56 protein-coding genes, 1 pseudogene and 1 riboswitch (2 of these 58 running past the window's edge) are annotated in these 57671 nt (G+C 40.6%); of the genes and pseudogenes, 50 read left to right on the top strand and 7 right to left on the bottom strand.

The window, feature by feature from the left end; genetic code table 11:
* The 4 genes from I872_RS03735 to I872_RS03750 form a co-directional block, all read left to right on the top strand.
* Positions 1–39, top strand: partial view of a Pr6Pr family membrane protein gene (locus I872_RS03735; protein WP_015604816.1) — the final stretch only. 591 nt of this gene lie to the left of the window's left edge; the window shows 39 of its 630 coding nt (coding positions 592–630); the start codon falls outside the window, past its left edge; the stop codon is at positions 37–39.
* A gap of 435 nt (positions 40–474) precedes the next feature.
* The gene (pyrR, locus tag I872_RS03740; RefSeq protein ID WP_015604817.1) at positions 475–1002 is read left to right on the top strand and encodes a bifunctional pyr operon transcriptional regulator/uracil phosphoribosyltransferase PyrR; all 528 of its coding nucleotides are present in this window, start codon (positions 475–477) and stop codon (positions 1000–1002) included.
* The gene (locus I872_RS03745; protein WP_015604818.1) at positions 999–2279 is read left to right on the top strand and encodes a uracil-xanthine permease family protein; all 1281 of its coding nucleotides are present in this window, start codon (positions 999–1001) and stop codon (positions 2277–2279) included. Before pyrR ends, I872_RS03745 begins: the two co-directional genes overlap by 4 nt.
* A gap of 56 nt (positions 2280–2335) precedes the next feature.
* Entirely contained in the window at positions 2336–3253 is a 918-nt protein-coding gene (locus I872_RS03750) for an aspartate carbamoyltransferase catalytic subunit (RefSeq protein WP_015604819.1), read from the top strand.
* Between the two features lie 145 nt (positions 3254–3398).
* On the opposite strand, the gene I872_RS03755 is transcribed toward I872_RS03750, so the two are convergent.
* Positions 3399–3965 (bottom strand): LytS/YhcK type 5TM receptor domain-containing protein, encoded by a 567-nt coding sequence (locus tag I872_RS03755; RefSeq protein WP_015604820.1) that lies wholly within the window; start codon positions 3963–3965, stop codon positions 3399–3401.
* Positions 3966–3969: 4 nt separating this feature from the next.
* Positions 3970–4947 carry a nucleoside hydrolase gene (locus I872_RS03760; RefSeq protein ID WP_015604821.1) on the bottom strand — a complete coding sequence of 326 codons (978 nt, stop codon included), beginning with the start codon at positions 4945–4947 and terminating at the stop codon, positions 3970–3972.
* Positions 4948–5068: 121 nt separating this feature from the next.
* Positions 5069–5113: riboswitch (PreQ1 riboswitch) on the bottom strand.
* A 133-nt stretch (positions 5114–5246) separates the two neighbouring features.
* On the opposite strand from I872_RS03760, the gene I872_RS03765 reads away from it, so the two are divergent.
* The 4 genes from I872_RS03765 to whiA all read left to right on the top strand — a co-directional run bounded on the left by I872_RS03765 (position 5247) and on the right by whiA (position 8468).
* Positions 5247–5627 carry a RidA family protein gene (locus I872_RS03765; RefSeq protein WP_015604822.1) on the top strand — a complete coding sequence of 127 codons (381 nt, stop codon included), beginning with the start codon at positions 5247–5249 and terminating at the stop codon, positions 5625–5627.
* A gap of 68 nt (positions 5628–5695) precedes the next feature.
* Positions 5696–6586, top strand: a complete 891-nt coding sequence (gene rapZ, locus I872_RS03770) for an RNase adapter RapZ (protein WP_015604823.1) — start codon at positions 5696–5698, stop codon at positions 6584–6586.
* The gene (locus I872_RS03775; protein ID WP_015604824.1) at positions 6583–7560 is read left to right on the top strand and encodes a YvcK family protein; all 978 of its coding nucleotides are present in this window, start codon (positions 6583–6585) and stop codon (positions 7558–7560) included. The genes rapZ and I872_RS03775 overlap by 4 nt, the downstream gene beginning before the upstream one ends.
* Positions 7557–8468 (top strand): DNA-binding protein WhiA, encoded by a 912-nt coding sequence (gene whiA / locus I872_RS03780; RefSeq protein ID WP_015604825.1) that lies wholly within the window; start codon positions 7557–7559, stop codon positions 8466–8468. Before I872_RS03775 ends, whiA begins: the two co-directional genes overlap by 4 nt.
* A gap of 32 nt (positions 8469–8500) precedes the next feature.
* On the opposite strand, the gene I872_RS03785 is transcribed toward whiA, so the two are convergent.
* Together I872_RS03785 and I872_RS03790 are read right to left on the bottom strand one after the other, a co-directional pair.
* Positions 8501–9469, bottom strand: a complete 969-nt coding sequence (locus I872_RS03785; protein ID WP_015604826.1) for an NAD(P)/FAD-dependent oxidoreductase — start codon at positions 9467–9469, stop codon at positions 8501–8503.
* A gap of 109 nt (positions 9470–9578) precedes the next feature.
* Positions 9579–10895: an FAD-containing oxidoreductase gene (locus I872_RS03790; protein WP_015604827.1), complete on the bottom strand. Its 1317-nt coding sequence runs from the start codon at positions 10893–10895 to the stop codon at positions 9579–9581.
* A gap of 192 nt (positions 10896–11087) precedes the next feature.
* On the opposite strand from I872_RS03790, the gene I872_RS03795 reads away from it, so the two are divergent.
* The 39 genes and pseudogenes from I872_RS03795 to rpsU all read left to right on the top strand — a co-directional run bounded on the left by I872_RS03795 (position 11088) and on the right by rpsU (position 51969).
* On the top strand, positions 11088–11444 hold the full coding sequence (locus I872_RS03795) for a DUF1304 domain-containing protein (protein WP_015604828.1): 357 nt from the start codon (positions 11088–11090) through the stop codon (positions 11442–11444).
* 112 nt (positions 11445–11556) lie between these two features.
* Positions 11557–11934, top strand: coding sequence for a BlaI/MecI/CopY family transcriptional regulator (locus tag I872_RS03800; protein WP_015604829.1), 378 nt, complete (start codon positions 11557–11559; stop codon positions 11932–11934).
* Between the two features lie 149 nt (positions 11935–12083).
* The gene (locus I872_RS12205; protein ID WP_231913995.1) at positions 12084–12704 is read left to right on the top strand and encodes a hypothetical protein; all 621 of its coding nucleotides are present in this window, start codon (positions 12084–12086) and stop codon (positions 12702–12704) included.
* A 180-nt stretch (positions 12705–12884) separates the two neighbouring features.
* Positions 12885–13457: pseudogene (locus I872_RS03815) on the top strand (class I SAM-dependent methyltransferase).
* A gap of 13 nt (positions 13458–13470) precedes the next feature.
* Positions 13471–14094 carry a Type 1 glutamine amidotransferase-like domain-containing protein gene (locus tag I872_RS03820; RefSeq protein ID WP_015604832.1) on the top strand — a complete coding sequence of 208 codons (624 nt, stop codon included), beginning with the start codon at positions 13471–13473 and terminating at the stop codon, positions 14092–14094.
* 173 nt (positions 14095–14267) lie between these two features.
* Positions 14268–14636: a hypothetical protein gene (locus tag I872_RS03825; protein ID WP_015604833.1), complete on the top strand. Its 369-nt coding sequence runs from the start codon at positions 14268–14270 to the stop codon at positions 14634–14636.
* 13 nt (positions 14637–14649) lie between these two features.
* Entirely contained in the window at positions 14650–14946 is a 297-nt protein-coding gene (locus I872_RS03830; RefSeq protein WP_015604834.1) for a hypothetical protein, read from the top strand.
* 17 nt (positions 14947–14963) lie between these two features.
* Complete coding sequence (locus I872_RS03835) at positions 14964–15347, top strand: hypothetical protein (protein ID WP_015604835.1); 384 nt, start codon at positions 14964–14966, stop codon at positions 15345–15347.
* A gap of 35 nt (positions 15348–15382) precedes the next feature.
* A complete protein-coding gene (locus I872_RS11590; RefSeq protein ID WP_041826790.1) occupies positions 15383–15574 on the top strand; it encodes a hypothetical protein in 192 nt (63 codons plus the stop codon).
* Entirely contained in the window at positions 15574–16698 is a 1125-nt protein-coding gene (locus tag I872_RS03845) for a replication initiator protein A (protein ID WP_015604836.1), read from the top strand. Before I872_RS11590 ends, I872_RS03845 begins: the two co-directional genes overlap by 1 nt.
* A gap of 471 nt (positions 16699–17169) precedes the next feature.
* The gene (locus I872_RS03850) at positions 17170–17487 is read left to right on the top strand and encodes a hypothetical protein (RefSeq protein ID WP_015604837.1); all 318 of its coding nucleotides are present in this window, start codon (positions 17170–17172) and stop codon (positions 17485–17487) included.
* A gap of 253 nt (positions 17488–17740) precedes the next feature.
* Positions 17741–20347 carry an SEC10/PgrA surface exclusion domain-containing protein gene (locus tag I872_RS03855; RefSeq protein WP_015604838.1) on the top strand — a complete coding sequence of 869 codons (2607 nt, stop codon included), beginning with the start codon at positions 17741–17743 and terminating at the stop codon, positions 20345–20347.
* Between the two features lie 144 nt (positions 20348–20491).
* A complete protein-coding gene (locus I872_RS03860; RefSeq protein WP_015604839.1) occupies positions 20492–21067 on the top strand; it encodes a hypothetical protein in 576 nt (191 codons plus the stop codon).
* A 40-nt stretch (positions 21068–21107) separates the two neighbouring features.
* On the top strand, positions 21108–22340 hold the full coding sequence (locus I872_RS03865; RefSeq protein WP_167320507.1) for a MucBP domain-containing protein: 1233 nt from the start codon (positions 21108–21110) through the stop codon (positions 22338–22340).
* Between the two features lie 13 nt (positions 22341–22353).
* Positions 22354–26037, top strand: a complete 3684-nt coding sequence (locus tag I872_RS03870; protein ID WP_015604841.1) for an SspB-related isopeptide-forming adhesin — start codon at positions 22354–22356, stop codon at positions 26035–26037.
* 70 nt (positions 26038–26107) lie between these two features.
* A complete protein-coding gene (locus tag I872_RS03875) occupies positions 26108–26521 on the top strand; it encodes a hypothetical protein (RefSeq protein WP_015604842.1) in 414 nt (137 codons plus the stop codon).
* A 329-nt stretch (positions 26522–26850) separates the two neighbouring features.
* On the top strand, positions 26851–27600 hold the full coding sequence (locus I872_RS03880) for a hypothetical protein (RefSeq protein WP_015604843.1): 750 nt from the start codon (positions 26851–26853) through the stop codon (positions 27598–27600).
* A 50-nt stretch (positions 27601–27650) separates the two neighbouring features.
* A complete protein-coding gene (locus I872_RS03885; RefSeq protein WP_015604844.1) occupies positions 27651–28025 on the top strand; it encodes a hypothetical protein in 375 nt (124 codons plus the stop codon).
* Positions 27967–30330: a VirB4-like conjugal transfer ATPase, CD1110 family gene (locus I872_RS03890; RefSeq protein ID WP_015604845.1), complete on the top strand. Its 2364-nt coding sequence runs from the start codon at positions 27967–27969 to the stop codon at positions 30328–30330. The genes I872_RS03885 and I872_RS03890 overlap by 59 nt, the downstream gene beginning before the upstream one ends.
* A gap of 10 nt (positions 30331–30340) precedes the next feature.
* Positions 30341–33064 (top strand): phage tail tip lysozyme, encoded by a 2724-nt coding sequence (locus I872_RS03895; protein ID WP_015604846.1) that lies wholly within the window; start codon positions 30341–30343, stop codon positions 33062–33064.
* A 12-nt stretch (positions 33065–33076) separates the two neighbouring features.
* Positions 33077–33730, top strand: a complete 654-nt coding sequence (locus tag I872_RS03900) for a hypothetical protein (RefSeq protein WP_015604847.1) — start codon at positions 33077–33079, stop codon at positions 33728–33730.
* A gap of 10 nt (positions 33731–33740) precedes the next feature.
* Positions 33741–33980 (top strand): hypothetical protein, encoded by a 240-nt coding sequence (locus tag I872_RS03905; protein WP_015604848.1) that lies wholly within the window; start codon positions 33741–33743, stop codon positions 33978–33980.
* Positions 33973–34845: a hypothetical protein gene (locus I872_RS03910; protein ID WP_015604849.1), complete on the top strand. Its 873-nt coding sequence runs from the start codon at positions 33973–33975 to the stop codon at positions 34843–34845. Before I872_RS03905 ends, I872_RS03910 begins: the two co-directional genes overlap by 8 nt.
* A 1-nt stretch (position 34846) precedes the next feature.
* A complete protein-coding gene (locus I872_RS03915; protein WP_015604850.1) occupies positions 34847–35395 on the top strand; it encodes a DUF3801 domain-containing protein in 549 nt (182 codons plus the stop codon).
* The gene (locus I872_RS03920) at positions 35392–37227 is read left to right on the top strand and encodes a VirD4-like conjugal transfer protein, CD1115 family (RefSeq protein WP_015604851.1); all 1836 of its coding nucleotides are present in this window, start codon (positions 35392–35394) and stop codon (positions 37225–37227) included. Before I872_RS03915 ends, I872_RS03920 begins: the two co-directional genes overlap by 4 nt.
* A 17-nt stretch (positions 37228–37244) precedes the next feature.
* The gene (locus I872_RS03925) at positions 37245–37490 is read left to right on the top strand and encodes a hypothetical protein (RefSeq protein WP_015604852.1); all 246 of its coding nucleotides are present in this window, start codon (positions 37245–37247) and stop codon (positions 37488–37490) included.
* A gap of 65 nt (positions 37491–37555) precedes the next feature.
* Positions 37556–38641: a hypothetical protein gene (locus I872_RS03930; RefSeq protein ID WP_015604853.1), complete on the top strand. Its 1086-nt coding sequence runs from the start codon at positions 37556–37558 to the stop codon at positions 38639–38641.
* A 57-nt stretch (positions 38642–38698) separates the two neighbouring features.
* Positions 38699–38926 carry a hypothetical protein gene (locus tag I872_RS03935; protein WP_015604854.1) on the top strand — a complete coding sequence of 76 codons (228 nt, stop codon included), beginning with the start codon at positions 38699–38701 and terminating at the stop codon, positions 38924–38926.
* The gene (locus I872_RS03940) at positions 38923–40278 is read left to right on the top strand and encodes a hypothetical protein (RefSeq protein WP_015604855.1); all 1356 of its coding nucleotides are present in this window, start codon (positions 38923–38925) and stop codon (positions 40276–40278) included. The genes I872_RS03935 and I872_RS03940 overlap by 4 nt, the downstream gene beginning before the upstream one ends.
* A gap of 12 nt (positions 40279–40290) precedes the next feature.
* Positions 40291–44601 (top strand): PBECR4 domain-containing protein, encoded by a 4311-nt coding sequence (locus I872_RS12210; RefSeq protein WP_015604856.1) that lies wholly within the window; start codon positions 40291–40293, stop codon positions 44599–44601.
* 48 nt (positions 44602–44649) lie between these two features.
* Complete coding sequence (locus I872_RS03950; protein WP_015604857.1) at positions 44650–44955, top strand: hypothetical protein; 306 nt, start codon at positions 44650–44652, stop codon at positions 44953–44955.
* Between the two features lie 222 nt (positions 44956–45177).
* Positions 45178–45546 (top strand): plasmid mobilization protein, encoded by a 369-nt coding sequence (locus tag I872_RS03955; RefSeq protein WP_015604858.1) that lies wholly within the window; start codon positions 45178–45180, stop codon positions 45544–45546.
* Entirely contained in the window at positions 45537–47213 is a 1677-nt protein-coding gene (locus I872_RS03960) for a helical hairpin domain-containing protein (protein ID WP_015604859.1), read from the top strand. The genes I872_RS03955 and I872_RS03960 overlap by 10 nt, the downstream gene beginning before the upstream one ends.
* Before the next feature lie 84 nt (positions 47214–47297).
* On the top strand, positions 47298–47867 hold the full coding sequence (locus I872_RS03965) for a hypothetical protein (protein ID WP_015604860.1): 570 nt from the start codon (positions 47298–47300) through the stop codon (positions 47865–47867).
* Positions 47864–48670, top strand: coding sequence for a ParA family protein (locus I872_RS03970; RefSeq protein WP_015604861.1), 807 nt, complete (start codon positions 47864–47866; stop codon positions 48668–48670). Before I872_RS03965 ends, I872_RS03970 begins: the two co-directional genes overlap by 4 nt.
* Positions 48671–48722: 52 nt before the next feature.
* A complete protein-coding gene (locus tag I872_RS03975) occupies positions 48723–48950 on the top strand; it encodes a hypothetical protein (RefSeq protein WP_015604862.1) in 228 nt (75 codons plus the stop codon).
* Between the two features lie 62 nt (positions 48951–49012).
* Positions 49013–49870 (top strand): Fic family protein, encoded by an 858-nt coding sequence (locus tag I872_RS03980; protein ID WP_015604863.1) that lies wholly within the window; start codon positions 49013–49015, stop codon positions 49868–49870.
* A 222-nt stretch (positions 49871–50092) separates the two neighbouring features.
* Positions 50093–51448 (top strand): ISLre2 family transposase, encoded by a 1356-nt coding sequence (locus I872_RS03985; protein WP_015604864.1) that lies wholly within the window; start codon positions 50093–50095, stop codon positions 51446–51448.
* Between the two features lie 344 nt (positions 51449–51792).
* Complete coding sequence (gene rpsU / locus I872_RS03990) at positions 51793–51969, top strand: 30S ribosomal protein S21 (protein WP_000048054.1); 177 nt, start codon at positions 51793–51795, stop codon at positions 51967–51969.
* A gap of 250 nt (positions 51970–52219) precedes the next feature.
* On the opposite strand, the gene mscL is transcribed toward rpsU, so the two are convergent.
* Positions 52220–52606, bottom strand: coding sequence for a large conductance mechanosensitive channel protein MscL (gene mscL / locus I872_RS03995; RefSeq protein WP_015604866.1), 387 nt, complete (start codon positions 52604–52606; stop codon positions 52220–52222).
* A gap of 134 nt (positions 52607–52740) precedes the next feature.
* Between mscL and dnaG the strand changes: the two genes are divergently transcribed.
* The 3 genes from dnaG to I872_RS04010 all read left to right on the top strand — a co-directional run bounded on the left by dnaG (position 52741) and on the right by I872_RS04010 (position 56126).
* A complete protein-coding gene (dnaG, locus tag I872_RS04000) occupies positions 52741–54546 on the top strand; it encodes a DNA primase (RefSeq protein ID WP_041826791.1) in 1806 nt (601 codons plus the stop codon).
* A 2-nt stretch (positions 54547–54548) separates the two neighbouring features.
* The gene (rpoD, locus tag I872_RS04005; RefSeq protein ID WP_002895944.1) at positions 54549–55661 is read left to right on the top strand and encodes an RNA polymerase sigma factor RpoD; all 1113 of its coding nucleotides are present in this window, start codon (positions 54549–54551) and stop codon (positions 55659–55661) included.
* 126 nt (positions 55662–55787) lie between these two features.
* Positions 55788–56126 (top strand): metal-sulfur cluster assembly factor, encoded by a 339-nt coding sequence (locus tag I872_RS04010; RefSeq protein WP_015604868.1) that lies wholly within the window; start codon positions 55788–55790, stop codon positions 56124–56126.
* A gap of 223 nt (positions 56127–56349) precedes the next feature.
* Here I872_RS04010 and birA read toward each other — a convergent pair whose 3' ends face one another.
* Together birA and I872_RS04020 are read right to left on the bottom strand one after the other, a co-directional pair.
* Positions 56350–57285, bottom strand: coding sequence for a bifunctional biotin--[acetyl-CoA-carboxylase] ligase/biotin operon repressor BirA (gene birA, locus I872_RS04015; RefSeq protein WP_015604869.1), 936 nt, complete (start codon positions 57283–57285; stop codon positions 56350–56352).
* A gap of 14 nt (positions 57286–57299) precedes the next feature.
* A protein-coding gene (locus tag I872_RS04020) for a LacI family DNA-binding transcriptional regulator (RefSeq protein WP_015604870.1) crosses the window boundary here: on the bottom strand, positions 57300–57671 show its 3' portion. The gene runs 630 nt beyond the window's last position; 372 of the gene's 1002 nt are visible here — the last part of the coding sequence; its start codon lies beyond the right edge, outside the window; the stop codon is at positions 57300–57302.

Genomic DNA, 57671 nt, shown 5'->3' on the forward strand with positions numbered 1-57671 from the left:
ATCAAATCTATCTTATTTTCAAAGAAGCAGAAAGCTTAGATAGTTATATAGAAGATGAGAGTGGAACAAAAGTCCTAGCATATCAATTGTCTTTGGATCGTCGAGCAAAACGCAGTGGTTGAGTGGGCTCTACTACGCTGATTTCATCAGCTTTTACAGCCCTACTCAACTGTGCGGAGGTGGGACGACGAAATCGAATTCTAACGAATTACCGATTTCTGTCCCACTCTCATTTTGTTGAAAAAAGATGACGCTTTATCATGAAAAAAGTTTATTTTTTTCTTGAAATGGAATTAAAATTGTGGTATAGTTATAAACAATTAAATAGTCCTTTAATTCTATCCAGAGAGATAGGCAAGGAGCAAAGTAAAAATGATAGGTAGAGTGTGACAAGTGCGTCTTGTTTCAACCTGTCTCTATTTTCTGAGGTCTCCTTGTAAAAGGAGGCTTTTTTAATGTTTTTAGGAGGTTTAGATGAAGACAAAGGAAGTTGTCGATGATATCACCATGAATCGTGCCATCACGCGGATCACCTATGAAATCATCGAGCGCAACAAGGATTTAAGCCAAATCGTTTTGGCAGGCATTAAGACCAGAGGGGTTTTCATTGCCAAGCGGATTCAGCAAAGACTGGCTCAGCTAGAGAAAATTGAGATTCCAGTTTGTGAAGTGGATACAAAGCCCTTCCGAGACGACATCAAGGTCAAGGAAGACACGACAGTGATTCCAGTTGAGATTACTGACCGCGAAGTGATTCTTGTCGACGATGTACTCTATACAGGCCGAACCATCCGTGCAGCCATTGATAATCTGGTCAGTCATGGGCGGCCGTCACGTGTCAGCCTCGCTGTTCTAGTGGACCGTGGGCACCGTGAGCTGCCGATTCGAGCAGACTATGTTGGCAAAAATATTCCAACGAGCCGCCGAGAAGAGATTATTGTTGAAATGACTGAAAAAGATGGTCAGGACCGAGTTCTGATCGTAGAGGAGGAGACAAGATGAGTCAAGAAGTTAAATACGATGTCCATGATATGCCAAAACCTGGTTTACTCTTAGGACTTTCATTCCAGCATTTATTCGCCATGTTTGGTGCAACGGTGTTGGTTCCGATTCTGGTGGGAATTGACCCAGCGGTAGCCCTGTTTTCAAGTGGTTTAGGAACGCTGGCCCACTTAACAGTGACCAAGTACAAAATCCCCGCTTATATGGGTTCCAGCTTTGCTTATATCGCTGCCATGCAAATCCTAATGAAAACAGATGGGATTGCTGCGGTTGCGCAAGGTGCTATCACGGGTGGTCTAGTCTACTTTATCGTGGCCCTCATTGTGAAATTCGCAGGTAACGCCTGGATTGATAAGATTTTGCCACCGGTAGTAGTAGGGCCTATCATCATGGTGATTGGTCTGAGTCTAGCGGGTACAGCCGTTGGCGATGTGATGTATAAGACTGTTGGAGACCAGAAGGTTTACGATATCACCTACTTTGCTATCGGGATGGTAACCCTCCTCTGTGTCATTCTATTTAACATCTACGGTAAGAAAATCGTTGGTATTATTCCGGTACTGCTGGGCTTGATTGTTGGCTATATCTTCGCTCTGATCGTCGGAGCAGTGACAGGTCAGGAGATTATCTCTTTTGCTAACGTGACAAAAGCTTCTTGGTTCCATGTTCCGCCGATGAATCTTCCGTTTATAGATTATGATTTTAAATTGTATCCAAGTGCAATCCTAACAATGGCACCGATTGCCTTTGTAACGATGACAGAGCACTTTGGGCATGTAATGGTACTGAACAGCTTAACAGGCAAAGATTTCTTTAAAGAGCCTGGTTTGGATAAGACTTTAGCTGGAGATGGTCTGGCACAGGTTATCGCGGGTATCTTTGGTGCTCCGCCAGTGACTAGCTACGGTGAAAATATCGGGGTGATGGCGCTCAATAAAATCTACAGTGTTTATGTAATTGCTGGTGCTGCTGTATTGGCGATTATCATGAGTTTTGTCGGAAAAGTGTCTGCCCTGCTCCAATCGATTCCAAGTCCAGTTTTGGGAGGCATTTCCATCGCCCTCTTCGGAGTAATTGCTTCCAGCGGTTTGAAAATTCTGATTGAAGCGCAAACCAATTTTGACAACAAAAAGAACCTGCTGATTGCCAGTGTCATTCTGGTATCTGGTATCGGTGGTCTGACCCTGCAACTATCAGGTTTGCAAATTTCAGGGGTTGCTCTATCAACTGTTCTGGGAATTGCTCTCTACCTCATCCTGCCAGAACCTAAAAATTAGGCTGACGAGATTGCTACATTTGTCCAAAGTTTTTAATATAAAAGGAGTATAACATCATGTCATCAAATCAAATCGCACTTAAAAATCTTGTATCTATGGAACACCTTACGAACGAAGAAGTAATGGCTTTGATCAAGCGTGGAATTGAATTTAAAAACGGCGCAAAGGTCCAGTATGATGAGCAGCATATCATTTCGAATCTTTTCTTTGAACCTTCGACTCGGACTCACAAGGCTTTTGAAGTAGCTGAATTAAAACTTGGGTGTGACCTGCTTGACTTTGATGTCAAGACAAGCTCAGTCAATAAGGGAGAAACCTTGTATGACACGATTTTGACTATGTCAGCTCTCGGTGTTGATGTCTGTGTTATCCGTCACCCCGAGGTGGACTACTATAAAGAATTGGTCGAGAGCCCAACGATTACAACTTCCATCGTAAATGGTGGTGATGGTTCTGGTCAGCACCCAAGCCAAAGTTTACTTGACTTGATGACAATTTACCAAGAATTCGGTCATTTCGATGGTTTGAAAGTAGCTATCGCTGGTGACCTTGATCACTCACGTGTAGCCAAGTCTAATATGCAAATCTTGAAACGTCTTGGCGCTGAGCTCTTCTTTGCTGGTCCAGATGAGTGGAGAAGTGCGGAATTTGCTGATTATGGTAAGTTCGTAACCATTGATGAAGTGATTGACCAAGTGGACGTGATGATGTTCCTTCGTGTGCAGCATGAGCGCCATGACTACAACTCTATTTTCTCTAAGGAAAATTATCATAAACTTCATGGGTTGACGCAAGAGCGCTATGATCGTATGAAGGATACCGCTATCCTGATGCACCCAGCGCCTGTCAATCGCGATGTAGAAATTGCGGACCATTTGGTTGAAGCTCCAAAATCTCGGATTGTAGAACAAATGACAAATGGCGTCTTTGTCAGAATGGCTATCATTGAGGCTGTTCTCAAAGGACGAAATTAATCTCAAATGTAGCTTGGGAGTAGGATTGGACTCTAGAAGGGTCTGCCTATTCCTTTTTTAAACTTAATCTTAAAGACTTATAAAAAACAAATGTTAAAATCAAAAGAACTACTCGAAATTATATTTTCTGAGTAGTTCTTTTGATTTATGCATTGCTGGATTTTGCAAAGATTCTTGGGATGACTTTTTTGAGTTGTGGGATGAAGACGAGACTGACCCCAATAACGATGAGTCGGTCTGCATAGTCGGTTAGAGCTTGGACGATGATGGTGCTGGTGACCAAATCTAAGCCTAAACCGTGTAAACCCTGAACGATAATACTAGAGCCGCTTGGGGTAATTCCTTTGAAGACAATGACGGTAATCAGAGAGGCCAAAGCAGTAGCTGGCAGGGAAACTAGAAATGTTTTCCAGAGAAGATTTAGTCTTGGTTTTGAATCAGAAGTGAAAAAGACTGAGACGAGCAGAGCCAAAAGAATGGCTACTGGAGAGAAATAAATAGCAGAAATGTCTGTTGTAAAAGCGCTAATAAGAGCACTGGCAACCGCAGTTCCTACTCCGAAAATAGGTCCTAAAACAAGGCTGGCTAATATCGTTCCAAACGTATCCAAATAAACAGGAAGTTTTAGAAAAAGTGCGATGTTGGCACCAACATAGTTTAGAGCGATGCAGATAGCTGTAAATGTAATGGTAAATGGTGATGTTTTTTTCATAATCTTATCCTAAATTTAAAGTTTCTATATCTTGGCAGATGATTTCCTTTGAAATGTTGAGTATCACGGAGAGAAAATCCTGAAAGAAGAGGTGGGTGTTTACTTGGGTCAGTACCTTGGCATTGACTTCCTTACCATAAAAATTATAGGCATCAACTAGCGTTTGTCCCACGGCAATGCCTTCCGTTGCGAGGTCTACGAAGGAGTCAAAGCCTTGACAAAGGTCTTCATGCAGGAAATGGGCAACAGCCAACGGATCGTTGATGACACAGCCGATGATATGCTCATACTCCCAATGAAAATCCCAGTAAAAACGAGTGATTTTTCCGACAAAGTCAGCGACTTCAGGATTGATAAAACGCATATATTCCAATAGATTAGGCGTCAAGACAATCTTTCGAGTGACATCTAGACCGACCATTTCAATCTTTTTTTCAAGTTTTTCGTAGGTTTCTTGGGCTGCATGTGGATCGCACCAGTAGTTGTACTCCGCTACGGGTGAGCAGTTGCCATGCGATTTGTAGCTGCCTCCCATGCTGACAAATCGGTCTAGATGTTGCCCAAGGTTAGGATTTTTCCTAAGAGCCAAGGCAATATTGGTCAAAGGTCCTAGTGCGATGATAGAAGTATTCTTATTGGTTTGGAAGTAGTCTGCCAGAAAGTCATAAGCAGCTTGTGGCTGGGCTTGGGTGGAACTGCTTCTTGTTATCCCGCTTTCCCCCAATCCATCCATGCCGTGGGTGTCCTGAGCAGAGACGAAGTCACGAACCAATGGCTTGTCGGCTCCTACATAAACTGGAATATCTAGCCGATTCAGCCTTTCTAGGATTTTAAAGGCATTTTCAAGACCAAGTTCCACTGGGACATTTCCAGCAACTATGGTCAAAGCCATGACCTCTAAGTCAGGGTGTTGCAGGGCATAGAGCAGGGCTAGGCTGTCGTCTATGCCAGGATCGCAGTCAATAATAACTTTTCTTTTCATAGGTCCTCCTTTTGAGAAATAAAATAAGGCTGAAACCTCCGTCTCAACCTCTCAGTTAGTTCTGCCAAAGCGGCAGGACACCAGAAAAAACTATGCGCAATTACATTACTTTAGAATATAAGGGTACTTAGTTTTTTATACTGGGAAGTTTGCGAACCAGTCCAAAACAAGTGTTTTGAATTATGCATTTACTATCATAATGAAAAATCGCCTAAAAGTCAATGGGAAGGGGGACAAGAATAGTCAGTCTTTTGACTTTATGATATAATAAGTAAGATAAAAGAAATGAGGAGAATACAATGGCAAAAATAGTACAAACAGATAAAGCACCAGCAGCAATCGGACCATACGTCCAAGGAAAAATCGTTGGCAACCTTTTATTTGCAAGTGGTCAGATTCCTTTGTCACCAGAGACAGGAGAAATTGTAGGTGCAACGATTGAAGAGCAGACTCAGCAGGTTTTGAAAAATGTAGGAGCCATTTTAGAAGCAGCTGGAACAGATTTTGACCATGTGGTCAAGGCAACCTGCTTCCTAAGTGATATCAATGATTTTGTTCCATTTAATGAAGTCTACAAAACAGCCTTTAAGAGCGAGTTTCCAGCTCGTTCGGCAGTAGAAGTGGCTCGCTTACCTCGTGATGTTAAAATCGAAATTGAAGTCATTGCCGAGATTGTGTAATAAATGCTTGGGGCTGGGAAGTTTCCCATCCCTTTTTAGAAATAAAATGTTAGACGAAGGGAGAAAGAATGGCTGAACACAAGATTCAATTAGTGATTGTGACAGGAATGAGCGGTGCTGGAAAGACAGTTGCTATCCAGTCTTTTGAGGATTTGGGCTATTTTACCATTGATAATATGCCACCGACTCTAGTACCAAAGTTTTTGCAGCTGGTCGAAGGAACCACTGACAATGACAAACTGGCTCTGGTTGTTGATATGCGGAGTCGTTCCTTCTTTTTGGAGATTCAGGATATTCTGGATGAGCTGGAAAGAAGTACGGAAATTGATTTTAAAATTCTATTTTTGGATGCGGCTGATAAGGAATTGGTGGCTCGCTATAAAGAAACCCGACGAAGTCATCCCTTGGCAGCTGACGGGCGGATTTTAGATGGAATAAAGCTGGAGCGTGAACTCTTGGCGCCTCTGAAGAACCTCAGTCAAAATGTCGTTGATACAACGGATTTGACGCCACGGGAGCTTAGAAAAACGATTTCTGAACAGTTTTCCAATCAAGATGAAATGCACAGTTTCCGCATTGAGGTTATGAGTTTTGGTTTCAAATACGGCTTGCCTCTGGATGCAGACTTGGTCTTTGATGTGCGTTTCCTGCCAAATCCCTACTATAAACCTGAGCTGCGTAATCAAACAGGATTGGACAAGGATGTCTTTGACTATGTCATGAACCATGCGGAGTCTGAAGAATTTTACCAGCATTTACTGGGTCTGATTGAGCCGATTTTGCCGGGCTATCAAAAGGAAGGCAAGTCCGTACTGACCATCGCGGTCGGCTGCACGGGCGGACAGCACCGTAGCGTAGCCTTTGCGCAACGTTTGGCGGATGATTTAGCAAAAAACTGGCCAGTCAATGCCAGCCATCGCGACAAAAATCGTCGGAAGGAAACGGTGAACCGCTCATGAGAAAACCAAGAATCACAGTCATTGGTGGCGGCACAGGAATCTCAGTTATCTTGGACAGTCTGCGGAAAAAAGAAGTGGAAATCACAGCCATTGTCACAGTAGCAGATGACGGCGGCAGTTCTGGAGAGCTGCGGAAAAATATCCAACAGCTGACTCCTCCGGGTGATTTGCGAAATGTTTTAGTAGCCATGTCTGACATGCCAAAGTTTTATGAGAAGGTCTTCCAGTATCGCTTTGCCGAAGGAGACGGTGTTTTGGCAGGTCATCCTCTGGGGAACCTGATTATTGCAGGCATTTCCGAAATGCAGGGCTCTACCTATAACGCCATGCAGCTTCTGACCAAGTTTTTCCATACAACAGGTAAAATCTACCCCTCAAGCGACACTCCGCTGACTTTGCATGCTGTGTTTACAGATGGAACGGAAGTTGTCGGTGAGAGCAATCTAGCTAGTAAGGCTGGTATGATTGAGCGGGTCTATGTGACCAATACCTATGATGATGAAAAGCCTGTTGCCAGTAGAAAGGTGGTCCAGAGTATTTTGGATAGCGACATGGTGGTACTGGGGCCGGGTTCCCTTTTCACCTCCATCTTGCCAAATCTCGTGATTGAGGAAATTGGTCAAGCCCTCTTAGAGACCAAGGCAGAAGTGGCCTATGTCTGCAACATTATGACTCAACGCGGCGAAACCGAGCACTTTTCAGACAGCGACCATGTTCAAGTCTTGCATCGTCATCTGGGCAAAAAGTTCATTGATACTGTCTTGGTCAATATAGAACCGGTCCCGCGCGAGTATATGAATAGCAATAAATTTGATGAATATTTAGTTCAGGTTGATCATAATTTTCGAGGGCTGCAGGAGCAAGTTCCACGAGTCATTTCCTCGAATTTTCTTCGTTTGGAAAATGGCGGAGCTTTCCATGACGGAGAGTTGCTTGTTGACGAATTGATGCAGATTATACAGGTGCGCAAATGAGTTTTACAGTGAAGGTAAAAGAAGAGCTTTTAAGCTTATCTGTAAAAGACAAAAACGAGTTGGCTGCCATCATCAAGATGGCTGGTAGCTTGGGAATTTCTTCGTCTGGCCTTACCTTATCCATTTCAACAGAAAATGCTAAGATTGCCCGCCATCTCTATGAGCTGTTGTTGGAGCTTTATCAGGTCAAGTCAGAAATTCGCCACCATCAGAAGACCAATCTGCGCAAGAATCGCGTTTATACAGTATTTCTGGATCAGAAAGTTGAAGAAATCCTTTCTGATCTGCACTTGGCTGACTCCTTTTTTGGTATCGAGGCAGGGATTGACAAGGCTATTCTGTCAGATGACGAAGCCAGTCGCTCCTATCTGAGGGGAGCCTTTCTTGCTAGTGGTAGTATGCGGGAGCCAGACTCGGGCAAGTACCAGCTGGAAATACTGTCCGTTTATCTGGATCATGCTGAGGACTTGGCTGCCTTGATGCGGCGTTTTCTGCTGGATGCCAAGACCATTGAGCGCAAGAAGGGGGCTGTTACTTATCTGCAGAGAGCTGAGGACATCATGGATTTTCTCATTGTCATCGGTGCTATGGAAGCCATGGCTGAGTTTGAATCTCTTAAGCTCATGCGGGAAGCGCGCAATGACCTCAATCGCGCCAATAATGCGGAGACAGCGAACATCGCTCGCACGGTCACAGCCAGTATGAAAACCATCAACAATATTGCCAAAATCAGCGATAATATCGGCATTGAGAGTTTACCTGTAGACCTGCAGGAGGTTGCTCAACTTCGTATCCAGCATCCGGACTATTCGATCCAGCAGCTAGCTGATAGTCTGAGCCGGCCTCTAACTAAGAGCGGTGTCAATCATCGCTTGAGAAAGATCAATAAAATCGCAGATGAATTATAAAAGCTGCTGAGCTTAAGCTCGGCAGCTGTTTTTTATAGGCTTGTAGAATGTTTGGGTTGGACTTTTTGATCAGGATAAATATGGTTAATGGCATTGTTGACAGCAGTAGGTGCCTCACCGTGCCCAGTCGCAATTAGGTCAATTTTCCCCTCGTAGCTACAGCAGTCTCCGGCTGCATAGATACCTGGTACGGAAGTTTCCTGCTTGCTGTTGACCAAAATCTTGTGACGGTTGAGCTCCAAGCCCCAATCTTTGAGATTGCCGACAGAAGATTTAAAACCGTAGTTAACAAAGAGATGATCCAGAGGCAGAAGCTGGCTTTCTTCTCCTTTGACTTTAATGATTTCCAAGTGGGTTATCTTGCCGTTTTCGCCGACCAAGCGACTAGGAACAAACGGTGTCTTAATTTCAACGCTAGAAGCCTTGAGTTCTTCCACACTATGCTCTAAAGCCCGAAAGTTGTCCCGACGATGAACCAGACTGGTTTCTGCAATCTTTTCAAAAGCTAGCGCCCAGTCAACAGCCGAGTCGCCGCCACCCAGAACAACAACCTTTTTGCCAGCGTACTGGCTGATGTTTGAAACGTGATAGTGGAGGTTGCTGTAGGCTTCAGCATCGTCTAGCTCCAAGGCCCTCGGTTTGAAGGCGCCGCCTCCCATGGCGATAATAATGGTTTTGGTCTGATGCTGGGCTTTAGAAGTCGTAATGGTGAAGCCATCATCAGATTTGACGATATCCAGCACTGTTTCATTGAGGCAAATCTCAGTCTGGAAAGTTTCCAGCTGCTCAATCAGACGCTGAGTCAATTCTTCGCCAGTCAAATTAGTAAAGCCCGGCACATCCAGAATCTTCTTCTCTGGGTAGAGAATGGCCGGCTGACCGCCCAGCTGAGGCAGAGAATCAATGATTTTCACCTTGGCTTGGCGCAAATGAGCGTAAAAAGCTGCGAATAGGCCAACTGGACCGCCGCCGACAATCGTAATATCATACAGTTCAGACATAATTTCCCTCAATCTTTTAAAATAAACTAGGATTATTGTATCACAAAAATAGGTTGAAATGTAATTAAATTTTTGTAGGTATTGTAAAAGCCCCATCAGGGGCTTAACATTAGATAGCAAATAAATCATTGAGGTTTTCAGCCAGCGTTGGGTGGGTGAAGATTTGCTTGCTCAAGTAGGTATAAGGAATCTTATTATCCATGGCTACAGTCAGGATATTGATAATTTCCTGAGCCCCTGCTGAGAAGATTGTTGCCCCAACAATTTCCTTGGTCTCTGTGTTGACAACGGCCTTGAAGGCACCGCGTAAGTCAGCATTGACATGTCCGCGAGGCATTGCTGCGACTGGAATCTCCTTAACTGCAATCGGCAGTCCTTGCTCTTTGGCTTCCTTTTCGGTCAATCCGATTTGAGCCAAAGGCGGTGTGATGAACATGCTGGTAGGGACGTTTTTACGGTCTTCCAGTGTGTAGCTTCCGTCACCAGCCAGATAGCTATAAAGGATACGGAAGTCATCCAGTGAGATATAAGTGAACTGCAGACCGCCATTGACATCACCCGCTGCAAAAACTCCAGGTACAGATGTTTCCAAGTGTTTATTGACCTTAATAGCGCCGCGCTCTGTCAGCTCGATATCTGTATTTTCCAACTGCAGTGGCTCAACATTCGGCTTACGGCCAGTAGCATAGAGCAGGGCATCAAAGCGGAATTCTCCATCCTCTGTCACAACCACAACTTCATCACCATCATTTTTAATCTGCTTGGTTTGTACATTTTGCAGGAGCTGGATTCCGTCTTCTTCCATGTATTGCTTAGCTAGAGCAGCGATAGAAGGCTCTACTCGAGGGAGAAAGAGCGGAGCAGCATCTAGCACAGTCACCTGACTGCCCAATTTGTTGTAGAGTCCAGCGAATTCTAGGCCGATGTTACCACCACCCAGGACTCCCAAGCGTTTAGGAAGTTCTTTCAGATTTTGGATGCCAGTTGAGTCATAGACGTGCTCGGTTTCAGTCAGTCCTGGAATTGGTAGGACGTTGGAAACAGCACCAGTATTGATGACAATAGTCTCAGCAGTCAGTTCCTCTTTTTCATCGCCAGCTGTGATTTCGATGACCTTATTTGAAAGGAAATGAGCTTCTGCATCAATGATGTCGACGCCAGCGCCACTGATTGCTGCGTAGTTCTTCCCGTTGAGACGGCTGGTTACAGCGTTCTTTTCAGCCATGACTTGGTCGAAAGCCAGGCCTTTTTCAGCTGCGACAAGCAGGGTCTTGGTTGGGATACAGGCGATATTGATACAGGTTCCCCCATACATAGCCTTGCTTCGCTCAATCAAAGCAACTTTTTTTCCTTGGGACGCCATTTTGGCTGCCAATGTTTTACCGGCCTTACCAAAGCCGATGACAATTAAATCATAGGTTAACATAATTTACCTCCATTTTTCAAAAAGATTGTATCATATCTAGTCGGAAAATGCTGAATTTTGCTACGCCTATTTTAAAAATGCAGTTTAGAGCATTTTAATACACTTTGTCCATTTTATTGGAACCAAATTTTAGCGCTTTTTCTTGCTCTATGTTATACTTGATCCGTCATAGATTTCTATAAGGAGAAGGAAATGTCTATTTTTACACTGATTTTGGCAAGTTTGGTTGCCTTGGAATTTTTCTATATTATGTACTTAGAGACCATCGCAACGACTTCAGCTACGACAGCACGGGTCTTTGGTATGTCTCAAGAGGAGTTGGAGCAAAAGTCGGTCAATACCCTTTTCAAAAACCAAGGAGTTTATAATGGTCTGCTGGGGATTTTGGTTTTAATTGCGACCTTTGTGCAGCCTAATCCAGTTTGGCTGGGAATTTTTATGGTTTATATCATCTTGGTAGCGGCTTACGGTGCAGTTACCAGTGACCCAAAAATCCTGTTCAAGCAGGGTGGTTTGGCAATGTTGACTCTGCTGAGTTTATTTTTCTAAAAAGGAGCGGGAAATAGCGATTTCCAGCTCTTTTTTTACATAATGATTGACTTTTTTATTAGACATATGTAGAATAAAATTAGAAGAAGACTTTAGAAAGTATGGAAATATAATGAATCATTCAATTAAACGTTTACCAGATGGTGAATTTGCCATCTTAAAGATTATTTGGCATTTGCCAAGTCCAACGACTTCTGCTCAAATTATGGAAAAGCTGGGTGAAGATAACCATTGGAAGCCTCAGACCTTGTTGACAGTCTTAGCTCGCTTGACGGAAAAGGGTTTCTTAGAAAGTGTTCGAAAGGGGCGTGAAAGGCAGTACACGGCCTTAATTTCAGAAGATGAGTACCTAGAGGTAGAAACGTCAGACTTTTTGAAGCGCTATAGCGGACATTCCATGGGTGGCTTTGTCAAGACTCTCTTTTCGTCCAATTCTTTTTCAGAAAATGAGCTGGATGAGCTACGCAATTTACTGAATCAGAAAGAGTAAGATGAGGTAGCAGCCATGAAACAGTTCCTTTTGTCTTTCCTCTTAACCAGTCTATCAACGTCGATCTTGGTTCTGCTGCTGAGCCTGCTTTTGTAGCTCTTAAGACCAAAATTTCAGTCAAGGTCAAGTATTTTATCTGGTTTTTAATCTTGCTGAGTTTTCTGTTCCCATTCCGTCCCCAGTTCGGTTCTGGCTTTATTCGTCTGAGTACTGGCGGAACTGTTCAGACAGCCGTTAGAGCTAGCCAGACAGGAGGAGGGCAAGTTGCCTCTCAAGTGACCGAAAAAGCGAGCCAGGCTAATCTCTGGGAGTCTTTTCTAGGTCTGCCTTGGTTTGAAATATTCTTTGTTATCTGGCTGCTTGGTTGTGCATTTAACCTAGGTAAGTATGCCTATTCTTATATCCGTTTCAAAAGGATGTTGCAACGTTGGGGGACAGAGGTTGCGGACGAAGAAACTTTATTCCAGTTGCATTTGATCAAAGAAAAGATGGGATTTAGTTCGGTTAGTCAAACCAGACGTTATGTCCAAATTCAGTTTCCAGCTGAATTATACTATGAAGTCCTTTTTGAAGCAATCTTTGAAACAGCCTGCAAAAGCTTTGAGTTGACCTCTGTCCAGTCAGTTGACAATAAGTTTATCAAGTTGGACTACGTGGTTGATTTGAAACCAGATGTAAGCGACCAGCGCCTCATCCAACGCTTCTTACGCTATGAGAAGATTAAGAATATTTCCTTCTCGAAAGAAGCCAAAAAACGAAAGACCTTGTAAGGTAGAAAACAGTCGTTTTGAATAACTTGCATCCCAAAAGTTATCTTTTGGGATGCAAGTGTTTTGTTGATTGATTTAGCTGTAATCTCTCTAAAAATGGTATAATGTAGCTATCCAGAAGTGGAGGATTGAAGAGTGCTTCATATAATAATTATCATTTCTATCATACTTTTATTACTCATGTTTCATTCTTTGATTCAGCAATCAAAGAACCCTTCAGGTTTTCTAGGAAAATGAATGATGAAATTGTGGAATCGAGCCTATATCCCCATGTTTGTATGGGCAATTCGTCATCTGGATAGGACATTTTACCCTGTAATCTTAGATGTAGGAGTTGAAAATGGTCGTTCAACCATTCTACTGAAAGAAACCTTTCCGCGAAGTACTGTAACTGGAATCGATATTTCAGATACTGCAATAGCTCAAGCCAAACAGATAGGAATGGTCAATCTAAATTTTGAACGAAGAGACGTTAGAGAGACAGGCTTTTCTGATGAAAGTTTTGATTTGATTACAGCTTTTCAAACACATTTTTATTGGCAAGACCTAGATGCTTCTTTTATAGAGCTTCGAAGGATACTCAAATCAGACGGGATGCTCTTACTAGCTTGTGAATATAACAAGCTATCTTATTTTTTACCGAAATTTCAAAGAGAAGAAGTATTTAAACGATTCTTGTTATCAATAGGTTTTGAGCTCGTAACAAGTCAAAGAAGGGGATCGTGGATCCTTTATAAAATTGTTAAAAACTAATGGAGGTACAATCATGAAACAATTATTTTTATGTTCATATTTTGCTGGTGTCAAGGATCTTTTTAGTGATTATGCAAAGGAAAAGAATTTAGAAAAAAAGGTTTTATTTATTCCTACCGCTGGGAACAAAGAGGACTATACTGCCTATATCGATGAGGCTCAGCAAGCATTCAGAGATTTAGGCTTTGAGATAGAGATTCTGGATATTGCTTCTTGTGATCGAGAAATCGCGCAGGCAAAGATTTTCCAAAGTAAGATTCTTTATGTCTCAGGCGGAAATACATTTTATTTATTGCAAGAATTAAATAAAAAGCAACTCCTACCTCTTATCAAAGAACAAATACGAGATGGGTTGGTTTATGTGGGAGAATCAGCAGGGGCTATTATTACAGCCAAGGATATTGACTACAATAAACTCATGGACGACAAGACGGTAGCGACAGAGTTATTTGATACAGCAGGATTGGGTGAAGTAAATTTTTATATCCTTCCACATTATGGTGAGGAGCCTTTTACTGATAGTAGTCAGAAGACCTTTGAAATGTATAAAAATCAGTTCAGTTTAATGCTAATAAACAATTCCCAAGCCGTAATTGTAAATGGTGAAGAAAGAGAAGTCGTTTCTGAACAGACTTAAAATAAATTTCTTTTTGCTATTATGATGTTCATTCTAATAATTTGTTGCTTTTAAAAAAGAAAGTGAAGATAATATAAGTTTATGGCAGGTAAGTGTCTAGAGTTTTGAGGTAGATAAAAAATAAAAAGTTGTTGAGTAGTCAACAGCTTTTTTTGTGTTTTTGGGAGGTATATGTGTCAGATAATATTGAAATTATTATGAATATTGATACGTTAGAAATTTTTGATGTTATAGATCTTGATAAGAGCGAAGATATAGTAGATTTTATTCCTGAAGAAAATTCTGATGTGAACGTATCTCAATATGATTACCTTGATAGAGTTTGGCTTGGAAATGGCTATTATTATAAACCTTCTAGTGTTATCTGGGAGATTACGAAAGATGATGTCATTCATCAACTAAAGCCTAGAAATAAACATGGCACTTATCCGTACTCCAGAACAGCAAGAGATAGGACTTGGGGTCAATCTAGTCAATTGACTCAGGATGAAGCCTTGTGGTTGACTCTAGAGTTTAATCCAGAATTGATGGAATATGTCTGAAAGGAAATAAGGAATGTTTGGCAAGAAAGTATTGGTGGCATGCTATATTTATAGCTTTGATTATTCAAAAGAATCACTAGAACTTAATGAATTGATGTTTAGGAGTGTCCCAGTAAAAAAACGCTGGGGAAAGTATTTTTTACTTAGTCTTGGTGATCGTGAAGATTTCGGTTTATCTGTATCAAAAAATGATTTTGAAAAAGTCTTGAATAAAGGTTGTTATTATATCGTATTTTTTGAAAATCATTCTAGACAAAACCCATTTAAAGCTTGGAGATTATTCAATAAATACTTACAGAATGAGGAATAGAGGGGTTAATTAAGCAAATGAATATATCAGAGTATTTTTTAAAAAACACCAATTCATATGAATTAGTAAAAACTAAATCATATGAATTGACGGCCATTATTTTCGGCAGTCCCTCAACACCTTTCAAGACGGAATTTGGGACATCAATGTTTGATGATTATTTTAAAAATGGACAGCAGTTCTATAAAAACATCTTATACTACTGTGCCTGTGAAACCCTCAGAAATAATCGGAAATTACAAGAATTAACAAAAAAAGATACTCTTATCAATGAAAAAGATGGTGAGTTATGGATGGCTATACCAAAAGAAGTTACAGATACGATTATTGAATTCTATGATTATCTGATTTCTAATGACGAAAGACTAAAAAATGATCGTCTAAGTTGTAAAACTAGATAAAGGACTGTCAACTGTTCAAAAAGAAAGGATTACTTATGAAACATCACCAAACAAAGGTCTCAAGGTTGACTAGAGACGTAATGATTTTAGATTTGATGAATACAATGGGATGGACTAGAAGCCGTGCTATTGCAGCTATTGCAGCTATTGAAGAGTTAGAGCAAACTCATCTTGTTTATTTTCCTGAAGCTGGTGGCTTGAGGTTACAAGTTGTAGGAGGATACTAATGGCAGATATCACGATTGATCAACTAGCTACTTTAACTTTTTATCAAATTCCAGAAATCTTTTTCACTCGTATTCAACACAATGAGAACGGCTATGTCAAATTGACTAGTTCCTACACGAGTCTTTCATCTGATGCCAAGTTAGCTTATGGGGCTCTCTATAATCGTTGTAAATTAAGTATCAGTTCATTCCAGAAGGGGAATAGAGATTACGTTGATGAAAACGGAGCGGTCTTTCTAATTTTTACAGTTTCTGACTTGATGTTACTACTTGATAAGGGAAAGATGAAGGTTACTAAGATCAAGAAAGAACTGCAAGAACATGGTCTCTTACGGGAAGTTAGGCAGGGACTCAATAAACCAAATAGACTTTATCTTCAGCTAGTAGATGCTAATTTAGAAATAGTGGAGCACTATTCAGCTGATGGTGAGTTACTGAAGAGGGTTAATGCTTTTGGTAAAGTTCTCTATGAAAAAGTACCCCAAAGCATTGGTAATAGCGAAAGTATCAAAAATGGACGTCCGCAAAATGGACTTCAAAACGTCCACGAAGCGGACGGAATAAATACAGAGAGGAGTCAGACAGAGTCCTCATACGATACTAATCGATACGAGGGCGAGTCATCTTTATCTGGTTTATCAATTTCTGAAGCATTTAAAATGGGGCAACATGGTTTTCTTTCTCCTAAACTAGTTCAGAAACTCAGTTTATTTGGAAAAGATGCAAAAATTCTTGAAAATAAAATCTATCAAGCAAAACGTCAAGTTGAGAAAAATTACAACAACCTCTTAGCTGATCAGGAAATTTATGGAGAGGTTTGGCTACAGGATCTTGAACGTGAGCTTGATAAATTGATTTTCAAAATCAAAACAGGAGAGGCTGAAGGAAAACCAATCCAGAATGTCCCAGCATACTTTTACAAAATGATGATTCGTTTTTGGAAAATGGTTCTACTCATCGAAAAAGAACAGGGCTTTATGGAGGTATCAGGACAAAGTGAGTACGCTAGAAAATTCCCTGATGAGTGTCCTAGTCTGATTGCACGTTATTATCCAGACAAACTATCAGAGATGAAACTGAATAAATATCTAGCTGAGTTGTCTAAGGACACAACAACATGTTAAAAGAAAGAGAGTTAATTTTATGGGATTGTTTAAGCTAGGGTTAATGATTATATTCGTCATCTGTTTATTATTGCTTCTTTGGTTGTGCTATTGGAGAAATTATAAAGGAAGCTGATACTGCTTCTTTGCTGGATGATGAAGAAAGATCCGAATCGGAATAAATTTAGTAGAGTTGAACTCATATTGACCTGAGCAAGTCGTTAAACTACTTATGTTCTTTGAAAATTGAATACCCCCACTGTCCCGATTAGCGCAGTCTAGGCATAAAAAGAAGAATAGGGGCGGTGTGTAACTAGAAAGTATATCTAGTGCTGACTGCATCATGGAAAGTCACGGTTGACTTGTCCCGTAAGACGAAAGAGTTTGCGATTCCTAAACTATAAATCGTGCGCAAAAAACACAGTAGAGATGCTACGGCATCAACTCGGCATGGCTGTAAATCAGCCTTTGATTCAAATAAAGGAGGACAAGATGGATCAAATAAAATCAACTAGTGAGGTCACACTCACTGATTTAAGACGACTAGGTTTACAAGGTGATGCAACTGCACGCCTCGTAAGTGGTGAAGAAGTTAAGTTAACCAGTAAGCATGGTTTAATTCCTAAAAAAGGTTATGTGGCAGGAAAACTTCAACCAGTTGAAATGGTTGCGGAATACTCAAAAATTTATAATGAAATCCGGACAATCAAACGTGGTGATGTTTTAGTTGCTAGACGAATCAAACAGGGAAATAAAACAATCTTGCAGCTAACTGGTAAAGGCTATCATCGACCTATCGTTAAAACTTAACAGATAGAGTCCTCATCTATCTGTTTTAGGGAGCAAGGAAATGCTTCTTTGTTGCTGAAAGCAGATAGGTGATGTTATGAAAAGGAGAAGAAATGAGTATTGTCCAACTAATATTTTCAGTTATTCTTCTAGTATCGGTTATTCTGGTCTATGTGACTTTTGCATTGATGCGAGTGTCCGGTGATATTTCACGAGAACTAGAAGACTATTCACACAAGCAATATTTTAAGTAATTATCAAAAAGGAGAACAAAATGGAAATCATGAATGAAGTTAAGAAAGTTGTATTAGCTGGTGCAATTTTAACAGGAGCTGTTAGTGTAGCTAATCAAGCCCTTGCGGAAGAGGTGAAACCTTTAGAGCCAATATCAGCTAGTGAACAGAAGGCAGTTGAAAAACATTCCGAAGTAACTGCTACTGATGTGGCTATCTCACAAGCGCAAGTTGATAAGGCGGACTCAGCTGTTAAATTCCAAGAGGAAATCACAAATGCAGCTCAGGCAGAGGTGACTTCTGCTGAAAACACAGTCAAGGAAATCAAAGAAGCGGTTACTCAGGCAGAGGAAGCCGTTAAGGAAGCTACTCCTGAAAATATCCAGCAGGCAAAAGATAGTGTAGCCGCAAAAGAGGGTGCTCAGAAGCAAGCTCAAGATGATTTGAAAACTGCGGAAGCTACACAAAAACAAGCTGAAAAAAGTGTGACTGGTCAGGAAGCGAAAGTTACCGAAGCTACAAGCAAGCTGGCTAACAAAGAGGGAGAAGTGACAGATGCAGAGCAGGTCGTAGCTGAAAAGCAGGCTATTCTTGATGGAACAGGAGTTGCAGACGTTGTTGCCAAAGCTGAAACTGCTAAACGTAACTTAGAAGCCAGCAAAGAGGCAGTTTCACAGGCTCAAACAGAATTAACGACTGCCAAACAAGCTGATGCTCGACGTGTTTCCGAATTGGAACGTGCTGAAAGCGAGGTAAGAGCTACAGAAGCAGATAAGCTGACGAAAGAACAGACATTAGCTCAGGCAACTGCACAGGCGGATCAAACTGAAGCTCAGTATCAAGCTGCTAAAGAGAAGCTATCTAAGGCTCAAAGTCTGCTGGATAGCTTGAAAACTGGCTCTATCACCTATCCTGATGGATATGCTGAAGCTTTAAAAGCCTACTTCAACAATCCCACAGAAGAAAACTCAAACAAACTGCAACAAATTGCCAAGAAAGGCATGATTGCTGCTGGCTTTGGCTCGCCTGATGGAGGTAAGACTTATTATAGCAATCCAGCTTCTCCATTTAAACCAAGCGAAGCTGATAAGAAGGTGCTGATTTCCGATGTCAATAATTTATCATCCGAGGTTCAGGAAGCATTGGCTGCATTTAATACACAACTGATCAATGATTTCCGTCGGTTGATGGGGACGGATGATATTCCAGTCCTGGTCAATCGAGATATGCAAAAGGTTGCTCAGAAAGCGACTCAGCTGTCTACTAATCAATACGGACATGATCAGGATGCTTTAAATACTGCCGCTAAAGAAGTCGGACTGGTTCAAGGGAACCAAGGTTTGCTCTCGGAGAATATTGGGTATCAAAGCCCGAGTGATGTAGTGACACTAGCTGATCTGAAACAACAAGCTTACAATAATCTGGTTATGATGATGTTTTACGATAAGCATGCTGATTGGGGTCATGCCCTAAACTTTGCAGGTCTGGATCGTGAGTCAGTAGTGTTGCAGTATATTGGTGTAGCAACCCGGAAGCTAGATCGTGGGTTAATGGCTATGCACTATGTGGGTACCGATGCCAAAACGATTGATTTGCTGAAAAATCGTCTGCATCAGGATGTTAAAGTTGACACTAAGAACAACGTGCCTAGCATCGAGGATCAAATTAAAGCTGCTCAAAAGTCTCTAGCACAAGCACAGACAAGCTTTACTGCTGCAAAGGGTGCTAATGAGGCAACACAAGCTAAAAAGGCACAAGCCCAGACAACCTACGAAGAGGCAAAATCTTTTGCTGAAAAAGCAGTAGCTCAGCGTGCTGCTATTCAAAACACAGCCTTAAAAACACCTGAAGCGGAATTAAAATTAGCTCAGGCAGAAGCAGAACTGACAAAAGCTGACTCAGAAAATAAAAATGCTCAAGCAGGGTTGGCTCAACTGAATGCGGATGTTCAGGCTAAAAGGAAAGTACTTGAGGCAGCAAAAGAAAAGTTGGCCGAAAAACAAGCTGAACGGGAAACATTGAATGAAGCTCTAATGGCTGAAAAAACAGTATTGGCAAGGAAACAAGCTGAGCTTGTTAGAACGAAAGAAGTCGTTACTAATCATCAAAAAGCACTCGAAAAAGCTCAAAAGGACTTGAAAGCATCAAAAGAACGGGTAGAAATCTTGCAGAATGCACCTGAAATTTTAGAAAAGGCAAAAACAGCCCTTGCGAGTGCTCAAGAAGTACTGAATGAAAAGAAATCAGCGCTTGAAGTAGCACAAGCCAAACTAGAAGGTGCAAAAGCAGTTCAAAGCAAAGTAGTTGCAGCTCACAAAGAGTTGGTATCTGCTTATCGTACATATCTGGAGGCAAAGCTAGAAGCGGAGCATCAAGAAAAACTAGCTGCCCAAAAGGCACGTATTGAGCAAGCTGGAGGAAATCCGGTTGCAGTGGTTCAAAATGGCAAGATTGTGAAGTATGTGCAAAGACAAGCAAATAATCAGACAACGAAAGTTACTAATCCGGTTTATCAAGCTCCTGCTGTGTCTGGATCAACTGGCTTGCCTAAAACAGGTGAAGAACTTTCAAGCCTTGGGCTGTTTGGTGTAGTAACTATTTCACTTTTAACTTTGTTGCGAATCAAACGAAAATCTGAAGTAAATTAATTTGGCTAAAGTCATCAAGGTTTCTTGGTGGCTTTTTAATTGGAAAGAGGAAGAAATGAAAATTGTACGTTTTAGGGCGAGAGCTCCTTAATTATATGTCGAAAGATGCTAAAACTAGAATTTAATCAATAGAAAGGTGACACTATGAAAAATACATTCAGCTATAGAAAGTATGGTAAAAATCTATGCTCTGTAGCACTAGGGCTAATTGTAATTGCTACAGTTGGTTTGGGAATGGTTAAAGCAGATGAATCTAAAAATAATTCTTCGGATAAGTCAGCTGTGACCGCAAAAACTGATCAGAAGAGTACCGAATCCTCGAAGTCTGATGATCGAAAGCCAGAGCTTAATAAGTCTGATAAATTCAAGGATTTGGAAAAGACTAAAATCGCAATCGAGAAAGTCAAGAAAGACGCTCCTAAGATCAAAAATCCTAATCCAGATGCTACGGATCCCAAACAACCGGAATTTAATCCAGAAGTAAAAACTACTGAGAATACAGTAGAAAATGGAGTAGATAAAACAGGGAGCAACGAGCTGAATTTTAAAGCTCAAGCGCCTACTAATACTAAGACTGAAAGTACTGTAGCTCCGCTTACCGTAGACCATGTTTACGATGGTTCTAGTTCGTATGCTGGTAAGTTAAAAGACTCTCTACGTTTGAGTAAGAAGATTATTGAGGCTAACAGTCCTGAAGGGCAAAGTAGAAGAAATGGATAAGTCTTTCGCAGAATGGGCTAAGGGAAGAGCGAAGACATTTATGTCAGTCGTTAATCGTAACCAGGTTACTGATAACGACACTAACTCTAATCGCTCACTAGAACAGATGCGAGAGTTGGGACATCCAAACATCTACGATATGACTGGTAAAGATCCTAAAGTCGTAGATGCTGAGGTAGTTAAACAGTTCTTAGAAACGGCCACTGAAAAGGTGAAAGTAACCAAAGGAGAAGATCAAACAGCTAAGATCACTATTGGTGGTGCAGGAATCGAAGTCACAAAGGCTACTTTGAAAGGTAAAAATGTAAATGAGGAATTAGCCGTCAAAGATGGTAAGGTGGATTTCTCTAAAAAGGTTCCAGATGGGGACTATACAATTTCATATAATTTTACTGGTGTAGGCACAGTCACTGCTTCTGTCTTACTGGATGGGAAAGAAGCAGCTAAGAAAATGGACTCTCTCAAAAATGAAGGTGGAGCTGTGACAGCTGATTTTCGAACAGTAGATGGGAAAGAAATCCCTGGAAAAAGTAATGTCACGATTTCTGAAGCAGGAAAGGAAATTGGCAATGATTGGCAAGCTCCTGAGGCTCAGAAGGAGCTGACGGTAGACGGAGATACTTATATTCTCACTGGAAAACCAGAAGCAGAGGCTGGTAAAGTCACAAAAGATACGGTGACACTGCACTATATCTATGAGAAAAAGCCGGATGCTAAAAAGGTTTATTCTTTAAAATTCAAGGTTCTGAATGCTTTAACGAATGAACAGATTGATCAGGATATTCTTGTGACTAAGGGATTTTCCGGAGATGTTTATGAAATTAAGCCTCCAACTGTTGATGGATTTGAGGTTACTCTCAAAGAAGGCGAAGAGAAAGGGAAGTTTGCAGAAAATGACCTTTTGCTGACTTACTTGGCGCATGAAAAGGGAGAGGAAGTCAAAGCTATCTTCGTCAATGAAAAAGGGGAGGAAGTTAAGAAGTCTGAGATTGTTTCTAAGGCTGGTGCCCTCGTAGGTAAAGATTGGGCATTTGCTTCTGATATTGACACAGAACTTACTGTTAAAGATACGACCTATGTCTTGAAGGCAGTCCCAGAAAAATTGGAAGGAAAGGTTTCTTCTGATAAACAGACACTCAAGTTTATTTATAAGGAAAAAGAGAAGCCTACTGATCCAAAGAAACCAGAAGAAAAACCAGCTGAACCGAAGAAAGAAGAGCCTAAGACATTGCCTAAAACAAGTGCAGTTAAGGCTTCTTCTGTTGCAAAATAGAAAAGGAGAATGAATGAAATCAAATCTTGATACAAAGGCCTACGGGTCTATCAGAAAAACAAAACGTTGGGGAACCTGTGGTGTGATTCTTGGTCTAGCTGCTCTGATGGGAACGGCTCAGATTGCGCAGGCAGATGAGGTGACAGATGCAACACCAGCAGCCGTTGCCAATACCGCATCTAACTTGAAAGACTCACAGTCAGCGCCAACAGCTGAAAATCAAGCTGCTATCCAGCAAGCAAATCAAGCAGAAGGTTCTGTTTCCTTGTCTAACAACACAGGAACTCTTGAGGAGGCAGTAGCTAAAGCTCAAGCAGAAGGTGTCAACGTGGTAAAAGATGCCACAGTGGATAAAGGAGTAACAACGAATCTTGAAGCGACGCAGCAAGCTCAATCTGAAATTGCAGCAGCTCAAAACGAGCAGAAGAAGCAGATTGATCAAACGACTTCTGATTATGTGAGTCAAAAAAAGAAACAAAAACAGGTAGCTGATACAGCTATTGCTAATAATAATGCAATCAGAGCTGAGAACCAAGCGCTTCAGGCTGCGTATGAACAAGCGAATGATGCAGCTGAAAAGACTCAGGAAGAATTAAAGAAGACCAAGGAAGCGGTGAAAAAGGAATTCCCAGATGCTAAAATCACCGAAACAACGAAAAGCATTACGGTAGATCCAAATTCCAAGGCTTCTTATGATCAATATAAGCAGGCCGTGGCCGCTGTCCAAAATGCCAATCAACAAGCTGTTGCAGACCATGCTGCTAAGGTGAAGAAGGATGCTCAGGAACTTGCCGAACGCAATAAAAAAGCAGAGCAAAAGCTGCTTGATAAAAACAAAGAAATTGAGGCTGAAAATCAAAAAATCATAGATGACCAGAAACGCTATGAGAAAGAATTAGCTGAGGCTGAAAAGAATAAGGCGAAGGATGGATATGCAACTGAAGTTATCAAAAAATTCTTGATTTTTGGCCGTGAAAATACGAAGAATGCTAGACTGGTTAGTGTTTCAGGTGTGGAATATGCATCGATTAAGAAAGTAGATTCCTTGCCTGGTGACTGGACTAAACAACTTCGTCAAAATTGGGATAGCTCAATTACTAGCGATCCTTCTGAGGCTAGACGAGCTGGGAATGGGCAGATCTATGGTCGTATTCCAAGTGGTGGAACTGCTGTAGCTAGGTACGAAGGGCTAGACGCTTCTTATGACGGCAAAAAAATAGTAGCTGTGGAATATCGCTATACACCAAAATCTCCGTACAAAGTCAATGCACACTTTGAAAATGACCCTATTCGGACTATTTCAATCGGTCATGATCAAGTAGATAAAGATATAGAAGTTGAGATGGAAGTCCGTTATTATGGTGAGGATGGGAAAGAAATTCTTCCTGAGAAAGGGAAACCATTTACGTTCTCTGCTGCTTCCATGAATTCCTATGGTGAGGGAACTAGTCACGTTGAGTTTGTCCGTTTGTCATCGGGAAATAAATTTATTCCAATTAATGGCAGCTACGTTAAGCAGCACGGAGATTTGTTGTACTCGAAAACAAACTTGGAGGACGGAACGGTTGGAGCATGGGATTCTTCCGAAAGTCCTAGAGCTTATATTGGCGCAGGGATTATCTCTACCGAAGGACGTATTAAATTTTCATTTGGGGTGAAAGTAAATGGTCAAAATGGTACACCCTCAGAGTGGTTTGCATTTAATACAGACTTTGCGACTACAACAGTAACTCCGCCAAGTCCAAACAAAGTGAGACCGACTCCTCCATTTACTCCGGAAACTCCAAAACCTTCTGAGTTGAATTTGCAGACGGTTGCTTTGCCTCCTAAGCCACAGCCTAAACCGGAAGAAAAGGTTCCAGGAAAGCCACAGCCGCCAACGGTACATTACAACGACTACAAGTTGTCAGCGCAACCACAGATTAAAAAATCTGTCCAGAATGCGGATGGTGTGGATGTTGATGGGAAATATGTGGCTAAGAATAGCCTAAATAAGTGGATTCTCAACGTAGAAGCTCTTCCTGCTGGTCGCCCTAAGACGACTAGTCTGATGGCGGTTGATCCTACTCCAAGTGGCTTTAAACCTGAAGTCGATCTGATCAAGAAGGACAATCCAAATTGGGATATTGCTTTTGATCAAAACAATAAACTCACCCTTAAAGCAACAGAACCTTTGCTGAAGGCGGTTAATGGGGATCTAAGTAAGGCTTATAAGATCGCTCCATTTGTTTATTGGGGAAGACCGCAGAATGATGCGGCCGACTATGTAAACGGCTTTGAGCTGGTAGTAAATGGCGGGAAGGATGAGGGCGGTTATACTCGCAAGAGTAATATCGTTAAAATCTCAACACCAGGGAAAAAGAATCCAGACCCTAATAATCCAAACGATCCGAAGAATCCAGATCCGACTAAGCCAAATACTCCCAAGGATCCAAACCGTACCGCAATTCAACCTGAAAAGCATAATTATAATGCCGAAGGTAAAATCGTAGATGGAAAGGCTATGGCTCCTGAAGCGACCAATCACTATGTGTCTAAAATGACTAACCTTCCATACAAGGGAGATCAGTCAGCTAAGGAAGCGATTCAACGTGGCTTTGGTTTCATTGAGGATTATCCGGATGAGGCGGTAACTCCACTGGAAGGCCAATTCAAGGTTCGGGATGCTGAAGGAAAGGAAGTAAATGGGCTTAAAATGTACCATGTGCTTTCTAAAGATTCTTTGACTGGTTCACTGAATAAGATGGTAGAAGATTCTGGTATTTCTCCAACAGGAGCTTTCTATATGTGGGTGGCTGAGAAGCCGGAAGAATTCTATCAGGCCTATGTTAAGAAAGGGATGGATTTGTACTTCCATACCCCGATGAGAAATAAAGCTGGTTTTACTGGCGAGTACAAAAACCAGGTGCATCAGATCCAGTTCGGAAATGGTTACTATTCGAATATCGTTAAGAACCATGTTTCTATTCCAAAACCAGACAAGGTTAATAAGGATAAGGCTGGTACGGTGATCAATGGCAAGACCTTGACTCCAGACACCGTTAACTACTATGAAGTGAAGCTGGACTACTCTAAATATAAGGGAATTGAGCCGGATAAGGCCTTTATCAAAAAAGGTTTCTTCGGGGTGGATGACTTCCCAGAAGAAGCACTGGACATTGATCAGTCAGGAATTCAGATGCTGGATGAAGACGGAAAAGAAGTTAAAGGACTTTCTTCTAAGATCTACTCTAGCCTGGCAGAAGCACCAGAAGAGGTTCAAAAAGCATTTAAAGCTAAGAACAAATCTCCGAAGGGTGCCATTCAAGTCTTTAGCGCAGATGATCCGGAAGCTTTCTTTGAATCTTATGTTAAGACTGGAAAGGTCATTACCTTACGAGTTCCAATGAAGATCAAGAAAGAGTTTGCGGAAAAAGGTGGCGAGTATCAGAATACAGCTTATCAGATTGATTTTGGTCAGCTGTATGAAACACCAACGATCATTAATCAGGTTCCAAAACCAAATCCAGAACCAAAACCGGAACCAAAACCGGAACCAAAAACTCCTGAAGGTCGTCCTCAACAACCAATTGTTACGACAGAACGGAGCTTGCCAGCAACAGGGGAACACGCTTCTGCAGAATTGCTGCTGGCTGGTTTGGCAATGGCTGGTGCTGCTGGCTTAGTCTATGGCAAACGTAAGAAAAAAGAGGCTTAGAAAGCTTTAAGCTCCTTTAAATTAATCTATTTTATGGTATAATAACGGTAAATCGTGAAGGAGAAGCATTATGAAATTTGGGAGTGATTTTTCTTGGTTATGGGCTGCTATTTTTAAAATCTTTACGGCTCCCTTCTACTTGGTTCTTTGGTGTATCAATGTTGTGAAATCTGTTATCGGAATGTTTATTTTCTGGATTATCGCAAAGATCTGTGTGACAATCGTATTGATTGGGGGATTAGCGATCATACATCATCTATTCAAATTTCCAAGTGAAAATATTATTGATAATATTTTTGGATGGTTTACGCCCAATATATTAGGAATGTCTCATAATTCGCTTGTTACTTCTGGTCAAATAATTGATGCGCCAACAGGATCAGGCATCTTTTTCCCATATCCACACATTGAGGTTCCGATTATAATTGTGCTATCCCTTCTAGTAGCGACTCTCCGGACGATTTATCGTGAGGAATTTGATTGACTTTAAAAATAGAAAGGAATTGTGTTAAGCGCTGTAGAAGTTCTACAGTGCTTTTTGTTTTGAAAAATAGAAAATACATGAGGTAAAATAAAAATGGAAATTATTACAAAATTATTACTGGTCTAGGTGTAGTCGGAACAATTACAGGTCTTATTTGGATTTGGAATGGTTCAGTTGACTTTATTCAAGGAAGAAAGAATAAAGACAAGCAACGTCAAGACGATGGATCAGATTCCATGACGAATGGGACATTCTTGGCCGTTGCTTCTGCAGGGATTGCGGCCGCAATTGTTGCAGCCTTGTCTCAGTTAAAATTTTAGGAGTGGCCTATGAATTTAAACATCGGAGAGCTAACTAGTTCTCTTGCCAATTACAGTTCTGGTACTAACCAAGCTGTAACGATGATGGCCGATGCTGTCCGACCTATTGGGTATATCCTTCTAGGTCTTTTTTTCTGGTTTGAAATGGCATCTTGGTCACAAATGGTAAAGACAAGAGGCGGTGCTCTGACTCAAAAGATTTGGTTAGAAGCCTTGATGAAGTATCTATTTGCTTTCATCTTGATTACAGCCTCATCGCAGATATGTGATGCCATTCTGGAGTTGCTTAATATTGTGGTCAAAGTGATTGCACATGTATCACCTGCAGTCAAAACGACTATTGATTCTAATATTTCTGGTGGAAAGGGAATCTTCGAAAAGACTATCATCACTATAGTAGGAAAAGCTGCAAGTGGAGTAGCCAATATTGTACTCGGTATTATTGTATTCTTGCGTTACTTAGATCTCTACCAGCTCAAAGCTCTTGCTCCGTTACTGGTCTCTTTCTTTATGATGGATTCCTTACGATCGATAACGATCAACTTCCTGAAGTATTTTGCAGCATCAGCCTTTATTGGAGTTATTTTGATCGTTGTTTCAGTCGTGTATGATTCGATTGTGGCAACAGATCTTCTTAAGGTAACAACTGCAGATAGTGGTACTTGGGGGACAGCTTTTGCTTCGATTGCTAAGGCAGTGATCTATATCTTTGTCATGGTTGGGACTGGCCGAAAAGCTAAGCAGCTTTTAGGGGTGTAGGACATGTTGGCTATGAAAATGCTACGGCCGTTTGATGGAAAGGAAAATAGTTGAAAAAAATTGGCTCAGAATTTTTAAGAGAATTTGAAACAGAAGATAGACCAATTCTATTCGGTCTAACCGCTAGAATGATAGTCTTCTATTTGTGTTTAGTAATAGCTGTCGCAGGAACAGTTGCTATATATTTTCTTGGTTTACCTGATTGGTACATTTATCTTTGGGATGCTCTATTTGTGGTTCCTGGGGCAATGTACGGTATGGGAATGACCAAGCGAATGCGGATTAAAGAAAAAATCAATTTCTTTTTCCGAATTCAGACTCGAAACTACGAAACTAACTTTGGAAAGGTAGGAATTTATACAAAAGATGAGTTTATTCAAAAGCAAAAGAGAAAAACTAGAAATCGCAGAAAAGAAAAAAATTGAACGTTTGCGCCGTCAAATGAAACCGACTACGCAAAATACGCTCAATTATACTACGCTGCATGAAGACGGACTGATGCACATTGCTCGTGAGAAGTATTCTCGCAGCTTTAAGCTGGGAGATGCCTCTTACTCGACAGCTCAACAAGATGAAAAAGAGGGAATCATCGATACAACGATGGATGCTCTTAATTTATTGGATGAAGGCAGTAACTATCAGCTCTTGGTGATTAATCGCCGAGTGTCTGATAATTCCTTACAAAATATCTTGTTTGAAGAAACGGACGATAACTTTAACGATTATCGTGAAGAGCTGAACGATATGATCAAGGAACGGTTTACGACGCACGCAAATAATTTTGAGGTGCATAAGTATATAACTATCTCAACAAATGCTGATGACCGTAAGCAAGCTCAGTTGTTGCTGCAAGATATTGGGGTGGCTTTAGGGACTCAGTTTCAAGAGTCGGATATTAGTTTTGGTGAGATGGACGGATTAGATCGACTGAAAGTCTTTTCTGAACTGTTACGAGATAACCCGTATGTCAATTTTGACTACAAAGAAATTGCTTTGAGCGGGCTATCAACTAAGTCTTTCGTCGCTCCGCACAGAATTGAATTTCAGGAAAAACGAATGATGATGGATGACCGTTGGGTCAAGGTACTCTATGCGCAGCGTTATCCAAATTGGATGAGTGATCGTCTTATTCGTGATTTGACGACACTGGGGTTGGAATTAGCTATTACTATCCATGCGGAACCCTACGAGAACGTCGAAATCTTAGGGAAGATTGATGATGCAGAGACAGATGCAGAAATCGGGAAACTTCGCTCTAAGCGGAAAGCTGCTCAATCCGGTATCTTTGACGATGCGGTGGTAGCTGGAGTTGACCAAGAAATCTCTGAAGCTACCAAGAAATGGAGAGATGAAATCACTGAGTACGATCAGAAAATCTTCTCTGGCTTGATTGCAGTTTACTTCAAGGCAGATAGCTTAGAAGAGCTGGAACGTAACGAACAGAAGATCAAACGAGCTGGTCGGAAACTTGGTGTGGAGTTTGAAGATCTCTATTATTACCAGGAAGAGGCTTTGAATACGATTTTGCCTATTGGAGAGTGCTTCCTGAACGTGAAGAAAAACTTCATGCGGAAAATGACTACGGCTAACATTGCGACTCAGGTACCCTTTACTAACGTAGACTTGAAGTCCGATAGTCCACTGGCTCGTTATTATGGTCAAAACCAGTTATCAAACAATATCATTACACTGGATCGAAAACGGGATCTGAACACGGGTTCTGGTGTTGTATTAGGTTCTTCTGGATCTGGTAAATCCACAACAATCAAAGGTGGAGAAGTCATTCCAACCTTGTTAAAATATCCGGATGATCGAGTCATCATCGTAGATCCAGAAGATGAATACTCGGATATTGGACGAGCTTTCGGCGCTCAGATGGTGGATATTTCGATTGGATCTAAAACTCATATCAATCTGTTGGATCTGCCAGATCTGGATCAACTGGCCGAGGAAGACGATGATCCAATCGGGGACAAGGCAAACTTGTTAATGGGCTTGTTCGAATCCATTCTATCTGAAGTGACAGATGCTCAGATTGGGATTATTGACCGGGTAACTGGTCTGACTTATGAGCGGTACATGACAGAGGATTTCACACCAACTTTAAAAGAGTGGCACCAGGTCTTGAAGGAGCAACCGGAGGAAGAAGCTCAGGATTTGGCTCTGGCAGTGGAAACTTATACGAATGGCTCGCAAGACATTTTTGCTCATCATACTAATGTGGATTTGAATCATCGCTTTGTTATCTTTAACCTGAAGAAATTGTCACATAAGCTGAAGCCTTTTGCTTTAATGGTTATTCAAGATTATATCTGGAATCAGATTGTCGAAAATCAAGGGAAATGTACCACTTGGGTTTACTTTGATGAAATGCAAATTCTATTTAAAAACAAGGCACAAGCAGATTTCTTTACTACATTGTATTCACGGATTCGGAAATACGGTGCGATTCCAACTGGTATTACGCAGAACGTGGAAACGCTGGCTGCTGTGGAAGAAGGTCGGAAGTTGCTCTCTAACAGTGAGTTCATGATTTTGCTTAAGCAAAAGCCTCAGGATTTAGCTATCTTAAAAGAAATTGTCAATCTGACGGATAAACAGATTCGCTATCTAGCTCGACCAAAAGCTAAGGGTACCGGTTTGATTGTAGCAGGGCCAGTTGTTGTTCCTTTTGAAAATCCAATTCCTAAGAATACCAAACTTTATGATTTAGTCGCAACGGACGCTTAGGAGGCTGATTATGGATCAGGAAAAAGGCAGACCAAAGACAATCGGTCATAGGTTGGATCAGAAGCTGGAAACAGTCCGAAAGAATTATCGAACTGTAACAAAAGAAAGCGAAAAGCAGATGAGCAATCTTCAATCTCAGACCCGCTCTAAGCGCCAGTTGCTAAAAAAAAGTCGAAGTCAATTCCGGGCTTCTAAGGCTAAGGTCAAGAAAATCCAAAAAGAGTACAGGAATGTCCAGAGACAAGGAAAAGAGCTTGGCAAAGAAGGAAAGACGCTTCGTCCAGAGGATGCTAAGAAGCAGGATTTTCTCAAGCAAGAACTGGCTCAGGCAAAGCTAGAGAAAAAAGCTTTTAAGAAAACCTTTAAAGCTGCTCAAGAAGCTAATGGTGGTTCTCGGAAAAAGAAGCTTTTCCGAGCTGCTAAACAGGCTGTAGAACGTACTGCTAGTCAACAAGCCAGCTCTGCAGCGCATCAGGATGATACACTCTCAGATATAGCACGAGCTAAGCATCAGTATCAGGATATCCAGATTCAGAGCAGGCGAGTTAAAACGATTGGTAAATACAGCAACAAACTTGTACAAGAAACAGTTAAGTCTAGCTATAGTCTTGGAAACAGACTCTACAATAAGACGAGGGGAAGAGGCTTTACTCGAACTCCAAAAGAGTTTTCTTGGGAAGGCAGGCTGGCTCGTCGTATTCAGGCTTACAAGAAACGCTTGGCTGGTTCTAAAACTAGTAAAGCTGTAAGGAAGGCTAGGAAAGCCTATCGTGTAGGCTCTAAACCGATTAAAGCAATCGTCAAAAATCCCTTTAGCTTAAAAGCTTATCTGATTGCTTTTGGTTTGCTTTTGTTTCTGGCCATACTTGGCATTGGAAGTTCAGGTATCACTCGTCAGGATGAATTCGATATGAATGATACCTGGCTGTATTTTACGAAGCTGGACAGAGAAAAGTCCAATGATAAGGTTGATTATTGGACAAAGATTGATGATCCACTCTTGTACCTGAATTATAAGTATGATGAGATTACGGATAAGCTACAGATAGACGGCAATAAATATTTTTCAAAAAACACTCTAGGAAAAACGTATTTGGATGCTTTATGGAAGGATTTGAATGGAGATAAAGACAATCTTAAAACAATGGAAGAGCTTTACACCAAGAATAATCTTTATAAACTGGATAAGGATGAGCTAGAAGAATATAAACAACTCTTAGAAATTGCTAGAGATAGCGGAAAATATATGCTGCTGCAGGAGCTGGAGAATCCGTTTTATAAAGATGATCAGCCTGAAGCACAGAATCCTATTCAGATTATTGAGCGCTTTGGGTACAAAAATAAAACGGAAGTCTTTAATGGTTCTGTTTTGCAAGCAACTGGTGGACAAACCTTACTTGCCGTTTTAGATGGAAAAGTGGAAGTCAAGGGAAACGATGTAGAAATCAGCGATCAGGATTCCAAGTTTCTGTATAAGGATGTAGACACGATTCGTTATAAAACAGGAGATCAAGTCAAGACTGGTGATATTATTGGGAAAGTATCTCCTAAAGGCAATCAAACCGTCTACTACCAAAAACTAGAACCTGATCGAGCTAACCAGAAAGATAAAGACGGAAAGGTGAAGAAGAGCTGGACTTATGTCAATGTCGGATTTTACTTCCAGCATGTAGAATATACGCAAGCAACGTCGGTTGTTAGTGATATTGAAACATCTGGAGACAAAGGGAAGCGTGCTAGAGCCTTTGCGGATTTGATCAAAAAGAATATACCTGAGGCAACTGATGAAGGTATTGCAGCCGTGATGGGAGGCTTTGATATTGAAAGCTCCATCACTTTTAAACGCTATGAAACGGATTACTTGACGAATAACCAATTTGATAAGGTGGCAAAAGAGCCAACAGCTGAAAACCTAGTTGGCAACTGGGGAGCTTTTCAGGCAATGTACCCGACTTTGCCTCTAAATGAAGGAGGCTACCTGGTCAATGGTTTGCACTATATCGGGATTGGGATCGGTCAATTTACAGGGCCACGTGCCCTGGCATTATGGAACTTTGCCAAGGCTATGAATGGAGATATTTGGTCTGCAGAGGTTCAAACCAAGTTCTTGCTGGAAGGTGATGATCCAACAAGAAGAGCAGCATTTAGAAGAGTTGTTACTTCGACTGGTTCTGTAGAAGCTCTCACAGAGGACTTTTTGAGCTCCTGGTTAGGAGTCCCAGGAAACAAGCTCTTAGAAAGGCAGTCTGCTGCACGGCAATGGCTGAATTTCTTGAAAAATAAGGGAGGTTCTACAGGAGTTTCTAGTAAACAAGTCCCAGCAGAATATAAAGATAAACTTCCTCATGGGCTACCTTCTGACCAAGCAATTTTACCTGGTCAAGGTTATCCAGGCAATGCGTATGCACTAGGAAACTGCACATGGTACGTCTACAATCGCTTTGCACAAATTGGGGTTCAACTATATCCTTATCTTGGTAATTCTAACCAATGGGTTGATAGTGGTCGAGCTCAAGGATATGAAATTTCAACGACCCCTAAGCCAGGTTCTGCAGTTGTCTTTATGCCTGGTGTAGCAGGGGCTTCTCCAATCTATGGGCATGTATCGTTTTGTGAATATGTCAATAGCGATGGTAGCTTCCTTGTTTCGGAAATGAACTATGGTGGTTTATATGTTATGAATTGGCGTACCTTAACACCACAATCAGGTATCTATTTCGTTACGCCAAAATAAGAAAGGAAAAGAATGTATAATCAAAAGTTAATCAAAGTAACAAAGGTCATCCTTATAGGAGTCTGTGCCATTTTCTGTATTTTATTGGGCTATTCTGTTGCACAGGTGCAGCAGAATTTCACCCATAATGGCCAGAAGCAGGAACAGATAAAACAACATAAAAAAGAAAAGGAGCAGAAGCAAGCTTCTCTTTCTGAAAAACAAGTCAAAGATTTTCTAATCGCTTACTACACTAAAAAGGATTTGGAAGAGAACCGTCCACGATATAAGCCTTTTATGACTGATTCAATGTATCAGGAGGCAGTCCAAGAAGAGGATAAGCCCGTCAATCAGACATATAAAGGCTATGTCGTCGATCAGGCTTTCGAATCTGCCTCTATCTATATTGATGTCGAGCACAAGGTGGCTTTGGCTCAAGTACAGTACACTAGTACAACTTTAACGGAAAAAGATAACCGAGATTCTAAAGGGCTTACCGGAACAACTAAAGTCACTATTCGGCTGACCTATGTAGAACAAGACGGGAAGCTTTTAATCAATAATATTGAGTCAATCGTATTGACTGAAGCCAGGGGGCAGGGGATTGGAACCTATACAGACACTAGCAGTTCTAGCTCCACTCCAGCTACCTCTTCTGAGAAAACAAGTTCGTCGAGTAGTCAATAAGGAGAATTAGATGAATAAGAAAATAACTCAGTTAGAAAATAAGCTTGAGAAAATCAGAAAAGATAAAACCAAAGCGCAGCAACAGAAAGAAGAAGCGGAAAATAAAATAAAGAGCTGCCTAGCTCAGGAAAAGGATATAGAAGCTCAGCTATTCGTTGCTCTTTCAGAAGAAAGCGGCCTATCCTATCAGGAAATGAAGGAACTAATCCTTCCAGTACAATCAAATAATCAAGGAGAAAATCATGTATAAAATTATCAATCAACTGACTAAGCAAGAAGAAGACTTTGAGAATCGAGATGATCTTCTTTCTAAACTTGAAATCATCAATGAGCGGATGAAGAGCAATAGAATCAGTGGAAGTTATCAGCTCTATTTTCTTACTACAGAAGGTGAAATCTTACAGGAACTTACCCTAGATATGCCGTTTGTTGAGATCATTGATCAGTTGCTGGAAAATTTTGGCACAAGTGATAGGAAGAAAAAGAAAGGGCTACTTGATTTTTTGGCGAGGCATAAAAACAAGTCCTCTAAGTCTAAGCAATACTTAGATCCAGAGGATGATAATAATGTAACAGCACAAGAAGCGGATCTTGAACGTGATCGGATTGCCAAGTTGGTGACAGGCAAGTCGGAACTTGGAAAGCCTGAAACGAAAAGTGAAGATTCAGAAACTCCCTCTGAATGGACTACGGAACTTTTCAGTCGATTGGATGCTGAAGAAGAGGAACATCTACAAGGGCAGGCAAAAGTGTCTGAATCAGTACCTAAACAAGAAACCGTTCCAGTCGTTAAAAAGCCCGCTCAAGAAGAAGTATCAGAAATTCTTGATAGAAAAGAAGAAAAACACTCCTTTGAGCCAAGCTATGAAGTTTCTCATGTTGCTGCAGTTGATCTCACTTCTGAGGTTGTCGATAGTTTTGAAGTACAGACGATTGCCTATAAGCAATCAATCAAACAGCAGATCCAGTTTAATGAAAAATATATCAATGATGCTAATGAGGAGATTATAGCGTGTCAAAATAGGATCAATGAACTGCAGCAACAAATTCTTGCTAAGGAAGAACAAGCTGCTAAACTGAAGGATCTTTATTTCAAAATTGATGAGGTGAGCTAAAATGGAACAAGAACAAGTGGTAGCCCAGTTAGGACGGGCAACTCTTGTGACAGGAGAGGTGCTTTTAAAGGGTCTCTTCCTGGTATGCTCTAAAGCAGTGGAGATCTACCAGTTCAAAGGTGAAAATACCCACTTTACCGGTGAGGCAGACTGGAATAAATTCATGGCAACAGCGGATACCAAAGAAGTCCAGCAATTACTACAAAATGAAGTCAATCTCGAGGCGGTTCGCAAAGAACTCGGCCAATACGGGATTGGCTTTTCTTTTTATACCCACCCGGACGGTAAGACAACCCTTGCTTTCAACGCAAAAGACAAGGGGGTAGTGGAGCAAGCTTTTAAGGATGTCCTAGAAGGCATCACAAGAGATCCAAAAGGCTTCAATGAGCGGAACCTTAAAAACGGGAAAACCAGCTCATTTGAAGAGAAAATGAAGCATTTTAAAGCGGTGGAACAAGAGAAAATTCGTTCTCTGCAGGTGAAGATTCATACCAAGGAATTTGTCCTTCCAGAAAACATTGAACCCCATATTGGAGGAAAAGTGAAGTGATTACAGAAAAGAAGAAACGGCGATTTAGACCGTATTTGTTATTAGGAATTGGATTATTCTATCTTTTTCATTGGCTGTTTAAACTGTGGCTGTTAGCACCAGATACAGATTCAGTAACGGATGTATTTGGTCTTGGAAAGCTTAACTGGATGAGCGATCATTTAGGAGATAAAGCCTGGTTTGATTTTCAATTCACTCCAGGTTCTTTGTTGGCCGGTCTAGGTGGTTTTTTGATTGCTTTTCTACTGTATTTGAGGGTATCTGATACAGGCACGTACAGGTATGGGGAGGAGCATGGGTCGGCACGTTTTGCGACGAAAGACGAATTGATGCGCTTCCGAGACGCAGAGCCTGAAAAGAATATGATCTTTACACAGAATAGCCAGATGGGACTATTTAATAGCCGCTTGAGCTATGAAAATCAGATTAATAAGAATGTCTTAGTTTATGGAGGTACCGGGGATTCAAAGACTCGAAGCGCTGTTAAACCGAATATTTTACAAGGGAACTCTAGCTTTGTGACGACAGATACCAAAGGGATTTTGATTCATGAAACGGGAAAATCCCTTGTAGAAAAAGGATATAAGATAAAAATCTTTGATTTAATTACTTTCCTGAATTCAGACGGCTTTAATGTATTCAAATATATCCATAATGAAATGGATATAGACCGAGTATCAGAGGCCATTACAGAGTCGCTAAACAGAAATGGTCATGAAAGTGATCCTTTCTGGCCGGCGGCCAATAAGCTTCTGATGCGTTCTTTAATCAGCTATCTCTATTTTGATAGCCAGTTAGATCACTATATGCCAAACCTGGGGCAGGTTACGGATATGATTCGAGAATTGAGACGAAATCATCCGGACGCAGAGAGTCCGGTTGAATTGATGTTTGAAGATTTGGAAAGAAGATGGCCGGGGAATTATGCCTGCAGACAATGGGCTTTATTTAATAAAAACTTTGACGGCCAGACACGAGCTTCCGTCTATGCTATTTTTGCGACCACTTTCTCGGTATTTGATCATGAACAGCTGAGAAAGATTATTGAAAAAGACACGCTGGAGATTGAAAAATGGAATATAGAAAAGACTGCTGTTTTCATTCATATTCCAGAAGTAGATCCTGCCTACCAGTTCTTGTCAGCGTTGCTATTTAGTACACTCTTTGATGTGATGATGAAGACTGCAGATGCCATCTTGCTAGGTGAGCATCCAACAAAGACTAAGAAAGACTTATTACATGTCCAGGTATGGGCGGATGAGTTTGGCCAGATTGGGAAGATTCCTAACTTACCACCGATCATCTCTGTTATTCGGTCACGGGAAATCTCTATTAAAATGATGGTTCAGTCTCAAAGTCAGATCGAAGTGTTGTACGGTAAAGAGAATACGAAAACGATTATCAATAACTGTGGAGCTATTCTCTATTTGGGGTCTAATGACTTAGATACGCTCAAGTATTTATCTGAGCGATCTGGTAAGCAGACTTTAAATGATCAGAACTATAGCGAGAGCAGGGGAAGAAATGGCAGCAGTTCCAAGCAGAGTTCCAAAATTGGTCGGGAATTGTTGACACCGCATGAGGTTGCCACAATTGGAACAACGGAAGCTCTACTCTTTTTAGCTAAGCAGAATGTTTTTCGGGATCAAAAATTTAATCTGGATACACATCCGAGAGCCTATCTGTTAAGCAATGGCCCAGATGATGAAAACTGGTATCGCTACAAGCGCTATCTGAGTGATATTGATGAGTGGAAAGACCAGGTTGGGGAAGAAAATGTTATTCGTCTTGGGATTGAGGAAGTCATGGATGCCCCTCTTAAAGTAAGTTAGGAAAGAAAGGAAATCTAATGGAATTTTATGACTCTTATTGCGTTTTAATTGCTATAAATTGGGATCAGTATGTGTGGCTGCATCAGGAAGGCGAAAAAATAACCTGGCATGAAAATTTTGCTCATGCAGGTTTTTTTCGTGATTTTAATACAGCTAAAAGGGTAGCGGAAACTCATTTATTAGAAACTTTTGGAGCCATAGGCTTCTATAAGATTGTTGGTTTTTCTACAGATGAACTTGGATATATAGAAACTAAGAACTAGAGAGCACAGTGTGTCTTGATATTTCTTATGGTATAATAAAGGCAAATACCAAAGGGAGATAACCCATGGCAGTTAAAAAATTTTATGCCGTTGCTAAGACAAAAGATGGTCACAAAAGAGTAGTCAATGCATTTGAAGCCTTGAAGCTTGCAGATGATAATCCTTGGAACTATCCTACGGATAAAGCTAATGGCGTTTTCTACGATCTAGAAACTGAGCTAAAAGTAAGCCCTTCTCACGGTCGAACAAACCCGAAAACTAAAAAGCGTGGTCAGGCTTTCTTTCGCTATTTTACTGGAGAAGCTAGCCCATTAAAGGAACAAGCAGGTAGTTTCGCCTATACGCCCGAATTAATTGCTTTCCTCTCTGCGTTTGAAGCGATTCAGAAGTTTCAAATCCAGGAAGACGAAACCGCAACTATGATTTTTCCAGAGCGGATTGCTAAGCTTCAAAGAATAAACTTTCCAGAGGGTGGTTATTCGATTCTAAAGTTTTATATGAAATTGGAGGAAACCTATCCTTACTCGGCTTACTATAGGTTTAATGGTGTTTTAGCGATTGAGTTTTATGTTTCTGGCAAACCAAGCCGATTAAAACGAGCAGAACTAGCTAGAAAAGGGATTCCCCTTTTTGAAGCTAAAGCCTTTTTCCCAAAGTGGATTCAGGACAGTTTTCCAGATGAGTTTGAAACTCCCAAAGAGCTAGCGAAGATTGCGGAAGAAATTAGAGTTACTTATCAGGAAAGGGACTATAAACTCTTAGGTCGCTTCAAGAAAGCGCATTTGATAACACCAGACAATGAAAGGAAGTACCACACATTGAAAACGTATGAAGAACAGTGTCAGGAACTTGAGGCAGAGATTAAGCGGTTGGAAGCTTGCTTCAGTCAAAAAGACGCTAGGGTTAATCAACTGCGAGAAGAAATCAAGCAAGCAGAAATCCGATTACGCCACTACTGCGAAAAGGAAGAATATTACAAGAAGCTGGAAAAGGATAATGAACTCCTGAAGCAAGAAAAGGCACAGCTCCGAACAGAACGTCAACAGCTAACAGAACAGTCGCGACATTTACGTGAAGAAAGAGATGCGGCTCAAGAAGAGACTAAGTCCTTGCGTAGTCGCTCTTTCTGGCAACGGCTTTTCAATAAATAGTAACCTAATCAAACAGTTCTGAACCAAGGACTGTTTTTTTGATGGAAAGGATAAAACATGAATTTAGAAGAACTCAAGACAAGACGAGATGAACTCATTGAAGATAATGAGTGGATGGATAATTTGATTAAGGCAAAAGAGGAAGAGTTGTGGGAGATGAAAGTCAGAACAATTGTAGCTTCTGAGCTAGCGAGATCGGCATTGGAATCGGCTGTACGTTCTGCAGGGATTGTAGATACCTTTTATGGCCCGGATAATGGAAAGAAAGGAAAGGAAATAGAATGAATACATTGCCACAAAAACAATTCAAACGGATGAAGCGTGAAGTTGAGGAAGAGACAGCGCTAGGGGTCGGTTATTTCGAAGGGATTTTAGAACATATTCCCTCTTATCCACTATCTGAAGCAGTAAAAGAGCTGTCTTTAAATGGCTGGATTACACCGAAGACAGCTATAGTTGATGTCCAAAATATGTTAGTGACCGAATCAATAAAACGGATGAATTACCAGGACTTCAAAGGAGTTGCTCCCTACTTATTTTCCTACCCTAGAGAGCAACGGGAGAAGGATTTATTGGTTCGACCAGTAGAGATCTCCAGGGAGTATTTTGAGGAGTTAAAAGCTAATGCGGAAGAGCTGTTTCACTTGAAGCAAGATCTGGTGCAGGTGCATGATAGGCTGGATGCCAAGATTCAGGAATTGGAAACAGACCGGCTGCCAAATGGTGATCAAGTTATTGGTCTTGACCTGGATGCTGAGGAGGCATTATTACTACGGACTCCTGAAAATGCTCAGGTTGAAGAATGGGAGGTTCGCAAGGACGGTTTGATTACTGATTATCGCTCTGCCCTTCCGGAATTCGGCCAGATTATGGAGGCTTTGTTTGAAATGAATAATCCGGATATTGACACCATTCTTTATGAAGAAGTGATCAACTATTCTAAACGAACTTGGCCAGACTCTGATCCGATACAATTTTCAGAAGGTATTAAGGAAATGTTGAATCAGGAAGCTCAACTCGATTCATCTTTTTACCACATCGCACAGTTTGAAACGTTGAATCAAGCCTATGTCTATGGATCGACGTCACCTCTTTTTCAGGAACATTTCCCTAGCTATTCAGACTTTGTTATGGACTATATTAACGATCGGGAGCAATATGAATTCTTCGACTATCGGTCAGAAGCTGTATCTCTGGCTCGAGATATTCTAGAGCCTCGATTAGATGATATTAACCAGGTTTTAGGTGCCAAGAATCAGGAAATAATCATTCAAAAGGTAAATGGCTATTCGCAAGGTGAAAGCTGGGATCTAGCTTATTTGCGGGATACAAAGGCTGAAGATCGAGAAGAGGTTCGGTTCTATCTTGAAAATGAAATCGGGGCTTGGTATAGGGGAAGTTTGACAGAATTAGCTGTTATCCAATTTGAGGATATTGATCTGGAGAAGGGGTTCAATGGCCACCAGGAAGCTGTCTATCATATTGATGATAGCTTGCTGCTCCATGATAAACTAAAACAAGCCAAACTCCAGATACCTGATTTAGAGCGTTTTGTAGAAGCAGCAGAAGTTGAGAAACAGCTTAACCAGACTCAGGAATTAGCAGCGGAAAAAGAATCGTCTGGACTTTCATTGTAGAGGAGGCAAGAGATGGCATTAACTAAAGAAACAGCTAAAAATCTATCTATCATTTCTGTTGCGGAACAGTTGGGAATGGAGCTAAAACGCACGGGATCATATAGCTATACGTGGACAGAGCATGATTCGTTTGTAATCGATGCAAGGAAGAATGACTTTCATTGGAATTCTCGATCAGAATTTGGAGATGTGATTCAGCTAGTTCAAACTATCCAGGAGGTTACTTACAAGGAAGCGATGCACTTCTTGGAAACAGGAGAATTTAAGAAAGTGGATTTGGCTGCTCAGATAGGTCCCAAAGAGCCTTTTCGCTATAGCCTAGAAAGATATGAGCATCCAGATTTCAAGGCTTCCAGAAGCTATCTGAGGGACCAGAGAGGTCTTTCAGATGATACGATTGATTTCTTTTTAAGTCAGGGTAGCATGACGGAAGCTACTCGGAAAAAGGGAGATTATTTTGAGCCCGTGATTGTCTTTAAGTATAAGGATAACACGGGCTTTTTAGCTGGAGCGAGTCTTCAGGGAGTGGTGGAAAACCGGGTTCACTATCCGGAACGTGGCCGTCTGAAACAAATTATGAGAAACTCAGACGGGCAACTGGGCTTTTCAGTGGATATTGGAAAGCCAAAGCGTTTGGTCTTTGCGGAAGCTCCAATTGATCTAATGAGCTATTATGAACTTCATAAAGATAACCTTCAAGATGTCCGACTAGTTGCTATGGATGGTGTTAAAGAAGGGATTATTAGTAGGCGCTTCATGGAGCTTTATGCGGAAATGAACGGTAAAGCCTACCAAGTAGATCAGAATACTGTAAAAGCTCTAGAAACTGTCGTCAACACAACGGATTATTTCAAAGACGGCCAGCATCAGGATATGATTACGCTTGCTGTAGATAATGATGCTGCAGGGCAGAATTTTATCACTCGCTTACAAGAAAAGGGCATTCCGGTACAGATTGCCATTCCACCTATTATCCAGATTGACCAGGAAAAGGAAGATTGGAATGATTTTCTGAAGCGAGGAAATGAGGCTCCTAATGAGCTGGTGCATCTTTACAGCGCAGACGAAGAGTCCTGGCATTACCAGGGCTATTTTTCAAAAGAAATAGCTCTCGTAAAAGCACAAGAGCTAACTGCAGATGATGTAAAAGCCTTTGTCTCAGCTAAGCAGCTGACGAAGGAAGAAGTCCATCAGGAATATACAAGGATTGTCAATCAAGAGAAAGAAAGGGGAAATAGTATGTCGGAAGTACACGAAGCTAGGGCTGAGTATAAATCAGAACGCCTAGAAGCTATTCAAGATAAAGTTGATGAACTAGTGATTCAACCAGAAACTCAGGCTTTAATTGATTCTGGAGAGGTCAAGCAGTGGGCTAAGCAGCCAAATATCTACTTCGTAAAAGGGCTACGTCGAGTTGCTTTGGAATTGAGCGAGGAAGGGAGATTTGAACTATCTCCTAAATATCGCCCTAATACGGATGAAGAAAAAGAAGTGGTGAATCAGTTGTTAGATAGACAGTCTGTGAAAGAAAAAGGAGTATCGGAAGAAATTCCTCAGACAATAAATGTCTGGTATTCAACTGGCGAAAATGCTGTTTTATCAAATTTAACACCCAGTCCCTTAATTATCAATAATTTTCGCTTTGAAAGTGTAGAACATGCGTATCAAGCATTAAAGTCTAAAGGTTTTACAGAAGAAGCACTTTCTTGGGCAGAATCGCAACGTTCAGCTTTTAAGGCAGGAAGAAAGGTTCAGTCAGTGCATCAGCTTGGACCAACGAATCAATCAAATAGTATTAGATTAATGGAATCTCTTTTAGTTGAACGTTATAGACAAGATGCAGCGTTTAGGCAAGCACTTAGTCAAACAAAAGATTATCAGATCACTCATAGTCAAGATAATGGAATTTGGAAGACAGAGTTTCCAAGACTCTTAATGAAAGTAAGGGATACTGAATCCAGAACCCCAGATACCAGTGATCTATCTCCAGAAGATGCGGAATGGCTGAAGCAGAACTGGGATAATATCAGCTTTTCAGTAGAGCCTAAAAAACAGATGGTTATTGATTCAGATAAAACAGTGACCTTTGAAAAACCTTCCAATCCTCTTGGAGATTCTAGTAGAGCACTGGAAGAAAATCAGAGCACAGAAAAAGCTCTTGGGAAGTCTCAAGAGCAAAATGTGAATTCAGAGTATCAAAAAAATGAGAGGACCAATGGTAGTCAGGGGTCTTTACAGCCCAAGGCTGAGGGCAGTCCCACACCCGTACCAGAAGTTGGTACCTTTGAACGCTCTGTTACCAGTCGTCCTACGTTATCCTCTCATTTATTATATTTTAGCATAAATGAAGAGTTTCAGTCAAGTAACGATGGCCACTATCATTCTATTTCCTCGCATGAATTAGCTAAATTGAATCGTCCAATTCGTAGTCAAACTATACAGAATGCAGCGCAGTATTATTTGGATGAATTGGCTAATTCTAAGGTTTATTATGTCACTCCTGATAAGACTGTTCAAGTGAATTTTGAAGAAAAGCACTTCATGCACTTAACAGGGATTAAGCCCATTGGACCAGGGCAGACACCGGAAAAAACCTTGCGTGACTTTGCAGAAGGAAACGGACGCTTTGATAATATTCTTTTGGCCAACAATGATGCAGCTTTTGACAAGCTCAAAGTGTTATCAGATCTTTCAGTCGCAACAGAAAGCACCTCCTTCTATTTTGATGATTTAACTGATCTTCGGCGTTATAATGGCCGTTTTGACAGCCTCATCAAGTCTGATGATAAAGATATTATTTTGCTGTTTAAAGAGCTGGAAGAGGATAATTATATCCCAGTGTCAGTCTTTCAGTCCAGGACAAAACTGGTAAAAGAACTGGAGACAGTGGATAGAAACCCTATTCTTGGTGTTTACCGAGAACGGGATGGGCAAATAGAGCAGCTATCAATCAATGAAGGGTTGATTGCTGATGGCGGTAAGGAAATGATGGAAAATTTACAAAGACGAGAATTTGAAGAAATAAATTCTAAAGAGGAAATGATTCAAGATAATCCTGAACGAACTCTTCCAAGCCCTGACGAAAAAATACAACTGCACAATCGGAAAGATGAGATGGATCGAGACTTGGACGGAGATGGCATTTCAAATTCTGATGAGATGCTGCAGGGGACAGATCCTTATAATGCTGCTTCTAATCTTCATAAAAAGCAAGAAGAGCGAGAAAGGCGAATAGATGCTGAGGTAGCAGCTGGAGCTATTATTACAGAAGCTGTCGCCACTAAAAATTCGGAACGAAGCATCTCTCAGATGGTTGCGGAAAAAGATACAAAGGCTCTAGCTGAACACTTGAAAGAAGGAATGAAGAACTATCTGGATTCAGATCAGTTTAAATCTTTCTTAGATACGATGAGCAAGTTTCACAATTACTCACTAAATAATATCCATTTGCTGAAGATGCAAAATCCAAATGTGACTCAAGTTGCGAGTTTCAATAAATGGAAAACTGATTTTGATAGAACGGTCAAAAAGGGAGCTAAAGCTCTGAAAATTTGGGTGCCTTATCAAGTGAAAACAAAAATTCCTGAAAATCAAAAAGAGTTAAATTTTTCACCATCTGAAAATGAAATGGATCAGAAGGAGATTACTGTTACTCGCTTTAAATTAGGAAATGTCTTTGATGTTTCCCAAACAGAAGGAAAAGAATTACCAAAAGCCATTCATGAATTGACCGGAAGTGTCAAAGATTATGAAGATTTGTATCGAGCTGCTAAAGCTGTTTCGATGGAAAATCAGGTTCCCATCAGTTTTGAAGAAATTAAAAGAGAGAATACTCGTGGCTATTACTCTCCAAACGAAAACCGAATTGTCATTTCAAAAAAATTGAAGGGGGAAGAGCATATTCTAAAAACAATTTTCCATGAAATGGCTCATGCCGATTTACACAAAGGAACCAATGCACAATATGGTGATGACCAATACCGCAAGCAAGAATTGCAAGCGGAGAGTGTCGCCTATGTTGTAGCTAGTCATTTTGGTTTCGATACGAGTAGCTATAGTTTTGGATATTTGGCCATTTGGGCTAAAGATAAAAACGGCTTTGAAGATATGGTAGAGCAACTGCAGGTTGTCCAAAAAGAAGCAAAAAGTTTGATTGATCGGATGGATGCTAAGCTGGAATTGGTGAAAAATAAAACAGTTGTAAAAGATAAATTTGCAGATAAGCTCCAGCAGGCAAAAGAACAATCTGAGAAACTGAGCAATCAAAAGGCCGAGGCTGTAAAGCAGGTGGAGGAAAAAAAGTCCCTGAGCAGCCCTCACTAATGGAGGCGCTGATTCGTAGAAAGAAAAACAAAAAAGGAGAAACGGAAGATGATTGAAAATCTAAAACAAGAAACCTTTGATATTTTGATGGATATATTCTTTGAGAATAGTGAGACAGATTCACCAAAAATTGATGAGGTGAACCAGCACATTTCTCGCAAAGAATGTCTCTACATTCTTCGTAGAGATATGCGGATCAAATCAAACTATGAACTAGAAGAAGCAGAAAGTTATCCAGTTGCACTTCAAGAAATTGAGGGGATGAGTGATGAAGTATTCGCAAAACTAAGGGATGAAATTCTTAAAATGGAGCCAGCAAACGATATAGATTTTCTGCTTCAAACTTTAAAATGATTAAATGAACTTTTCCTCGTGATATAAAAATTACCTGCTTACAGGGATTAGGGGATTGGGGATTTCCCCAAAAATTTAAAAAGTCAAGAATGGTCAGTTTTAGGAGCTGACCATCTCTGACCTTTTTAAAAAAAAGCAATTGGATATCCAAGTGCTATGCTTGCCAGAAGAAAAGGGGCCTAGCCCCTCAGTCAAAAAATGCCAGAATAGAGGTGTATAGTTTTGGAAAATGGAGAAAAACGTAAAAGGTCAGTTCAAAAGCTGATTAGGCTAACAGAGGAAGAGGCTCGATTCATTTCGACTAAAGTTTCAGAATCTGGAATGGCAAACTTTAATTCTTTTGCCCGAATCATGTTGATTATGGGTGAAGTCAAAATTTTAAAATTTGACGAATTAAAAGAATTACGTCAGGCCATTCATCGAATAGGGGTTAATGTAAATCAGATTGCAAAAAAGGTCAATGAAGATGACCAGGTTAGCTTAGAGGAGCTGAGTCAGATTCTTGAACTACAAAAAGATTTGAAAGCTACAGTCAATCAATTTATTCAGAAACAAGAAAATCAAACAAAGGAACAAGACAGATGGTTGTAACAAAAGTCCTGCAGATAAAAGGAGTGGCTTCTTTGGGGCGCTCTACAAAATACATCGAGGACGAAGCAAAAACAGTCGAGCTGACCGATATAAAAAGTTTGACCAACGCTTTACGCTATATTGAGAATCCATCGAAAACGAGTCTCTTAGAACAAGATGATCATCTAGAATTTCCAGCAGTCGTCAAAGATGGACGGGTGGTCAAGCAGCTTGTTTCTACTTATGGCATCACAGATGCCAGTACAGCGACAGAAGAATTTCTTTTGACAAAAAAGAATGCGGCTCAGCGAAGAGGAACAAAAGAATTATCCGATATTCAAAATCCGAATCGAGTTTTGGCTCATCATATCATCCAATCATTTTCTCCGGAAGACGATTTGAGTCCGCAAGAAATTCATGAGATTGGCCGCAAAACGATTTTAGAATTGACTGGTGGTCAACATGAATTTGTCATTGCGACTCACATGGACAAGGGGCACATTCATAATCACATCATTTTCAATTCTACTAATTCTGTAACCTTAAATAAATTTCGCTGGCAGAAAGGAACGAAAAAAAGTTTAGAGAATATTTCAGATAAGTATGCGGATTTGGCTGGAGCAAAAATTCTAAAAGAGCAATTATGGACGAATCGAAAATCCTATCATGCTTACCGCACTAAAAATTCTTTTCGTTATGAGATTAAATCTCGATTGGATTTTCTTTTGCAACAATCAACTTCTCTTGAGGATTTTAAACTCAAAGCCCAGGCTTTAGATCTTATTCCTGATACGACAGGCAAAGAAGTAAAATACCGGTTGGCTGATCGGGACCAAACTAGAAATGTCCGTGATCGTACTTTGTCAAAAAAGGGAAATTATTCTTTGGAGAAAATTTCTGAGAGAGTTGTTGCTAACGAGGTGACCTTCTCTGTCGATGAAATTAAATCTGAATATGAAAAAATGGTCGCAGAGCGAGACGATGATTTTGAAATGAAAATCACAGTTGAAGAATGGCAGGTGATGGAAGAAACCAAGAATGGCATTTATATTGAAATGGAATTTGGGCTCAGGAATAAGGGAACTATTCTCATTCCTGCTCATCAGGTCGAGAAAGTGGAAGATGGTTCTTATGAAATTTTCATCCGGAAGAATGATTTCTATTATTTCGTTAATCCGGAACATGCGGATAAGAACAGGTACATGAAAGGAGAAACAGTTGCTTCCCAGCTGTCTTATGATAATGGAGAAATGATTGTCCGTAAGAATCCTAAAATCTCAAGTTTGGATCAGCTTGTCCGTGAGTATAATTATTTATCTGCTCATGGTGTAACCGAAGGACAGCAATTTGATGAATTGCTGAATCGATTTGAAGAGGAACTAGAGGAGGTAGATAAGATGCTTGATAAATTAGATCGACGCTTGGGTGATCTAAATAAAATTCAGGCGGCCTTCCTTGGTCTGGAGTCAAGAAATTCCCAGGAAGTAAAATTAGCTGAATCTATTTTGAAAGATTTTAAAGTGGATCCTAGCACTCGCAAAGCAGAAATTGATAAACTTGTCAAAGAGGCAACCTTCGAGCGGCAGGCTTTGCACCAAAGAGTAGAAGCTATCACAAAAGATTACAAATTACACCAGGACATTGAAAAGAATGTAGAGCAACGCAAGGAGCGAGAAAATTTATTGTAAAATATTTATAAATATCATTATAATTATATTGACAAATATAATTATAATGATATAATGGAAATATAGAAAAACAGGAGGAAGACGATGGATATTTTTGACGCTTATGGTTTTCAAAACCAAGTTGAGAATGTTGCCAAAGAGGGGAATCTTAAGGAATCCTTGAAATTATTAGGGATTGTTTATTTTGATGGTAGCCTAGAGAAAGGTAATGAGAACATAATCGTTTTTGAGTTTTCAAAAAGTCGCACAATGGCAATCGAGGTTCGACTTATGGAAAAGAAAATACGATTTTGGGGCTGGAGAGGAGATCGTCTAAAAGGTGACTATTTTTGGAAATATGTCTTTGAAAATTATGAAGAACTATGGTATAGAATTTTAAATTTACTTATTGCAGAATATTTCTCGCCTGCTGAATGTATTTCTTGTGAGATTGTAGCTACCGTTAAAAGTGACCTGTTATGTCATTGGCTAGAAGGTACCGAAGACACCGAAGACACCGAAGACGATACGCTCTATGTTGGTAGGTTATTGTTATTTGGATTTGTTCCGCTATGGAAAGTAAAGCATACTAAAAAAGAGTGGGAAGAAATAGCTTTGATTGAAAGCTTGAAAAATAAGATTGTTAAGTATCAGTTTGAGGAGGATATCAAATGAAGATTATCACATTTGCCGCTATCAAAGGCGGTGTCGGAAAAACTACTTTAACTTTTAATTATGGGGAGTGGTTGGCTAAGAAAGGGCACAATGTCCTGCTGATTGACCTGGATCATCAGTGTAATTTGACCCAGTGTTATAATATCTATGAGAGCAAGAATACCATTGCTAATGCCTTTAAAGGAGGCAACGTGGATATTAAGCAAGTCAAAGAAAATATTAGTCTGATTCCAGGCTCAGTTCAGCTGGACAGTGTGGAGCGAGATCTGGAGAATAGTGATAAGAAAAATATGTTGCTTTATCTCTGGTTAGAAGATAACTACGATAAGAAGCAGCTGGATCAGTTTGACTATATCCTGATTGACTGCAGGCCAGATTTTGCGACAGCAACCAAAAATGCAGTTGCTGTTAGCCATGCTATCATCAGTCCACTGACTCCTTCTGAGTTTGGCTATAACGCTAAGTTCAATCTCTCTACACGGTTAGAAGCGTTTCGAAAGGATGTGATTGACTATCGCACAAGAGAGTCATATATTACAGCAGAGCTTTATTTCCTAGCTAATATGATCCGGCCAAACTATGGCTCATCCAGAGAATTGCTGGAGGCTTTAGGGCTGGAAGCTAAAGAAAAGGGTGTAGATAACCTTCTAGGGATGGTGCCAGCAAAAGAATTATTTAATCATTCAACGATTGATAAGGTTTCTATTGCGGACATGAAGGAGAATCCTGAGCTTTATCAAAAACACAAAAAGTTTTTTAACGAGCTAGAGCATACTTTTTCAAAAATTTATGATACAATATAATTATATTTATAAACACAAATACAATTATAAATATAATTAGAAGGAGATTATCATGGCATTTACCCCTAAGGAAAAAGAAATATCACAGATCATTGAAGCGAGTAGCCAACCTGATCAGACTCCGAATAAGGTCGCAGTAGAGTTTGAAAGCTTTGAGCGCAAGAAGCAGTTTCAATTTACTCTGAAACCTAGCAATCGAGAGAAACTGGATAAAGTGGCTAAAGCAGCTGGTGCAAAGTCGGCCTCGGATTATCTTGATAAGTGGTTGGAGAGTTTATAATATAAACCAGATATAATTATATTTATAAACATAATTATATCTGGTTATGATAAGGAGAAATTATGGATTTAATCACGAGACTCTTGGCAGAGAGAGAAGGAAAAGTACATGGTGGTATTTATGACATCACACAGAAACGCTTTGCTTATAATTCTAACCGAATCGAAGGGAGTCGTCTGACAGAAGAACAAACTAGCTTAATTTATGAGACAAAGACAATCGCAAATATTGATGCTAAAGGAATCAAAATTGATGATCTGGTAGAAATGAATAATCATTTCAAGTGCTTTGATTATATCTTAGATACCGTTAACGAGCCGCTGACAGAGGACTATATTAAAACGCTGCATCGGATTCTAAAAAGTGGAACAAGTTCGGAGCATAACCCGATAGCTCCAGTTGGTCGTTATAAAGTTTTACAAAATGAGGTGGGAAAAATTGCGACAGCTTCTGTCGAACAAACTGAAGATGAGATGCTTTCTTTGCTGCTTGGTTATGACTTAAAAGAACAGAAAGATTTGAATTACTTAACAAGCTTTCATGCACAGTTTGAAAGGATTCATCCCTTTGCGGATGGAAATGGTCGCATAGGTCGGTTGCTTTTGTATAAACAGTGTTTGAAAGAAGGTCTTACACCCCTAATTGTAGATGATCTTAATAAGGCAACTTACTATTCAGCACTTGAAGCGTTTCAGGTTCAAGACAACAGACAGCCCTTGTTTGATTATTTCCGCTCGGAGCAGAAATTCTATGAAAACTATCTCAAAAACAAAGGATTTGAAGGGGCTATCAATGATGAGAAAGCTGGTGACTTTATAAAAAAGTCAGATAAATTCTCAGAGAAATTGGAGCAATTTAAGCAAAAGGCAGAAAAAGAATCTCCTCAAAAACCCCATCTCAAAGAAGAGAAAGGTTTATAATTATAAATATAACTATAAACATAAACACAAATATAAAAGAATCTTCATTCTTTTTGTTGTGAAATATGCTATACTAGTTGTGAGGTGATAACCCTAACAACCACCTTGAGTCTGGTTTTATACCAGGCTTTTATTTATTTAGGAATAGAAAAATTTGAACTCTTGGACTAAAATAATTATAATTTCTTAGTATGATTATTTTAGTCCAGGAGTATTTTTAGTTTGGATACGAAGATTATTGATGAAAGAGATTTTGTTGAGAAATTTAAAGAGAAAAACTTAGAAGGATTTCATAAATTTGTAAGTGATTATGACAACTATATCTCTCCGATTATGCGTGCTAGAGGATATAAGTTTGTAAATTATGCTGAAAGAACAGTGACCTTCACTTTTGGCCAAGTCACATTTACTAGGAAACGCTGGTATAAAAAAGGGAAGTGTAGGATCCCAGTAGATGAAAAGCTGGGATTAGAAAAGCGAGCCGCTTACTCAAAAGAGTTGCTTTATCAAATTACAAGATTGGCGACAATGATGCCTTATCGGAAAGTAGTGGAAGTAATTGAACTTATGTATCAAGTGTATATCACTAAAGATACCGTGCTAAAGGCAATTCAATTGGCGGATGAGCTTCTAGCTGAAAAGGAAGATTATCGCTTTTATCAAGAAAGTAAGATGATCAAAAAAATAGAAGCACCCGTCATTTATCTTGAAGGAGATGGCTTATGGATAAAGGTCACTGAACAAGAAAAAGAAAGAAGGAACAAAGATATAGCGCATTTTGTGATTCACACAGGATCAGAGCGAAAAGGAAATAGAACCATTCTAAAAAATAAGGTAGAAATTGTATCTCAAAATAATCGAGTTGCTAGAGAGAAGGTCGTTGATTATATTTATAATCATTTTGAGATCAATCAAAATACTTTGCTGGTGACAAATTCGGATATGGGACATGGCTATACACCTTATATTTTCCAAGAAATAGCAAAAGGATTAAAAATAAAGAATCATGAGCATTTTTGGGATAGATTTCATTTGAATAAGGAAATAAAAAAGTCAGTCACTTCTTATTCAAATGAGCTTTATGATCGTTTTATTGAAGCAATCAAAAATAACAGTAGAAAGAAGCTTAAAAGTGCCATTGATACTCTAGAATCACTAGTTTTAAATACCCAGGATGAAAAGAAATTTGAAAGTTTTATAAGTTTTAAGAAAAGGCTCTTACTAAACTTTCAATATGCTGTTAGCCCTGAGCAAAGAAATCTAGAAATAGATAGCTTAGGGATTATGGAGAGCCAGCACCGGAAAATTAGCTATCGAATGAAAAATCGAGGAATGTATTGGTCTATTGAACATGCGGATACGATGTCGCATATCATATTGTTATCAGATAAGCAGATAAGAGATCTGTTTTTCGGGAATTGGAGAAAAGAGTATGAAAAATACCGCTCAGAAGGAATGAGCGGTGCAAAGATAAAAGAAAAAATGAATAAAGTTCCTCGGAGTCTAGGTCTGATGGTTGATGCTTCATGGAAGGGTCATAGGCATCGAGAACGGGATCGATTTCTTAATAAAAGGTAAAAAATAATTAGAAAAACGCTTAAAAACAGCTTAAATTCTTGACTTGTAAGAGGTATTAGTGTATAATATTCTTATAGTTAAAAAGAGGCACGCAGCAACGTACCTCTCATAAAGATAAACAATTGGAGCTTGTTTATCAGTAAGATTAATACTATCAGAAATTTTAGTAGATGTCAAGGCTGAGCAAGTAAAATTGTTTAGCCTTATTTTATTCTACTCATCTTCAATATGTTTTTTTGAAATCTCAAAAATTCAGACACATACTTATGGCAGTTTTTTCCTTGACATTTATCCATTTTGCGTGTAGAATAGAATAGATCTTGGACTTGAAGGGAGTGAAAAAAATGTCAAAAACAGTAGTACGTAAGAATGAATCTCTTGACGATGCTCTTCGTCGTTTCAAACGTGCGGTTACTAAAGCTGGTACTCTTCAAGAAACACGCAAACGTGAATTCTATGAAAAACCTTCTGTAAAACGCAAACGCAAATCAGAAGCAGCTCGTAAACGTAAAAAATTCTAATAACTAGAATGAGAAAGCAGCCGGTTTGGCTTGTTTTTTCTTGGATGGAAAGTGTATAATAAAACAGAGAATGGGACAGAAATCGGTAATTCGTTAGAATTCGATTTCGTCGTCCCACTTCCGCACAGTTGAGTAGGGCTGTAAAAGCTGATGAAATAAGCGTAATAGAGCCCACTCAACCACTTCGTCTTGCTCGACAATCCAAAGAAAAAATGAGGCTAGGACTTTTGTCCCAGCCTCTGTTTGGATATTAGTTTTGTTTTTCAAGCAAGCTCTTGATTTCTTGTAGAACTTCAAGTTCTGTTGGTCCAGCTGGTGCTTCTTCAGCAGCTTCTTCGTTCTTTTTAGCAAGGCTTTGTGCTTTTTCAGCAGACTTAACGATGAAGAAGAGAACAGTACCGATTACTAAGAAGTTGATCACAGCGCTCAAGAAGTTACCATAAGCTATTCCGTTCCATTTCAACTGAGAAATTTGCTCTAATTGTGCAGCTTTCAAAATTGGGTTGAGGAAGAGGGGAGTGATAACGTCAGTAATCAATGAGTTGACGATTGCTCCGAAAGCATTCGCAATGATAACCCCGACTGCCAAGTCGATCACGTTACCGCGTAGCAAAAATTCTTTAAGATCCTTTAACATTTTCTTTTCCTTTCAAAAAATAATTTAATATTTGTGGTTATATTATAGCTTAAAGTAGCAATTATTTCAAGTCATTTGCCTATCAAATGTTTTACATTTGCGTCAAATTATTATAAAATATAGAGTGATATTCTATGATAAATTGGAGGTATTGTCTATTGGATAAAGAAATGATTTCTGAAATAAAAAATAGTGTCAATATCGTCGATGTCATAGGAGAAACAGTAGCCTTGACCAAGGCTGGGAGAAATTTTCTGGGACTTTGTCCCTTTCATGGCGAAAAGACGCCCTCTTTCAATGTTGTAGAGGACAAGCAGTTCTATCACTGCTTTGGATGTGGCAAGTCGGGGGATGTTTTCAAGTTTATTGAGGACTACCGAGGCGTATCCTTTATGGATGCTGTGCAGATTGTCGCAGACAGAGCGGGCATTTCATTAGGTATGGAGAGAGCTAGCGCAGATCGACCGAGACAGGATCATCCGCATCAGGCGCTCTATGATATTCATACAGAAGCAGCGAAGTTTTATCATGCGGTTCTGATGACGACCAAGATAGGAGAAGAAGCGCGCGCTTATCTCTACCAGCGTGGGCTGACGGATGAAGTCATTAAGCATTTTCAAATCGGGCTGGCTCCCAATGAAGGCAACTATCTTCATAAGAGTATGGCTGGTAAGTTTGATGAGTCCACTATCATGAACTCGGGTCTTTTTAATTTGGCAGAGAATAATCTTGTCTACGATGCTTTTCAGAACCGGATTATGTTTCCTTTGACCAATGACAAGGGTCAGGTTGTCGCCTTTTCTGGTCGGATCTGGCAAGATTCGGAGGCTGGTTCGCAGACTGCTAAGTATAAGAATAGTCGCAGCACCCCTATTTTTAATAAAAGCTATGAGCTTTATCATCTGGATAAGGCCAAGCCGGTGATTAAAAAGAGCCATGAGGTCTATCTGATGGAGGGCTTCATGGATGTGATTGCGGCCTATCGGGCTGGAGTTGAAAATGCAGTCGCATCTATGGGAACAGCTCTGACACCTGAGCATGTCCAGCATCTGCGTAAGTATTGCAAGAAAATCATTCTGACTTATGATGGAGACAGGGCTGGTCAGGCTGCGACAGCCAAGGCTTTAGAGGAGCTAGGGGATATGTCGGTAGAGATTGTATCCTTTCCCGACAATATGGACCCCGATGAGTTTATTGCAAAAAATTCTGCCGAGGAATTGCGACAATTTCTGACCAAAACGCGAATTAGTGATGTAGAGTTCCTTTTGCGTTATCTCAAGCCGGATAATATTGAAAATTTGCAAGCTCAGATTGAATTTGTGGAGCGAATGGCGCCAATTATTGCTCAGACGCAATCTATTACAGCTCAGAATTCCTATATTTATATGTTGGCTGAGTTACTCCCAGATTTTGATTACCAGCAGGTAGAGAATACGGTTAACAATAGTCGTTTGACTGAACGAAGTAGTCGAAGCGGGCAGCAGTCGGAATCTCTAAGAAGACCTGTACTGGTAGATCTTCCGCTGTCTAAACAGCTATCACGGCTGATAAAGGCAGAAATCCATATCCTCTATCGGATGGTACATAATCCGCTGGTTTTAAATAGCTACCGGCTTCGTACAGATTTTGCCTTTGATACGGCGGAACTGCAGGAGCTATACGAGCTTTTACTGGCCAATGGTGAAGTGACTTCGCAGGATTTATCTAGATTACCAGAAAGAGTCCAGCAACTTTGGTATCGGATGTTGGAGGAAGATTTGCCAGAGGAGATGGAAGACGGAGAGTTAGCAGAAGTTGAGCTGACTAGGGAACGCGAATTGCTTCGTAAGAATAATCAGCTGATTAGCAAAAAGGTTCGAGAAGCTTTGCATACTGGAGATGAGAATGCCGCTATATTAGAAGTGGAGCGCTTAATCGCACAAAAAAGAAGAATGGAGTAGGTATGGCTACAAAACAAAAAGAAGTAACAACATTAGACGTTCAAATTGCAGAATTCATTCGCAATCACAAGCAGACAGGTGTAGCGACAGACGATGAAATCAATGACCAACTGGTCATTCCTTTCACTTTGGATGCTGATGGGATTGAGGATTTGCTGCAACGCATTCAGGATGCGGGCATTTCTATCACGGATAAGGAAGGAAATCCCAGTGCGCGTGTCTTGAATACTGAAGAGGAAGAAGCGGAGTTGACGGATGAAGAGCTCTTGGGTAGCAATTCAGCCAAGGTCAATGACCCAGTCCGCATGTATCTGAAAGAAATCGGAGTTGTACCGCTTCTCAGCAATGAAGAAGAACAGGAACTGGCAATCTTGGTAGAGCAGGGTGACTTGGAAGCCAAGCAGCGTCTGGCTGAGGCCAATCTTCGTCTGGTTGTTTCCATTGCTAAGCGTTATGTTGGCCGTGGTATGCAGTTCCTTGATTTGATTCAAGAAGGAAATATGGGACTGATGAAGGCCGTTGATAAGTTTGACTACACCAAAGGATTTAAGTTTTCAACTTATGCGACTTGGTGGATTCGTCAGGCTATTACTCGTGCAATTGCTGACCAAGCTCGGACTATTCGGATTCCAGTTCATATGGTGGAAACCATTAACAAATTAGTTCGCGAACAACGCAATCTCTTGCAGGAATTGGGTCAAGACCCAACACCAGAGCAAATCGCTGAGCGCATGGATATGACACCAGATAAGGTTCGTGAGATTCTCAAGATTGCTCAGGAGCCAGTTTCTTTGGAAACACCTATCGGTGAGGAAGATGACAGTCATCTGGGAGACTTTATCGAAGATGAAGTGATTGAAAATCCAGTTGACTACACAACTCGTGTCGTTCTCCGCGAGCAGCTGGATGAGGTCTTGGATACGCTGACAGACCGCGAGGAAAATGTCTTACGTCTGCGCTTTGGTCTGGACGATGGAAAAATGCGGACGCTGGAAGATGTCGGCAAGGTCTTCAATGTCACTCGCGAGCGGATTCGCCAGATTGAAGCCAAGGCTCTGCGTAAACTTCGCCATCCAAGCCGCAGCAAACCACTAAGAGACTTTATCGAAGATTAAGAAATAAAGAGAAGCGAGGGGCAGAAATCTTTCAGTAGGAAGCCTTAAGTCGGCAATCCTAGCTGAAAACAAAAGCCTCCTCGAGCTAACTTGAAATTTCTGCTATATCTATAAGGAGGATATTGCATGTCAGAAAAAAAATACAGCCCTGAAGAAGTTGAAAAGATTAAAACACGGATTTTGGAGGCTCTAGAGCAGGTTATCGATCCAGAGTTGGGGATTGATATTGTCAATCTGGGCTTGATCTATGAAATCCGTTTTGACGAGACCACTGGGGAAACGGAAATCGATATGACCCTGACAACCATGGGATGCCCGCTGGCAGATCTTCTGACCGACCAGATCTATGATGCTATGTCAGATGTTCCAGAGGTTACTAAGACAGAAGTCAAATTAGTTTGGTATCCCGCTTGGACAGTTGAAAAGATGAGTCGCTATGCTCGAATCGCTTTGGGGATTAAATAACGATAGCATATTTGAAAGAAAGACTATACAGAAAAGAGAGTGGGACAGAAATCGATAATTCGTTAGAATTCGATTTCGTCGTCCCACCTTCGCACAGTTGAGTAGGGCTGTAAAAGCTGATGAAATCAGCGTGGTAGAGCCCACTCAATGCTTGACAATCCAAAGACAATTGAGAGGCTAGGACTTTTGTCCCAGCCTCTTTTTGAATGCAATTTTATACAAACTACCAGCTAGTCAGTGAAATTTCCCCACTGTTAAGCCAGATACTTTCTCCCTTGTCCAACTGGACTAGAAGTTGGCCGCTGTCCGAGATTTCTCGGGCAATTCCCTTATAGGTTTGATTATTTTGCTGGAAACTTACTTGTCGACCTAGGACTAGGGAGTGCTTTTTGTAAAGATAGAGCAAGTCTTGGGGATCGCTTTCGTAGAAACATCTCCAGATTTCAGCAATCAGCTCATTTCTGCTGACAGGAGGCTGCTCAGTAAAGAGTGAGCCTGCCTTAGCTTGCAATTCTTCTGGAAAATCATTAACGCAAAAATTAAACCCGACCCCAATAATAATGTCTGTGACTAAGCCTGTCTCGACTGAAGTAGTAGCCTCGGTTAAAATACCTGCGATTTTTTTATCCTTGTAGTAAATATCGTTGACCCACTTGATATCTATGTCTATGAGGGTTAGATTTTTTACAGCTTGATAGATGGCTCCAGCTGTCAGGAGAGTATAAGCAGGGATTTGATCAAAAGACAGGTTGGGCTTGAGATGGAGGGACATATAGAAGCCGCCTTGTTTTGGAGAGAAGAAGTCTCGGCCGAAGCGACCGCGGCCGGCTGATTGAGCAGCAGCCAGATAGAGTGTATTTGCCTCGCCACCCGCTTCCAGACCTGCTTTGGCATCTATCTGAGTAGATTGGCAGTTGGGGTTGAAGGAAACCTTGATAGGTGCCTTCTTTTCAATGATTTCTGGGATTAGTAAATCCCCCGCCTTGAGCTTATAGCCACGGTTTTTCACGGAATCAATCTGGATTCCTTCTTTTTCCAAACGCTGAATGGCCTTCCAAATGGAGGTTCTGGAAATGCCCAATGTCTGGGCCAGACTTTCTCCGTTGACATAATCGTCAGCTTGGCTGAGAATAGTAAACAATTTTTCGTAGGTTTTCATTCGTTCTTTCTCTGTTAAATACTGCTTTCTCGAATGGTCAGCTTGGTAGAAAGTTTGACCATATAGGGAATGGAATCCTCTTCGGATGCTAAACTTTGATCCAGAATATGCAGGGCCTGTTTACCCATTTCTTCTGTAAAAACGGTGACCGTACTGAGACTGGGATAGATGTACTTAGCAATAGAGGTATCATTAAATGAAATAATGCTGACATCTTGAGGAACATGAATTCCGTGTTCTTGCAGAGCCCGCAAGGCACCAATAGCCAAAGCATCGCTAGAGATGAAGAATGCGGATGGCAGCTTGTCCTTGTGCTCGCTAAGGAGCTCTGTCATCATCTGATAGCCTGATTCCGAAGAAAAGCTGCCTACCTTAACCAAGTCAGC

This window comes from Streptococcus cristatus AS 1.3089, assembly GCF_000385925.1.
GTDB classification, from domain to species: Bacteria; Bacillota; Bacilli; order Lactobacillales; family Streptococcaceae; genus Streptococcus; species Streptococcus cristatus_B.

Bases quoted from the DNA above. Each gene is read 5' to 3' on its own strand.
- pyrR (WP_015604817.1), top strand. From the start codon at position 475: ATGAAGACAAAGGAAGTTGTCGATGATATCACCATGAATCGTGCCATC.
- I872_RS03745 (WP_015604818.1), top strand. From the start codon at position 999: ATGAGTCAAGAAGTTAAATACGATGTCCATGATATGCCAAAACCTGGT.
- I872_RS03750 (WP_015604819.1), top strand. From the start codon at position 2,336: ATGTCATCAAATCAAATCGCACTTAAAAATCTTGTATCTATGGAACAC.
- I872_RS03755 (WP_015604820.1), bottom strand. From the start codon at position 3,965: ATGAAAAAAACATCACCATTTACCATTACATTTACAGCTATCTGCATC.
- I872_RS03760 (WP_015604821.1), bottom strand. From the start codon at position 4,947: ATGAAAAGAAAAGTTATTATTGACTGCGATCCTGGCATAGACGACAGC.
- I872_RS03765 (WP_015604822.1), top strand. From the start codon at position 5,247: ATGGCAAAAATAGTACAAACAGATAAAGCACCAGCAGCAATCGGACCA.
- rapZ (WP_015604823.1), top strand. From the start codon at position 5,696: ATGGCTGAACACAAGATTCAATTAGTGATTGTGACAGGAATGAGCGGT.
- I872_RS03775 (WP_015604824.1), top strand. From the start codon at position 6,583: ATGAGAAAACCAAGAATCACAGTCATTGGTGGCGGCACAGGAATCTCA.
- whiA (WP_015604825.1), top strand. From the start codon at position 7,557: ATGAGTTTTACAGTGAAGGTAAAAGAAGAGCTTTTAAGCTTATCTGTA.
- I872_RS03785 (WP_015604826.1), bottom strand. From the start codon at position 9,469: ATGTCTGAACTGTATGATATTACGATTGTCGGCGGCGGTCCAGTTGGC.
- I872_RS03790 (WP_015604827.1), bottom strand. From the start codon at position 10,895: ATGTTAACCTATGATTTAATTGTCATCGGCTTTGGTAAGGCCGGTAAA.
- I872_RS03795 (WP_015604828.1), top strand. From the start codon at position 11,088: ATGTCTATTTTTACACTGATTTTGGCAAGTTTGGTTGCCTTGGAATTT.
- I872_RS03800 (WP_015604829.1), top strand. From the start codon at position 11,557: ATGAATCATTCAATTAAACGTTTACCAGATGGTGAATTTGCCATCTTA.
- I872_RS03820 (WP_015604832.1), top strand. From the start codon at position 13,471: ATGAAACAATTATTTTTATGTTCATATTTTGCTGGTGTCAAGGATCTT.
- I872_RS03830 (WP_015604834.1), top strand. From the start codon at position 14,650: ATGTTTGGCAAGAAAGTATTGGTGGCATGCTATATTTATAGCTTTGAT.
- I872_RS03835 (WP_015604835.1), top strand. From the start codon at position 14,964: ATGAATATATCAGAGTATTTTTTAAAAAACACCAATTCATATGAATTA.
- I872_RS11590 (WP_041826790.1), top strand. From the start codon at position 15,383: ATGAAACATCACCAAACAAAGGTCTCAAGGTTGACTAGAGACGTAATG.
- I872_RS03845 (WP_015604836.1), top strand. From the start codon at position 15,574: ATGGCAGATATCACGATTGATCAACTAGCTACTTTAACTTTTTATCAA.
- I872_RS03850 (WP_015604837.1), top strand. From the start codon at position 17,170: ATGGATCAAATAAAATCAACTAGTGAGGTCACACTCACTGATTTAAGA.
- I872_RS03855 (WP_015604838.1), top strand. From the start codon at position 17,741: ATGGAAATCATGAATGAAGTTAAGAAAGTTGTATTAGCTGGTGCAATT.
- I872_RS03860 (WP_015604839.1), top strand. From the start codon at position 20,492: ATGAAAAATACATTCAGCTATAGAAAGTATGGTAAAAATCTATGCTCT.
- I872_RS03865 (WP_167320507.1), top strand. From the start codon at position 21,108: ATGTCAGTCGTTAATCGTAACCAGGTTACTGATAACGACACTAACTCT.
- I872_RS03870 (WP_015604841.1), top strand. From the start codon at position 22,354: ATGAAATCAAATCTTGATACAAAGGCCTACGGGTCTATCAGAAAAACA.
- I872_RS03875 (WP_015604842.1), top strand. From the start codon at position 26,108: ATGAAATTTGGGAGTGATTTTTCTTGGTTATGGGCTGCTATTTTTAAA.
- I872_RS03880 (WP_015604843.1), top strand. From the start codon at position 26,851: ATGAATTTAAACATCGGAGAGCTAACTAGTTCTCTTGCCAATTACAGT.
- I872_RS03890 (WP_015604845.1), top strand. From the start codon at position 27,967: ATGAGTTTATTCAAAAGCAAAAGAGAAAAACTAGAAATCGCAGAAAAG.
- I872_RS03895 (WP_015604846.1), top strand. From the start codon at position 30,341: ATGGATCAGGAAAAAGGCAGACCAAAGACAATCGGTCATAGGTTGGAT.
- I872_RS03900 (WP_015604847.1), top strand. From the start codon at position 33,077: ATGTATAATCAAAAGTTAATCAAAGTAACAAAGGTCATCCTTATAGGA.
- I872_RS03905 (WP_015604848.1), top strand. From the start codon at position 33,741: ATGAATAAGAAAATAACTCAGTTAGAAAATAAGCTTGAGAAAATCAGA.
- I872_RS03910 (WP_015604849.1), top strand. From the start codon at position 33,973: ATGTATAAAATTATCAATCAACTGACTAAGCAAGAAGAAGACTTTGAG.
- I872_RS03915 (WP_015604850.1), top strand. From the start codon at position 34,847: ATGGAACAAGAACAAGTGGTAGCCCAGTTAGGACGGGCAACTCTTGTG.
- I872_RS03925 (WP_015604852.1), top strand. From the start codon at position 37,245: ATGGAATTTTATGACTCTTATTGCGTTTTAATTGCTATAAATTGGGAT.
- I872_RS03930 (WP_015604853.1), top strand. From the start codon at position 37,556: ATGGCAGTTAAAAAATTTTATGCCGTTGCTAAGACAAAAGATGGTCAC.
- I872_RS03935 (WP_015604854.1), top strand. From the start codon at position 38,699: ATGAATTTAGAAGAACTCAAGACAAGACGAGATGAACTCATTGAAGAT.
- I872_RS03940 (WP_015604855.1), top strand. From the start codon at position 38,923: ATGAATACATTGCCACAAAAACAATTCAAACGGATGAAGCGTGAAGTT.
- I872_RS12210 (WP_015604856.1), top strand. From the start codon at position 40,291: ATGGCATTAACTAAAGAAACAGCTAAAAATCTATCTATCATTTCTGTT.
- I872_RS03950 (WP_015604857.1), top strand. From the start codon at position 44,650: ATGATTGAAAATCTAAAACAAGAAACCTTTGATATTTTGATGGATATA.
- I872_RS03960 (WP_015604859.1), top strand. From the start codon at position 45,537: ATGGTTGTAACAAAAGTCCTGCAGATAAAAGGAGTGGCTTCTTTGGGG.
- I872_RS03965 (WP_015604860.1), top strand. From the start codon at position 47,298: ATGGATATTTTTGACGCTTATGGTTTTCAAAACCAAGTTGAGAATGTT.
- I872_RS03970 (WP_015604861.1), top strand. From the start codon at position 47,864: ATGAAGATTATCACATTTGCCGCTATCAAAGGCGGTGTCGGAAAAACT.
- I872_RS03975 (WP_015604862.1), top strand. From the start codon at position 48,723: ATGGCATTTACCCCTAAGGAAAAAGAAATATCACAGATCATTGAAGCG.
- I872_RS03980 (WP_015604863.1), top strand. From the start codon at position 49,013: ATGGATTTAATCACGAGACTCTTGGCAGAGAGAGAAGGAAAAGTACAT.
- rpsU (WP_000048054.1), top strand. From the start codon at position 51,793: ATGTCAAAAACAGTAGTACGTAAGAATGAATCTCTTGACGATGCTCTT.
- mscL (WP_015604866.1), bottom strand. From the start codon at position 52,606: ATGTTAAAGGATCTTAAAGAATTTTTGCTACGCGGTAACGTGATCGAC.
- dnaG (WP_041826791.1), top strand. From the start codon at position 52,741: ATGATAAATTGGAGGTATTGTCTATTGGATAAAGAAATGATTTCTGAA.
- rpoD (WP_002895944.1), top strand. From the start codon at position 54,549: ATGGCTACAAAACAAAAAGAAGTAACAACATTAGACGTTCAAATTGCA.
- I872_RS04010 (WP_015604868.1), top strand. From the start codon at position 55,788: ATGTCAGAAAAAAAATACAGCCCTGAAGAAGTTGAAAAGATTAAAACA.
- birA (WP_015604869.1), bottom strand. From the start codon at position 57,285: ATGAAAACCTACGAAAAATTGTTTACTATTCTCAGCCAAGCTGACGAT.